Here is a 57,671-nt window from a genome sequence, read left to right on the forward strand (position 1 = left end):
CTTACTTTGTTCAGTTTTCAAAGGTCTACTTTGTCGCCTTGCAGCAACTTTTATATCTTATCAAATCGAGAAGCGCTTGTCAACTCTTTTAATAAAATTTTGAAAAGTTTTTTCTGCCTGCAACTTGTTGTTCTTGTTCCATAACAACTTCCTTAGTTTACCAACTTCTTTGTTATTTGTCAACAACTTTTTTGTTGGTATTTTAAGTTTTAGAAGCATTTTTTTTTAAATGCTTTGTTATCTTATCATGAAGAAACAACGTTCGTCAAGATAAAAACTAAAACTTTTTTCTGATATAATTTAGAACAATCAGAACATGTATTAATATATCAATTCTTCTATTAAAATGCAACTATTAATTTGCTTTTTTATGAGCTTTTTTTTGATAGCGAACGAATCGTTTGTTAAGAGTTTCAGCATTCGTTTTTTCTCTTACATTTTTCAATTTTTGTCTGATATTATTCGCTATGAAGCAGCAAATGGCGGTTACTTATATTCTAACAATTTCTGATCATTCATTTCTCTTTCCCTACTCTGCGTAATACTTATTAGGCTGCATGGAGTTTAAAAACGAAAAAGATCTGGAACAGCCGATTACTCAGCCTTGTTCCAGATCTTTTTTAGTTACATCTTTAACGATTGGAAGATAGATACGAAAAATGGTCCCCTGATGAAGTACACTTTCAGCATCAATACGTCCTTTGTAACTTTCCACTAATTGTTTTGCAATGGAAAGTCCTAATCCATTACCACCTTTATTTCTTGCCCTGGCTTTATCCACACGATAAAAACGATCAAATATCCTATTCAGTTCTTCCGGGCTGATCCCTTCACCAAAATCCTGTATGGCAATTTCAAATTCTCCAAATGTACGGGAAATAGAAAGATGAACTTCTTTTCTGTCTGTAGAATATTTTACTGCATTATCCAGTATGATTATCAGCAGCTGCTCAAAATGATTTCGATAAATCCCCAAGACAAGCTCATTTGAAAGATCATCATCTAAAGTCATTTGGAAATCGGGATAAAGAATTTTAAAATTATTGAATACCTGATAAACCACTTCTTTGGCATTGGATGTATGATTAGCATACAGAGTATCCACCTGTTCCACTCTGGACAGATCCAGCATTTCCTGCACAAGGCTCTTCATGCGAACAATTTCCTGAAGACTTGCATTGAGGGATTCATCAAGAATCTCAGGGTCCTCTTTCCCCCAGCGGTTCAGCATATTCAAATGTCCTTCAATAATCGCTACAGGCGTTCTCAGTTCATGAGAAACATCTTCCACAAACTGCTCCTGCTGTTCAATGTATCTGCGGATTCTATCCAGCATCTCATTAAAGATTCCTGCCAGATCTGCCAGTTCATCTTTTGAATTAATCGCAGGAACTTGAGCATCCGACTGAGGATTCTTTCTGACAATTTCCATTGTATCTCTTAACAGCTTCAACGGTTTCAAGAAATAAGAAGAAAGAAGAAATCCTAAAACACTACTCAAGATAAGAGAGACTGCTTCTAAAACAATTAGAGTAAACAGCAGCCGATTCTTTATCTCATAAAAAGAGGAAAGCTCATAGAATGCCTGAACATAACCGACATTTTCCCGTGCACTTTTGGATTGCACTGGTTGAATCATTAAAAAGCCGGTTTCATCTCCAATGGTCGTGATTTGCGCCTCCTGCTTTTCCTCACTTATCAACTCAGCATTTTTCGACTGTGTTTCAAAAAGCAAAACTCCATCTGTATTATAGATAGAAAGAAGAAGCGAAGGTGTTCCCAGTTCAGCAATCACACTATCCATTTCCAGAATGGAACCAACAGCTGTCCTTTGACTGTAGCCACTGGTTTGTTCAGCTGGTGTTGGAGTTTTAAGTGCCTCAAAAACCTTAGTAACCGTTAACTCATCATCAACATTGGACAAACGATTGGTAACCTCGACTACAATGCGTTCGACATTTTCCCGCTCTTTTTCTACAAATAACTTTACAGATGTTTTGTAAGTAATCACAGCAAATATCGTAAAAACGAAAAATATAAAGAAAGAACTTGCAAGGGCCCACTTCACAGTGAGAGAGGGTCCCTGCAGTTCTTTTTTTACAATATCTCTAAATCTTGTTCGTTTCACGAGCGCATCACATAACCTGTTCCCCGAACGGTTTGAATATAACTTTCTTCCCCGGGAACATCAATTTTGTTGCGCAGATAGCGGATATAAACATCAACAACGTTTGTTTCAACTTCAGTTTCATATCCCCATACTTTATTCAAAAGAACATCCCTTGCCAACACTACATTCACATTTTCCATTAATGTAAGCAGCAATTCATATTCTCTTTTTGTTAGTTCAATCATTTCCGAGTTGCGTCGAACCACACGATTTTCTTTTTCGATTGTTAAATCACGATAAGTAATCGTTGTTTGTTTGGCAATATTTTTATCGCCTTCAATATCAATTCGTCGAAGCAATGCGCGTAAACGTGCCAGCAGCTCTTCGATGGCGAAAGGTTTCACGATATAGTCATCTGCTCCATGATCCAATCCAGAAACACGATCAATTACTGAATCCCGCGCAGTCATCATAATAATAGGAGTATTTTTTACTTGGCGCACACGACGACAAACTTCAAGACCATTTAATTCAGGCAACATCAAATCTAATAAAATGGCATCCCATTCATTGTTCAAAGCAGCCTCTAATCCTGTCCGTCCATTATAATGAACTTCAGTTCTATAACCTTCGTGTTTCAATTCGAGCTCAACAAAACGCGCTAAGTTTTTTTCATCTTCAATAATTAGAATATTGCTCATTGATTCATCATCCTTTCTCCTATCGTAGTCTTTTTCAACTTTCCCATTATACCGACTTTCCTTTTAAAAAGCCAGTAAAATTTGATTCTTGCTGTTCTGAGAAAGACTGTCTGTTTCAACTGAAACAGAGAGCTGCGGCTTATTATTAATAAATTGAACAGTTCAACACTAGTTGCAGTGTATAAAATTGCCATCTATTTTCTCAGCTTACTCTTCATGGTACCAGCTGTAGTGATAAATGCCTTCTTTATCTGTTCTTTCATAAGTGTGCGCTCCAAAGTAATCACGTTGAGCCTGAATTAAATTTGCAGGCAAGCGTTCTGAACGATACGAATCGTAATAAGCAATAGCAGATGAGAATGTTGGTACAGGCACACCGGCCTGAACAGCAATTGCAACTACGTCACGGACTGCCTGTTGATATTTTTGGGTAATTTCCACAAAGTAATCATCCAGCAGCAGATTTTCAATATCAGGATTTTTATCATAAGCATCTGTAATCTTTTGCAGGAACTGCGCACGAATAATACACCCTGCTCTCCAGATTTTTGCAATCTCGCCAAATGGAAGATCCCAATCATATTCTTTTGAAGCAACACGCAGCTGTGCAAATCCTTGAGCGTAACTCATGATTTTGCTGAAGTACAGCGCTTCGCGAATCTTTTCAACTAATTCTTTTTTATTTCCTTGATAATTGTAAGTATCCGGCTTAGCCAATATACCAGATGCTTTCACACGTTCTTCTTTATAGGCAGAAATAAAACGGGCAAAAACAGATTCTGTAATCAATGGCAGCGGAACTCCCAGATCCAATGAGCTTTGGCTTGTCCATTTACCAGTACCTTTATTCCCTGCAGCATCAAGAATGACATCAACAATCGGTTTTCCAGTTCCTTCGTCATCTTTACGAGTTAAAATATCTGCAGTAATCTCAATCAGATAACTGTCAAGCTCACCTTTATTCCATTCCTTGAATGTTTCAGCCATTTCATCAACAGAAAGACCAAGAATATTTTGCATTAAATCATACGATTCAGCAATGAGCTGCATATCGCCATACTCAATCCCGTTATGAACCATTTTTACATAATGTCCGGCTCCGTTTGGTCCAATGTAAGTCACACAAGGTTCGCCATCCTCAGCTTTTGCAGAGATTTTTTCTAAAACAGGAGCAACCAGTTCGTAAGCCTCTTTTTGTCCGCCAGGCATGATTGAAGGTCCTTTCAATGCGCCTTCTTCTCCGCCTGAAACACCTGTCCCGATAAAATTAATGCCGGAATTCGCAAGCTCTTCATTTCTTCGAATTGTATCTTTGAAAAATGTATTTCCGCCATCAATCAGGATATCTCCTTTGTCTAAATGCGGCAGCAGTTCTTGAATAGTCGCATCTGTTGCAAAGCCAGCCTTGACCATCAACATAATACGTCGAGGTTTTTCAATCGAATCAACAAACTCTTCAATTGTATAGGTTGCTTTAAACTTCTTATCCGGGTGCTCTTCAACAACTTCTGTTGTTTTTGAACCTGTTCGGTTAAACAACGAAACTGAATATCCTCTGCTTTCAATATTTAAGGCCAGATTTTTTCCCATAACGGCCATTCCTACTACTCCAAATTGTTGTTTTGTCATCATACATCCTCCCAATTACTAAAAGACCTTGAAACTTCTTAAGAATCTATTTCATTATAGCTTAGTTTACCCTTAATGGAAACAAAATCGTTTGATTTTCATAGGTTCTTTCGCATTTTCTATTTCCTTTTCCTGAGAATAAATTGGCTGCCGGCTTCTATTTTGACTGACACGCGGCAAAACAAAAAATCCCCTAGGCTCCATGGTTAGCCTGAGGGATTTTAACATTTTCAAAAAAATGTTTTATGCTTCTTTTGACATTACATCTTTACCATCGTAATGACCACATGCTGGACATACGTGATGGCTCTTTCTCATTTCTCCACAGTTTGAACATGCATTCAAACCTTTGATTGTCAATTTGTAATGTGTACGGCGCTTTGCCTTCTTAGCTTTAGAAGTTCTTCTAGCTGGTACTGCCATTGTTGTTCCACCTCCTTGTAAAAATCTGTGCATAAAGTATACACAATATATTCCAATCTTAACCGAACACTTTATTCCGAGTCATCATTTAACAACTCAGAAAGTTTGGCAAGACGAGGATCAATTGTTTCTGCTGCTTCGCTTTCACGCTGATGAATATAGTCTTCTTCAGAAATTACTTTCCAGTCGCTTCCTTTGGGCATCTCATTGCTGTTCTTCTCTTCTTCAGTTAAAATCTGAATCGGAATTGCCAGTAAGATATTGTCTTCAATTGATTCAAGCAAGTCGATTGTCGGCTTTTCCAGAACAATTATTTCTTCCTCTGGAACTGTTTCATCTCGATCAGCAAATTGTTCTTCTGTCATAAATATTTCCTGAACATCAAGTTCAAGAGCAAAATCGACTGGTTCAAGTGAACGGGAAGAGGGAAGAGTAAGTATGACAGAAAGCTTGTAATATAATAAGTAATCTGTCTTTTCTGCAACAATAGCGCCGGTTACTTCAACTGGACCGACATTCAATAGTTGTTTCTCTCTCTCCATCAATGATTTTTTTATATCAAAGGTTTCTGAAAATTCGTTTGGTTCTTTGTTATATTTATTAAGTTCTAATAAAGACCATTTCATTAATTATCACCTCTAAGCAACAAAAGCAATTATACAGGGGTATAAAGGGTTTGTCAATGAAATTTTCTTGACAGCTTTCGGTATCTTCAATTATTTTTTCTTTCTGCATTGAGAATTATTTAATGCTACACTATAGAAGAAGGAGGTTATTTATATGTCAATAGTAAGACTTGAAAAAGTAGGATTCACTCGGGATAAAAAAAGACTTTTAAATGACATCAGCTGGTCTATCCAAAAAGATCAGCATTGGGCCATTTTAGGACTAAACGGAGCCGGTAAAACACTGCTGCTCCAGATTATTTGCGGCTATCTCTGGCCTTCTGACGGAACAGTTGAAGTTCTAGGTCAGACGTTTGGTAAAAGCTCAATCCCAGACTTGCAAAGACGAATCGGCTGGATCAGCACAGCGTTGCAATATCGAATTAGAGGGAATGAAACAGCAGAAAAAATTGTTTTATCTGGAAAATTTGCAAGTATTGGCATTTATCAAAAGTATACAGACAGTGAGCTGAATAGAGCCAAAGGTATATTGGCACAGGTAGGCGGAGAACACTTAATTGGTAAGAAGTATGATGTGTTATCTCAGGGAGAACGTCAGCTCATTCTGATTGCACGGGGGTTAATGACGGAGCCTGAGCTGCTTATTCTTGATGAGCCCTGTAATGGCCTGGATTTATTTGCAAGAGAAAAACTGCTGAAACAGATTGAAGGAATCGCTCAAAGTACAGTGAGCCCGACAATCGTTTATGTTACCCATCATACAGAGGAGATTTTACCCTGTTTTGAAAATCTGCTGCTTTTAAAAGATGGACAAATTACAGCCAAAGGTCAAAGAGAAAATTTATTTACTGAAGAAATTCTGACCAATTTTTATTCTGAATCAATCCAGCTGCTGCCGTTGAAGAAAGATCGATTTGCTGTATATCCAAAATAAATAACTAAAAAGTCTTTCTAGTTGAGGCTGTGACAAACATTCATGAGTGTTTGTCACAGTCCCATTTTTCCTTTAAGCAGGAGGAATATTCTACTGATTTATTTTGCAAAATTTTTTTACTGATAAGCAGCGGCAATCCAGAAGTTTCAAAAACTTTTTCCATATCAGCTGCCAATCTCTTTTCGCTTACTATCGTCAGTCACTCTCTCTTTTCGCCACTCCATTCAAACCTCTTATTCATAAAGGACAACCAAAAAAAGAACAGAAGCGAATCTGCCTCTGTTCTCAATTATTCTCGTTAGATTGCTGTTGTAGCTCCACGATAAACGATTCCGCGTCTCGGATCAACAGTGATCAATTCATCCGCAACAACAAGATTTGTCGCATCCGCTGCTCCAACAATTACAGGAATATCTTTAGCAATTGCCACAACTGCGGCATGAGAAGTCAAACCGCCTTCCTCAACAATCAGTGCAATAGCTTTATCAATAGCCGGCATATAATCTTTATCTGTTGTTTTCACAACGAGAATAGAGCCGTCTTTCATTTTAGCATGTGCTTCTTCTGCAGTTTTAGCAACAACAGCTTTAGCAATAACTGAATTTTCTCCGATTCCTTGTCCTTGAACAAGCTTTGATCCAATCATTTGAATTTTCATCAGATTTGTTGTTCCTTTTTCACCTACCGGAACACCAGCAGTAATAATGATCAAATCACCTTCACTTGCAAAGCCGTTTTCCTGAGAAATTTCAGCAGCAAGGTTGAACATTTCATCAGTACTTGACGGTCTTTCAGCAACTGTTGCGTAAACCCCCCATGAAAGAGATAGGCTGCGGGCTTTTTGTTCAGAGAATGTAATTGCAACAATATGCGCTCTTGGGCGATATTTAGAAATCATGCGGGCTGTATGACCAGACTCAGTGGCAGCTACAATTGTTTGAATACCCAAGTTGCGGGCTGTATGTCCAACTGACTGACCAATTGCTTCTGTCATATCTGTTTTGCTGTATAGCTTCAATGCAAATGCATCCTGATCAACCAACGCTTCTTCTGTACGGACAGCAATACGTGACATTGTCTGAACAGCTTCCAAAGGATAATCTCCGGCAGCAGTTTCGCCTGAAAGCATTACTGCATCTGTTCCGTCATAAATTGCATTAGCCACGTCATTTGCTTCTGCACGAGTAGGACGAGGGTTACGCTGCATAGAATCAAGCATTTGAGTTGCTGTGATAACTGGTTTACCCAAAGCGTTACACTTTTTAATTAAGTCTTTTTGTGCAACTGGTACATCTTCTGTTGGAATCTCAACCCCCAGATCACCACGAGCTACCATTAAACCATCAGAAACTTTCAGGATTTCATCAATATTGTCGATTCCTTCCTGATTTTCAATTTTAGGGATGATTTGAATGTGTGTTGCATTTTCTTCTTCAAGAATTTTAGTGATTTCCATTACGTCAGTTGCACGGCGAACAAAGCTTGCTGCAATAAAATCAACCCCTTGTTCGATCCCAAAGCGAATATCCGCAGCATCTTTTTCAGTAATTCCGGGAAGATTAACAGCCACACCAGGGACGTTAACCCCTTTTTTATTTTTCAGAACACCTTCATTTTTAACCACAGTCACGATTTCATCTGCAGCACGATCAATGTCTGTTACTTCCAAATCAATCAACCCATCATCTAACAGGATGTGTGAACCAATCTGTACATCGTTAATTAATTCCGGATAAGTAATAGAGAATTTTTCGCTTGTTCCCAAAACTTCTTTTGAAGAAATACGTGTAATATCACCAATTTTGAGCGTAATTGCACCATTTTCCATATCGTTCGTACGAATTTCAGGGCCTTTTGTATCTAACAAAATGGCCACTCTTTTTCCGGTAATTTTCATAGCCTCATGAATGTTTTTAATCCGGTTGCCGTGTTCTTCGAAATCTCCATGCGAGAAATTCAAACGACAGACATTCATTCCTGCATTCATTAGGTCTACCAGCATTTCAACAGATTCACTTGCTGGTCCAATCGTACATACGATTTTAGTTTTTTTCATTTACTAAACGCTCCTATTCGATTTTTTTATACAAAAGCTTAACAGCCTATATACAGTATTCCACCTTAATTAAAAGGAAATTTCTTTATTTAAATCATAAAGAGACAAATCAGGTTTATGTTTGTTATTTTCCAGAGTATCCACGATATCAGCTGCTACGACTTTATTGTCAATCATACCAACACACAGACCGCCTTTACCTTCTTTCAACAATTCAACAGCATAACCGCCAAATTTACTTGCAAGAACACGATCACGCGCGCTTGGAGATCCCCCACGGACAACGTGACCTAAAATAGAGACACGTGTATGGAAATCGCCGAATGCTGAAAGTTTTTCAGCAAACTCATTTCCGCCCATAACACCTTCTGCAAGAATGATCAGGCAATGTTTTTTTCCGCGGTCGCGGCCGTCTCTGATACGCTGAGCCACTACGTTTAAATCAAAATCATGTTCAGGAATGATAATTTCATCTGCACCACCGGCTACACCAGACCAAAGCGCAATATCTCCGGCATCTCTGCCCATCACTTCAATAATGAATGTACGTACATGAGAAGTCGCTGTATCACGGATGCGGTCAATTGATTCCAGAACAGTGTTGATTGCAGTATCAAATCCGATTGTAAAATCTGTCCCCGGAATGTCATTGTCAATTGTTCCTGGAACTCCGATTGCCGGATAGCCCCGTTTTGTAAGAGCCATGGCACCATGATAAGAACCGTCTCCGCCAATCACAACAAGACCTTCAATACCGAATTTTTTCAATTGTTCAATCCCTTTCAACTGACCTTCTTCGGTAGCAAACTCAGGATAGCGTGCAGAATAAAGGAATGTTCCGCCACGCTGAATTTTATCGCCTACATCTGAAATATCCAGACGACGAATATCTCCGGCAACCAATCCTGCAAATCCGTAATTGATTCCGTATACTTCAATCCCATCGTATATTCCTTTTCGCACTACTGCACGAATCGCAGCGTTCATTCCCGGAGCGTCTCCTCCGCTGGTTAAAATACCGATACGTTTCATTCGTTTTTTCACCTCATAATAAATTTATACTTTTGATAAACTAATCTTGTTTCATCTTTATTTATGCAAAAATACCACGTCATTCATTTTACCATTAATAGTGGAAAATGTCTTGACAAAGCGTTAAAAAATTCGGAAAAAATGAAAACAATTAGCGTTTTTGCTGAAAGTCATTTGAAAACGACATTCGTTTCTCCCAGAAGCGCTTTAAATTGCTGTTGAACCTCTGTATTTTCTGTAATCCAGTAGTTATTATCCAAAACAATTTTCTTTTTCTGGTCTGCATAAAATAAAACAACGGGTATGCTCCCAGGGTAATGCTGAATAATTCTTCTGATCTCCTGAAGTGTCTTTTGAGCACCTTCCGATTCCTCAATTTTCAGATAACAGGTTTTTTCGCTGATCCCCTTTTCGATTGGAGCTGCTTCGGTAATTTCATTTACCAAAACCTGAAGTTCCTGATTATACGTACTTTTTTCCACTTTTCCCTCAACATAGTATACCTGATTTAGGTGAACAGTCTGTCTCAACGAACGGAAGACGGTTGGAAACAGCGTAAGAGAAATCGATCCGGTGCTGTCATCACCCTCAACAAAAGCCATCTGCTCGCCTTTTTTAGTTCGTATGGTACGTACATTTTTTACATAAACCAGTATACGAACTGTTTGTTTTTCGACAACATCGCTGATCGGGATAATTTGCTTAAGCTTAGCCAACTTTGTAAATTCTTCGGTTGGGTGCCCGGAAAGATAGACCCCTAAGTATTGCTCTTCCTGAGCCAATTTATCCTCAAGTGAATAATCCTGAACCTCTTCTTCCTTCAACTCCAGTGTTTCAAATAAGTCTGAACTGCCTCCGCTGTATAGAATGTTCTGAATCTTGCTTTCCAGCTGCATATCCAACTGTCTGCGGTTTGGAGAAAGTTCATCAAATGCACCGATGGCAATAAGTGGTTCAATCGTTTCTTTTTTTCTCCATTTAGATGAGATACGGAACAGAAACTGATCAAAGCTCTGATAATGTCCGTTCTCTTTCCGCTCGGCCAGGATATCCTGAATAAAATCTCTGCGAATTCCTTTCAGAGAGCTGAATCCAAACGTAATTTCATTCGCATCTTTGAGCAGAAAGCTATAGTGACTGTGATTAATAGATGGCGGAATGATCTTAATTTCATTTTTCTTTGCTTCACTGATATATTCTTTAATTTTGTTTGGATTGTGACGAACAGAATGGAGCAGGGCAGCATAAAAGGCGGCTGGATAATGAACTTTTAAATAGGCCATTTGAAAGCCGATAAAGGAGTAGGCAAATGCATGGGATCTGTTGAATCCGTAGTTTGCGAAACGTTCGATATAATCGTAAATCATATTGGCTGTTTCTTCTGTATAACCCTGTGCCAATCCCCCCTGAACAAAATGGCGGCGTTCCTGATCCAGTATCTCTTTTTTCTTTTTGCTGATGGCTCTTCTGAGAATATCTGCCTGACCCAGACTAAAACCGGCCATTTTTGCTGCAACCTGCATAATCTGCTCCTGATAAACAATGACACCATACGTATTTTCTAAAATAGGCTGTAGAGAAGCATCCGGGTAGTCTATCGGCTCAAGCCCCTTTTTTCGCCTGATAAACAGATCAATATTTTGCATGGGGCCCGGGCGATACAATGCATTCACCGCAGCAATGTCTTCAATACTTGTTGGTCCCAGCTTTCGCAAAACATTTCGAATTCCAGCTGACTCAAATTGGAAAACCCCACTGGTCTCCCCTCTTTGAAACAGTTCTAACGACTTTTCGTCATCCAAAGGGATTTCGCTGAGCTTCAGCTCTTCTTTGTATACTCTTTTAACAGACTTTAACGTATCATCTATAATCGATAGATTTCTCAATCCCAGAAAATCCATCTTCAGCAAACCGATCTTCTCAACATCATTCATTGTGAACTGAGTTAAAAGAATATCATTGGTCCCTGTCTGAAGCGGCACCAGTTCCAGTAAATTTTGATCGGTAATCACCACTCCAGCCGCATGTGTGGACACATGTCGCGGAAGTCCTTCCAGCCGGACAGCTGTATCAAACAGCAGGCGGTTTGTATCAGAGCTTTCTACCAGTTCCACCAATTTTTTAGATTCCTGATAAGCCTGCTTCAAAGTAATTTTAAGTGTATTCGGCACTGCCTGCGACCAGCGATTTGATTCACTTTGTGATAAACCGAACACTCTAGCGGCATCTCTTAAAACCATCTTGGCCGCCATTGTACCAAATGTAGCGATTTGGGCCATATGAAAATGTCCATATTTTTTTTGTACATAAGCTAAAACCTGTTCCCGACGATTATCAGGAATATCCAAGTCAATATCAGGCATGGAGTATCGTTCCGGGTTTAGAAAACGTTCAAACAGCAGATTATACTGAATAGGATCAACATCTGTAATAGATAAGACATACGAAACAAGTGACCCCGCAGCGGAACCCCTTCCGGCTCCGGTGACAATTTTCTGCTGATGGGCAAAAGCCATCACGTCCCAGACAATCAGAAAATAGTCATCAAAGCCCATGTTATGAATGATCGTCAATTCTTTTTCCAGTCGTTCCTGATAGACTTCAGCAGCCTCCGGGACTCTATCTGGCAAACGCTCAAAACACAATTTTCTAAGATATTCTCCTGCTGACAACTCATCAGGTACTGGATAATGCGGTAGCAGCTTCTGATGCAAAGGAAGCTCAAACTGACAGCCTTCAGCAACTCGAACAGCATTGTCTACAGCTTCTGCACCCAGAAGCTCATTTAAGCGAATTTGCGTTTCTCCAGGCTTTCTCAGATAATAAGGTCCATCAATCTCTGTTTCCCTCAAATCAAGCTGCATAGCTGTGCCCGCTTCAATATGTTCCAGTACCCGCAGTGCAAAACCGTCTTCCCGGATTAGATATCTGGTTTCCTGAAGTGCAAGCAGAGAGTATTTTTGTTTTTTTATATAGTCGAATAACGGTGCATCTGTTGATGGATTGCACATAAAAGAAGCCCCGATAAAGAAAGAATCTTTGTCGGCCTTCCTTAAAAGTTCGGACATTTCCTTCTCAGTCTCTTCACTGCTTCGCCCAGGCAGATCATTAATAATTCCTTTGTCTGCAGGCATAATAACAAATAAATGACTTAAAAATTTGGAAAACTCTTCTACCTTCAGCTGACCGTTCTTCGTCATCCTAAGGCTGGAAATCTGCATCAAATTTTGATAGCCTGTGTGATCTTTTGCATAAAAAATCAGCTGTTTCGTCTGATCTGTTGTCTCGGGAGTATAGTCCAGTGTCATTCCTATAATCGGCTGAATCCCTTCCGACTGACAGGCTTCATAAAATTCAACTGCACCATGTAAAACATTTATATCAGCAATACCCAGTTGTTCATAGCCAAACTGTTTTGCCTTCTTAACGAATTCTGCTATTCTGATTGTACTGGAAAGTAATGAGTATGAAGTAATGGTGTATAATTGCGGAAACATAAGAACCCCTCCTTTAAAGCTGGATTTCCCTATCTCTGCTCAATTCTTTACAATAAAAAAAATTGTGCTAAACTATAGCTAGAAAAGAGGTGCTATCCATGCGTTACATCATTATATTATTTTGGTCCTTCTTGTTGGGACAAATCGTGGGATATATTGGCGGTGCCTTGAATAACGGCAGTTACGACTTTATGTGGACAACCATCATATCGCTTATCGCCGGTGTACTTATCATTTCGATCGGACATTTTGCTCTGCCTGAAGAAAAGAGTTCTCAAGCATAACGGCAACAGCAAAAACCAGCTACATTAATTGTAACTGGTTTTTTTTTGTTTTCAACTGTTTATATCCTTTTCCTTAAAATTTTTCTGAAGTTGAATGCAGACAGACAGATATTCCCAAATACAAAGCAGGCAGTCGTAATAAATACTGCACTGTAACTAAATCCATGCGCTACAGTGGAACCGATCATCGGTCCTAAAACCTGACCAAAGTTGCTGAACATCTGATTATAACTGTATATGCGGCTGACTCCCTCGAGCGGAGTCAGCTTGCCGATCAGCGTATTGATTGAAGGCATTAATGCCCCAGTCGAAAAGCCAAGCATAAAGCGCAAAGCACCCAGTTGAAAAGGAGTATTTACAAAAGCCATTGGTATGTAGCAGAAGAAAGACAGCAGCAAACCTGCCAGCAGAACCTTATGATTTCCTATTTTATCTCCGAGTTTTCCAAGCATCGGAGAAGAAATAATAGCAGAAACTCCGGCAACAGACACAATTAAGCCGCTGACAAAGAGAATATTCCCATGATCTCCGCTTAACGAACGAATGTAAAGAGTCAGAATCGGACTAATACTGGTCACACCAATTTGCAAAATAAGTGTTGTCACAAACAGCCCAACTAAAATAGACAAATGATCAATTCTGGAAAAAATTTCTTTTGTTGACATTAAATCCTTTTTCTCTACCGGTTCAAAATCTTCTTTCACCATAAAAATGGTTAGTAGTGTTGTAATCAGCAGCATAAAGCCTGTAATGATAAAAACATTTTGCATACCAAACCACTGAGCTAAAGCTCCGCCAATCGAAGGTCCGATTAAATTTCCGGCAACTGCACCTGTGGAAAGTGTACCTAATGCCCAACCGCTTTTTTCTTTAGGTGCCTGCGAAGCGATCATCGCTGTTGCATTGGGAATATAGCCGGACAAAATCCCATTTAAAAAGCGCATAATCAACAGCCAGTAAACATTCGGAACAAAAGCCAGAGACCCCATCGTAAAGGTCATACCTGCTGCTGCACGAATCATCATAATCTTACGACCTTTTCTATCAGCCAAGTTTCCCCAAATTGGTGCAACAATAGCTGCTGCAAAGGCTGTTACAGAAATAGCCAATCCTGAAAAAAGCTCCACTTGGTCTTTAGGTGTTCCAAGCTGTTCTATGTATACTGGAATAAACGGCATAACCAAGCTAATACTTGCACCTGTGAAAAAGCTCCCCAGCCAGGCAACCATCAAATTTTTCTTCCAGTCTATTTTCATTTCTTTTTCACCACCATACATACAATAGGTCCTCTTTAACTATACTCCACTTTTATCAATCAAACAAAAACTTTATTTCAATTTTTTGAACTTACTCACAAACGGCTTTACTGGAATAGAAATTCTGCACCGTAAATTTCAGATTGTCTCACCATATGTACGTCTGTATGTCTTTCTTGGCTGCACTGTTACATTCTTCGGAGATAAATCAGGCTGGCTTTAAATGACAACAGAAAAAAAGCGGGACAGAAACAACTTCTTCAACAGCAAGCCGAAATTCATCAAAAATTTATGGAACAATTTTTATAAATTCCGGCTTGTTGCTTAAAACTGAGCACTTCTGTCCCGCCGGTTATTCGATTTTAAAGGGTCCTCCATGACATACCATTATCACAGATTCCTTTATTTTTCAGTTTTTATAATGTCGCTAAAATAATAAAATTGATGATAAACAGCGCATTGACAATCCAAATAATTGGTGAAACCTCGTTGATTTTTCCCTTTGCCACTTTTACAATGGCAAAAAACAGAAATCCCGCTGCAATACCATATGAAATGCTGTAGCAAAGTCCCATAAAGATTGAAGCAAAGAAGGCCGGAACAGCATCTTCAAGATCTGTCCATTCAATATCTTTAAATGAAGCAAGCATCATTACACCCACTAAGATCAGAGCAGGAGCAGTTGCCTGAGCCGGAACGATTGAAATTAATGGTGAAAACAGACTGCTTAGTGCAAATAGTGCAGCGACCACTACAGAGGTTAGTCCTGTACGACCTCCGGCACCAATTCCTGCAGCACTTTCAACATAGGTTGTAACATTTGATGTTCCAAAAACTGCCCCGATAGATGTAGCAACAGCATCAGCAAACAATGCTTTATCCATTTTTGTTATAAGTCCTTTGCTCTCTTCCAAAGCAATTTCATCTTCTTTAGAAAAGATTCCTGTACGGCGGCCGGTTCCAATGAATGTTCCAATCGTATCAAACGTATCAGATAAACTAAATGCGATAACTGTCATCAGCACTTGAGGAATCTTTGAGGAATCTGAAAACAGCGACTGCATGCCATCTGGTCCGAATGCGGCGCCAAACGTAGTTCCCAGATCAGAGATAGAACTTCCCAATGAGTTTCCCTGCCAGTCAATAGCAGAAATATCCACAACGCCCATAGGAATAGCTAAAATTGTCGTTGCAATAATCCCCCATAAAATTGCCCCGCGAACATTCATCACAACCAATATAGTTGAAATAACCAGCCCAAGCACAGCAAGTATAATCTCTGGATTGTTAAAGTTTCCCAACGCCGGAACGATACTGTTTCCATTTACACCACCGTTTACAGGTTCTGCCTGAACAGTGAAATCCAGTAAACCAGCATTTTTTATCCCTACATAAGCAACAAAAATCCCAATCCCGCCGCCAATTGCGTGCTGCAGACTTTCTGGAATTGCACGAATAATCAGTTTACGAATTTTAGTTACTGTAATTAAAATATTAATAAGACCACAAATAAAAACCATTGCCAAAGCCTGCTGCCAAGTATAACCAAGACCAAAAACGACCGTAAATGTAAAGAACGCATTTAAGCCCATACCAGGTGCCTGCGCATAAGGGACATTGGCAAACAGTCCCATAATTAAAGTTCCAATAACTGAAGCAACAATGGTTGCTAGAAATACTGCCTGAAACGGCATCCCTGTTTGTGCTAAAATCGATGGATTTACAAATAAAATATAACTCATTGCGAAAAATGTTGTTACCCCTGCGACGACTTCTGTTGGAACAGTCGTCTTATTCTCTTTCAATTTAAAAAACTTATCCATGAACTTTCTATCTCCTCTTCAAAATAATTCATCTGTCTGTTAAGAAAAATAAAATAAATGCAAACTGTAATTCCTAACAAATACTTCTAAAGTATAGGAGATAATTAATATGTTTTCAATTAAATGTTAACTATAAACACAAAAAAACTTCGGATCGTTCGTTTTTTAAACGTTTTCAATTATGTCGATTTCATTTTTATAACATTTTGAACAGATAGAGAGGATAGGAAAATAAATTAAAAAGATGTTTTGATAAAGCTTTTCCGTGTGACGAGCAACCTAATGTACAAAAGAGCCATTTGCTTCTGGAACACTATTTATTCGGTTTTTAGGGGATGCGACATAGTTTTGTCACATCCCCTTGAAATTTAATTTATTCCCATCAGTTATTATACGTTGCTTCTTTTTCTCAAAATATATAATGCGCTGCCAGTCAACAATACAGCTCCTGAAATCATTCCAACACTCGTAATTGTTTCACCAGTGTTCGGCAGAGATCCATCGGCTTCCGTTCCTTCGCTGCTGGTTTTTGTCGCGTCAGATTCAACAGTGTCTACAGTACTTAAGGAGTCCGTAGTCTGAATTGTTCCTCTCAAAACATCCAACGGAAATACAGCACTATATAGCTCTTCAATAACGACAACTGCTGTAATAACATCATTATCTTTAAGATTTAACGTCGAAATATCAATCTTAATACGACCTTCATTATCCGCTTTAGCTGTTATGTCACCCTCAGGCAGTATAGTTCTGTCCTTTGGAAGTACCCCGTTGAACAGAACAATCATTGCATTCGGTAATGTTACACCTTGAAGGTATTGATCTTTTTCATGCAAAGGATCAAAGAATGTCGCCTGACGAATAAATGCTTCTCTGTTTTCCGGTGTAACTGCCGGTTCATCAATCAACTGTTTGCGTGATTCGATAGCCGCTGTGATTTGTTCCCCTGCTGCTTCTTTTGATTCAATGTAGCCGATAAAGGTTTCTGTATCCGGCTGCATTGCATCTACCAACTTAGCCTGAGTAAAGCCGGCAAACCCGTCCCCGCCGCCAAGAAGGAAATCATTGATTACGACACGGTAAGTCTGATCTTTTTCAATTAATTTCCCTGCTGAATCCTTCATCTGCCAAACTTTATACGGCTGTTCCGCATTTTCATTTTTTACAAAGGTATACGATAAGCCGGAGATTTGAAGGAAGTATTTTTCCTCTTCGTCATACTGCTCATTTAAAACCTGTTCAATTTGACTGCCGGTCATTTCAACAATCTGCATAATATTTCCAAATGGCTGAACCGCTTGAGCAGCTCCCCAAGTGATTTCCCCATTTGATCCAACTGCAAGGTCAGCACGAATTCCGCCATTGTTTGTCATGGCAAAATCAACGTCAATTCCATTAATTTTGGCCATAGCCAGCTGACCATCTGTAATCAGATTTCCAAGCGGAGATTCTTTATATTCATTAACCTCTCTGGTAATCGCTTCCGCAGTTTTGGCTGTTCCAATTTTTCTGCTTGTTACTTCGGAAACACGACGGTCTGCATCTGCAACAATTGCGGCTACTTTTTCGTCAGGTTTTGGAACATTATCTCCTTCCGGTGAAACCGGAACAATTTCTGCAGATGGAGCTGCGTCAAAGTCTTGAGCTTTCACATCAATAACTCCCTGAATATCAGCATATCCTTTCCCTTGTGAAGTTGATTGGACTACACGTGTATCTCCAATCAGCCCATTTGTATAGACATGATTATGACCGGCTAAAAAGACATCCACACTATTTTCAGGATAAAGTTCATTTACTTTTTTCATGATATTTGCCGCTTCACCTGAAACGGTTCCTTCTTTGCTGGTTGATGGAACATGAGCCAGTACAACAATGGCATTGACGCCTTTTTCTTTTAGCTCACTCGCATAATAGGCGATTGTTTCTGCTTCATCAAGAAAATCATATTCCTGATAGTGTTCTTTTAAGACCAGATTAGGAATCTCAGTTGTTACGACACCAATAAAACCAATCTTGACTTTCTCGCTTGTTCCAATTTCCTTTACTGTATAGGGCTGCCAGTTAAACGGAATATCCTCCGTATCTTTTTTGACAACATTTCCAACGACTATTTCTGTTTTGGATGCTTCCCGTGAATAGCTGCTCAAAATTCCATACGGGTCTTCTTTGGGATTCATTCCTTTCATAATACGGTCAAATTCCGCCAAGCCTTCATCAAATTCATGATTTCCAAGCGTTCCTATGGTGAAATTCATTTCATTCAGTACTTTGATGGTCGGCTCATCCTGAAGCAACCCGGAATTTGCAGGACTTGCACCTACCATATCCCCAGATTGTACTCGCAATGTCTGAGCTCCCGAATTTGCTTGGGCAAATATGCTTTCTGCCTGATTCAGGTAACTAGCCAAAAGAGCTGCAGTTCCTGCGTTGCTGACTTTATTCCCGGCATCATCATAGTATGAACCTGTTGTGCTTAACGCCCCATGAAAATCATTGATGCCCAAAAGCTGAACCGGAATTTTTTCTGTTATTTCAGCTGTCTGATTTTCTACAGCAGATACTTGATTACCGTTAAACAAGAAGCCTCCTGTTCCAGTTGCTGCAACAGCAGCAAGCAACAGGCACAAGCCCCTATTTCCCTTTGTCATTTATTGTTCCTCCTTATTAATTCTCACCCTTCAGACTATCAATTATTCAAATAAGTGTCAATAACAATTTACAATTCTTCCAGAACAAAACGAGGAGAATCCTTTTCATGAATGATGGCAGATTTATTCGAGAACTTTTAAAGGTATTCCTTTTTTCTCTTTAAAGCCTTGCCATTTTATCTCTATATGCTAGACTAAGAAAAAGAAAATTGTCCAAGGAGGAACTTTTTTGAAGAAATTAATCGCCATCGATTTAGATGGAACAACACTTAACGCTCAATCTCTGATCAGTAACAAGACAGAACATATATTAAAAAAAGCGATTGCCCAAGGTCACTATGTCAGTATTGCTACAGGTCGCCCCTATCGCTTGAGCCATCAATTTTATCAGCAGCTCAATTTAGATACTCCCATGGTTAACTTTAACGGCGGACTCGTTCATATACCAGATAAAGTATGGGATAGAGAGCGGGCTTCCAGTGTCCATCGTGATATTGTTTTTGATATCCTCTCTCAGAAGAGTGCACTGAATCTTGATTTTGTTGCCGCTGAGAATAAAGAAACCTTCTTTATTGACAGCTTTGATTATTTTGACTCTGCTTTTTTTGCAGCTGAACCAAATGAAAAAAATCTGCTGACCGTTCAAAATATGACAACTAACCCTACTTCATTAATGATCTGTCCGGCAAAGGATCGTGTTGATCAGGTTTCTGAAGTCTTAACAAAGGAATATGGAAAAATTCTGGATATTCGTACATGGGGCGGCGCCATGCCTATTCTTGAAATTGTGGCGAAAGGAATCCAAAAAGCAAAAGGCGTGGCTGAAGTAGCAGATTTTCTGAGCATTCAGCAAAAAGATGTTATTGCGTTTGGTGATGAGCATAATGATGAAGAAATGATCGAATATGCCGGGTGGGGCGTTGCCATGAATAATGCCGCTGACAGAATCAAAGAAGTTTCCAATGATATAACCGATAAAACAAATGATGAAGACGGTTTGGCTGATTATCTGGAAAAATACTTGAATTTAAATTAACTTGATTCTAAAAAGAAGCTGTAAAGCAATCGCTTCCCGACAAAACTGTCTTGGAGCTGCTTACTTATTCAGCTTCTTTTTCTTTCTTCACGTTCTAATCTCTGTTGCTTTCCTTACACATCCGCACATCAATCTCATTCTTCATTTGAGGAGAAGACAGCCCTTTTACATATAACAACGTCAACCAGCTTTCTGCCCCATCTAAAAACTCATTAAGCATTGCGTTCGTTCATCGAAATCAATAGGTTCCACAAGGTAAATAACCAATTCCGTCACATCCCGAACAGCCATCTCAGGGACCTCCAGATTTCTTTGAACCTTTTTCAACACTTCTTTAAACTGTTCTTCGGCTTTTTCAGAAAGTATGCTGTTTTTGTTATTCCAACCTGTACTGACAGTGTCAACCATCCTAAATCTCCAGAACATTCAATTTGACGAATACAAGCTTCCAATAGTTGATGCACCGCTTCCAGGTTTCTTTTTTGTTTCATACGTGTTTTCCCTTATCTTTTGTCCGATGATTCTTAAACTGCTTTCAATCTATGTTGAAACAAAAAAAGTGCATACTTTAAATAGTATTGCTGACCTGAAATATATCTGATTAAACTTAAAAGAATCTTCTTAAAATATCAATCAAGTACGTAACAAGTCGAAATAAAATATACACTGTAAAGAGGTTTACCAAAATAAGACGTAGTAAATTCGTAGAGCTTGCTTTAATATTTCTCCACATAAATGGACGCAGGAAACGAGGAACCCGGGATACTTTATTCATTTTAAGTCGATAGTCCGTGCTATAGGTCAATTCAAGCATATTGTAATATAACACTTGAAACGGCTGTTTGGTGAATAACGTTTTTGTAAAACCAACTAATAACGTCAAATCTCTGTTATTTGAAGGAAGATTGCGGGAGCCCTGTTTGTTAATTCTAATTTTTTCGCTATCATTCATTAAGATGTTATATGTAAATTCATCTTCTTCAATTTTTTTAATTTGAACGTTCGCCTGATTTTCTGACAAAAATTGCTCATAGAGCTGATTGAAAGCCAGTCGTTGTTTGATAAAGAAAAATAATCCAGCACCAAACAGAAGAATGAGTAAGAGATTAACTACCAAACTATCTGGATAGAAAAACGTGTAAATACTTAAGATTGGCAAAGGAACAGCCATCAAAATGATCCGCTTCAAATAATAGCTGCGATACATTCCTTCCATTGTTCGCTTGTAATAACTAAAATCGAGTTCAACATATTCCATAAAATTGCTCCTTTAATTTGCTGCAGCTGACCAAGGAACCAACCTAACCTTATACACTACAACAGTTTATAAATAAAAAAGAATTGTTCTCACTAAAATACTAAGAAGCAAACTCTTTCTAATTATTATAACCCAAGTAAAGGCTGATTTCGATAATAATCTTTTTTTGAATTTACCTCAAATTTTAGAAACGAATACAGAAAATCATTGAACTAACAGTATTTCGAAGTGTATTTCATTTGTTTAGAAAACAGCTGCCGTAACTACTGATATAATAGGATTTTTAGCGACTAATGGGTAAATTCAAATAATCTTTTCGTTCAAATGATAGATTCCTTGTACTTCTTCCCCAACTCCTCTTTGTCAGGCGTTTCAGTTTATACTTTAATTGTTGTATGGAAAGCTGGTGAGGTCTCGCTTGATGACTCCTGCTTTACGGGGTATAAAAAAACAACTCCTAATAACTTAAACTTTGGGTCTGTTGATTTTGTGATTTTTCACTATTGCAATCAATCCTATTCATCCACACCAACAGCTCCTTTGCTCCACTTTATTGCTCCCTTCAGATTTTTCTGCTCTAACATCTGAACCATTAGCTTTCCTACATACATTATGTTATTTTTTGTAAATTCGGTATCTAATTTCACGCTTTCTGTCAGTGTTTTTCCTCTCCTGCTTGAGATTTTTCTAACAATAAATTCATTCACCCCTTTCGCTTGTATTAACTTTCACCGCCCCTCTTCATTACTATGGCTTCTACTTATGCGATTATTCGTCACAGTCTTTCTATATACCAAGTAATCACAGGTAAAAAAAAATTGGGCTGACTTCTCACGTTCAGTTATTTATCACTAAAAGAGTTTGGGGCAAATACATGAGACCTGCCCGGTTAAGGTGCAACCTCTTCCTCTCTATCTATTCGTCACATTTACACCGACTGATCAGCTCAGTAGTTATTGGATTTTGACTTTCTTTGGCCATCTTATCCTAAGTCATCTTTTATGTAATTTCTATTTGTCAAACCGGAGATTTGCTTTAGACTTCCTTCTGATCCTGTATCACCATAGACCCCCTTGTCCTCAGCCAGGCTTTTCCCACTACTCGGACATGCTGTGGACTTGCCCCCATTAAAGCTTGCCATGCTAGGCAAACCAAAAAAGCAGAATTCTTCTTATAAAGAATTCTGCTAAATATTGGCATAATAACGTTTTTATTATTCTCCAGCGTTTGCGTCTTTGAGACCGTATTTCTTGTTGAAACGGTCCACACGTCCATCCGCTTGAGTGAATTTTTGACGTCCAGTATAGAATGGATGAGAATCAGATGTGATTTCCACACGAATCAATGGATACGTGTTGCCATCTTCCCATTCAACTGTTTCTTGAGAGGCTTTTGTAGAACCTGACAAAAATTTAAAACCTGTTGTTGAATCCATGAAAACTACTGGATGATAATCTGGATGAATCTCTTGTTTCATAATCTTTTTCGCTCCTTCGCCCTGAGCCATTTGCTGAATCAGAGTTTATTTTGTCAAAATACAACAGTACAATAATAGCACGTTTCAATTTTGGTTGCAATCATCTTTTCAAATTTCTTTTTGGACCTGGTTTACTGAACGAAACATCATGAAATGCTTCAAAAAACTCAGTATTACTCTTTGTTCTTTTCAAAAACTTGATAAACTGCTCTGTATAATCAAGCGAGTCTCCAGTCATGTTATTTCTAAGCTTCCAAATCTCTTCAAGGTGTTTGCTGTTCATCAGCAGCTCTTCTTTTCTGGTTCCTGATTTCTTAATATCGATCGCAGGGAAAATACGCCGCTCTGCAAGATCTCTTGAAAGATGAAGTTCCATATTTCCAGTTCCTTTAAATTCTTCATAAATCATATCATCCATTCGGCTTCCGGTATCAACCAGAGCTGTTGCCAAAATTGTCAGACTGCCGCCCTCTTCAATATTTCTGGCAGCTCCAAAGAATCGTTTTGGTTTATAAAAAGCAGCAGGATCAATTCCCCCGCTTAATGTGCGGCCGCTTGGTGGAATAACCAGATTATAAGCTCTGGCAAGACGAGTGATACTATCCATCAAAATCACTACATCCCGTTTATCCTCAACCAGACGCATTGCCCGATCCAACACCAGTTCGGTTACTCGTGTATGATTTTGGGGCTGCTGGTCAAATGTAGAGGAAACAACATCTCCTTTGACACTGCGTTCCAGATCAGTCACTTCTTCCGGACGTTCGTCAATTAATAGAAGGATCAATTCCACTTCTGGATGATTTTCTGTAATTCCATTGGCAATCTCCTTCAGAACACTGGTTTTACCTGCTTTTGGAGGAGCAACGATCAGCCCTCGCTGACCAAAGCCGACTGGAGAAAAAATATCAATCATTCGAGTAGAAACTCTTCCCGGTGTTGTTTCAAGCTGAATTTGCTTTTCCGGATATAAAGGTGTCAGTGCAGGAAAATGCGGACGCTGCTTTGCTTCTTCCGGATCTTTGCCATTTACACTCTCCACGTGCATCAACCCGTAATAACGTTCTGATTCTTTAGGCGGGCGAGCTTTACCTGCAACCTTATCTCCATTCCTCAGACCGAATCGCCGAATTTGGGAGGAAGAAATATAAATATCTTCTGCACTTGGTCCATAATTGATTGGACGCAAAAAACCATAGCCATCCTGAGAAACAATATCTAGAATCCCTTCCATAAAGAAGAAACCCTGCTTCTCAGCTTGAGCACGAATTACTGCCAAAGAAAGCTCTTTTTTATTCATCTGACTGTAGTAAGGAATTTTAAACTCTTTTGCATAAGCGTAAATATCCTTCAGCGTACTGTTTTCCAGTTCCGCCATCGTCAAATAGTCACTCATTGACTCACCTCAAATTCTTTTTCCGTTTCTATCATCTGAATATCTGCACCAAGACCTGTCAGTTTTTCAATAATGTGATCATAACCGCGTAAAATATATTCAACATTATAAATCGTTGTAGTTCCTTCAGCCATCAGTCCTGCTGCAACCAGGCATGCGCCTGCTCTCAAATCAGATGCAGTAACTTCCGCACCATGAAGCTTTGCAGGGCCGTTTAAAAGAATCATATTGCCTTCAACAGAAGCATTAGCGCCCATTCTTGCAAGTTCAGGAATATGCTTGGTTCGTTGAGAATAGATTGTGTCCACTACCTGACCGGTTCCATGTGCTTTTAACAGAAGCGGTGTCAGAGGCTGTTGTAAATCCGTTGCAAATCCTGGATAAGGATACGTTTTTACATTAATCATTTTTAAGTCATCAGAAGGATGTACCTCTATCATATCTTCTTCGATAGTCATTTTGACGCCCATCTCCTGAAGTTTGGCGATAAAACTCTCCAAATGTTCATAGATCACATTTCGAACTTTTACTCCCTGCCCCATTGCTGCTGCAATAGACAAGTACGTCCCGGCTTCAATCCGATCCGGAATAATGGAATGGCGGCAGCCATGCAATTCCTCTACCCCTTCAATTCGAATGATGTCTGTGCCGGCTCCGCGGATTTCAGCACCCATGTTATTCAACAATGTTGCTACATCAATAATTTCAGGCTCTCGTGCAGCATTTTCAATGATTGTTTTACCTTTTGCTTTGACCGCAGCCAGCATAACATTAATAGTTGCTCCGATAGAAACCATATCCATAAAAATTCTGGTTCCGGTAAGCTCCTCATCTGTACGCAAATACATCGCACCATGTTCATTGGTAACTGCCGCACCTAATGCTTCAAAGCCTTTCACATGAAGATCGATTGGACGAGGACCTAAATAGCAGCCTCCCGGAAGACCAACGACTCCTTCACCAAATTTTCCCAATAGAGATCCCATAAAATAATAGGAAGCCCGCAAGCTGTTTATTTTGCCTGTAGGCATTGGGACTGAAACAATCTCAGTTGGATCAATCACCAGCGTATTGTCTTTAAATGTCGTTTTGGCACCCATGATTTCAAGAATCTCAATCAGCGAATGAACATCTTGAATATCCGGCACGCCGTCTAAAGTAACAGGTGAATCAGCCAAAATTGCTGCTGGAATTAAAGCTACTGCACTATTCTTTGCGCCGCTTACCCAGACTTCACCTTTTAAAGGTCGATTACCATTAATTACTATTTTTTTCATCTATTTATCTCACCTAACTATGTCAGAAACTGAGCTATTTTTTAATATACCCAAACTATTCTAACACAAGACACTTCAATAAAAAAGAAATCTTTTCAAGAATAACAAAACAGCTGCCAATTGAGCTTAAAAATCTCCATCAACAAATCTGAACTCTATATTGATTCTGCTGCTGTTTTTCTTTGAGCATCATTCCCAAAATTTTTAATGTTAATTAAAAAAAACTGTCCCAGCTTATTTCACTTGGACAGTTTTTTATTGCTCCTTAGAATCAGGAATTATGCTTTGTTGTCAGAACCGAACCATTCAATACGTTGTTCAACCAGTTCAGTAATTGCTTTTGTACCAGGTGCCAATAATTTACGAGGGTCAAAGCCTTTACCTTCAAGGTCTTTGCCTTCTTCAATATATTTACGCGTCGCAGCAGCAAATACTTCTTGTGCTTCTGTATTTACATTAATTTTAGAAACACCCATTGAAATGGCTTTTTGAATTTGATCTAAAGGAATACCAGATCCTCCATGCAATACTAATGGAATGTCGCCAACAGCGTCCGCAATAGCTTGCAGGTGATCAAAAGCCAGACCAGACCAGTTGTCTGGATAAGCACCGTGAATATTGCCAATTCCGCAAGCCAAGTAGTCAATGCCGGTTGCAACCATTTGTTTACATTCTTCTATATCAGCTAATTCGCCGGAACCAATGATCCCGTCTTCTTCTCCGCCGATAGAACCAACTTCACATTCTACAGAAACGCCTTTAGCATGAGCTTTCGCTACAACGTCTTTTGCTTTTTCGATGTTTTCCTCAAATGGAAGATGAGATCCGTCAAACATAACTGAAGTATAGCCGACTTCGATACATTCCAGTGCATCTTCATATTCACCGTGGTCTAAGTGAAGTGCTACAGGTACAGTAATACCCATTGAATCAACTAAATCTTTTACTAGGTCGTAACATACTTGATAACCGCCCATGTATTTTGCAGCTCCCATAGAAGTCTGAATTAATACTGGTGCTTTTTTAGCTTCAGCAGCTTCAAGAATCGCTTTTGTCCATTCCAAGTTATTTGTGTTGAATCCTCCAACACCGTAGCCGCTTTTACGTGCTGCTTTAAGAAATTCTGTTCCTGATACTAATGGCATAAAAAATTCCTCCTAAGTTTAAAAACCATATTTGTTAAGGCTATCCTTAACCAACAGATTCATTTTATCACTATTTTTGGTACTTTTCTACTAAAATTACCTCTTTCAGAAAATTTTATACAGACTTTCACAAAGTAGTCTGTATGGAAAATGCTCCGACGTAAATTCTCCGGTTTTTTCACACCAATCAATCCCCTCTAAACTATTACAGCTTGTTCAGTTTTTGATCGTATAAAACTTTAAGTCGTGCTCTGCAGGATAGGTTGAAGAAATAGGCCTTTCCATACAATAATTTTATTTTCAAACGATCTATGAAGAACTGTTCGGTTACGCTTTTTTGATGCTTTTGATAAATTTTCAGCTGCCGCTAATAACAATTTTATTTGATCCGATGCTTTTTCAATTCAGGAAAGTTTCCGGTTGATTTAAATGCTCTTTGTTCCTCTTCATTGGCAAAACGCCCCAGTACTGTCTGGGTCGGAACTATATTCACAAATGCATTTTCATCATACATCTGCACTACCTGTTCCAATTCATATAGTTCATAGCGTGTGATGACCATCATAATCATCTTTCCTTCAGCTTTTGAATACCCTCCTATTGATGGCAGCAAGGTCATCCCTCTGGCAATTTGTTCTGCAATCCCCTGAATAACAGAATCAGGGTTTGTCGTGACAATCATTGCTGTTACTTTTTGGTGACTGGTATGCAGCGTATCAATCACTTGGGTCATGCAGTAAATGGAAATGATCGTATAAAGCGCACTCTCCCAGTTAAACAGAAATCCGGCTATAGCGACAATGATACTGTTTAAAGCAAAAATATAGTTGCCGACTGTTCTCCCTGTTGTTTTAGACAAAACCAGAGAAACAACATCCATCCCGCCAGTGGTAAAGCCCATTTTCAATGAAAAGCCTGCACCGATTCCAAGCAGAACTCCGCCCACAATTGCATTCATTAGCGGATTGTCTGTTACTGTATATACAGGTACAACCATTGTAAGCAATGAAATGCAGGCAACATTCACAAAGCTGAAAATTGTCGCTTCCTTTCCAAGCTTCCAAAAGCCTAAAATAAAAATTGGCAGATTGAGAAGTAAAATAAAAATACCTGTATCTATGGTGACTGAAAAATTACTGTATAGCAGTGTCGCTAAAATTTGAGCAATTCCGTTCATTCCAGCTGAAAAAACTTTTGCAGGAATCAAAAACAAATTCAAGCCCATTGCTCCTGTCAGCCCGGTTAGGAAAATGACTATAACTCTTTTCATAAATTCTGATTTCTTTCGTGAAGCAAGAACGTTTCCCATCTACTCTACTCCTTTACTTTCAATTATTTTATATTCATCTTAACCAGATTAGCTGTTTTTTATTCTTAAGAACAAAATTGCGCATACTGAATAAGCTAAACTCTGTCATTTCAAAGGTCTCTATGTTTCCAGCCAAACCTTCCGGAAAATAATTTCTCTGATAAAGAATAACAGGTTATGGGAAGAAAAAAAAGGATTTCTCTCTGATTTTTCGGATAAGCTCTTGTCTGTTCCTGCCATCATTGATACTATTAGTAAAACAACAGTATACAGGGGGTTACAAAATGGCAGCAAAGGATGCAAGTTTTGATGTAGTTTCTGAAATGAATATGGAAGAAGTTAAAAATGCAATGCAAATCGCTTTGAAAGAAATTAAAAATCGCTTTGATTTTAAAGATTCACTCGTTGATATTAAACTTGAAAATGGGCGGCTGGTCGTTGTTGCTGATGATGACTATAAGGTTGAACAAGTAAAAGATGTATTGTTCAGCAAATTAGTGAAACGGGAAGTACCTATCAAAAACATTCAGTTTTCTGATAGTGAAAAATCTCTTGGCGGAACAGCACGTCAATATGGCGAGCTGATCAGCGGGATCGATAAAGAAAATGGAAAAAAGATTAACAATGAAATAAAAAAATCCGGATTGAAAGTTAAGTCTCAGTATCAGGAAGATAAAATTCGGGTGACAGGGAAAAGCCGTGATGACCTTCAACAAGTTATTACATTGCTGAGAAAACTGGATCTGCCGCTGGAACTGCAATTTACAAACTATCGATAATATCAAACAGCCTCATGAAAACAAAAACAGCGTTTTCATGAGGCTGTTTTTTACAGTCAGTTTAATAAATTTTTTCTAACACTTTTTTTTGGAGGCAGCTGCCAACGCTTTTCCAAGTACACGCGTTTGCATCGAGAATCAAACAAGGTCCTTCAATTCCTAGTGGCTCTGCCATTTAGAAATTGTTGAGATCGAAATGAAGTGTAGTGTAATGTAGTGAGACTTGTAAATACAAGGCTTTTCTACTGTTGCAGGAACAGCTAGCAGAATGGTATGCAGACGACATCCTTTGAAGGTGCAAACATTCAAGCTTTAAACGGAGTCTGCCCCCCTTTGATCCAGCAGAATGCTGGACGAATGACAACCACTGTTGATTTATATTGGCGCATATCCAGTAGTCGCAACTGCTGGACATGCGCCACGTTTCTTGGATTAGAAGTATAACTTAGTTTTAATTTGGGCGACACACGAAAGTCCTCAGACAGGTTCTGAATTCTATTTGAAACATCTATTGCATTACAAGGCAGCTTCTTGTTCCAGTATCACCCCAAATAAATCTTCTGCTATAACTCTTTTAAAATGCTCTCTATTCTTTAGGGATGATCGACCAGATTAATCCCAGCACTGCAGTAAATAAAATAACCAAAAAGAGCCACATTCAATCACCTCATTTTACAAAAGGAATCAACACCAGCAGAGAGGAAAAAAGCAGTAGAATTAAAAAAATAAAGACATAGAGAGAAACCGTTCCTACAATTTCAACGATTCTCGTTAGAATCAAGCTAGTTGTGAAAGCAGTCAGTGCTGAATTCATCAGATTAAGGACCAGACGAAAAGAGCCTGTACTCCCTTTCCACCAGCCTGCTAAAAAAAGTAGCACTTGCAGCCACCCCCAGCATACTTTAACGCTGAGAATACAGCACCCTATCCGTAATAATGATAAATTTTTTGAAAAATAAGCCAATACCTGTATAGAAGAAAAGTATTTTTTTTCTGGGCTATCCTTTCCTACTGGCTAAAATAGATACTATCACTGACAGAGCATTTACTAGAGCCTTTTCCAGACATTTGATTAATGGTCTCCATTAAAACACAAAGCTGGAGAATCATCGCCCTCAATAAGAAGAATTTTTCTATTCATCTGCTCACCAAGCTGTCAAACAAATGAAACTACCTTTTCTCTTGGTCTGTAACTGGGAATAACGATCATCTCTGTTATCTGGTCACCTGCTTTCATTTTAGTAAAGTAAGAATAACAAGAGGAACTTAAAAAGAACTTAAACAACAAAAGAGTTTTATCTATTTATTTCTCTGATCTCCAACTTCTCTCAGAATACTAAAAAGTGTCCGAAGCTTTTAATTTCGAACACTTTTTTGTAAAAATATCTGTTATTCTCCTTCCAAATAGGCGCGCAGTCCTTTACTGTCCTTATCACTGTTCAAGCCCACTATCAGTCGAATTCGAGCTTTTTGTCCATTTAACCCTCTGGCAAAAATCACTCCGCGTCTCTTCAGCTCGACCCCGCCGCCTTCATAAGCATAGATATCTTCCGCAATGCCATTGGAACACCGTGAAACCAAAACAACCGGTATTCCTCTATCCAGAATGACTTGCAGATTTGTCAGAACAGCTGGCGGAAGGTTGCCGGCTCCCAAGGCTTCAATAACCAGTCCAGCGAGGCTTTCTGTATTAAGCAGTTTAAAAATCTCTCCGTTCATCCCTGCGTAAGCTTTCACTAAAAATACTTCTCCATCAATATTCTGAATATCACAGACCTCTTCCGGCATAACTTCTTTTATATAAAAAGTCTTTCCCTTCGTCAGCATACCAATAGGTCCAAATGTCGGTGTACGAAATGTTGCCACATTTGTTGTATGCGTTTTTGTCACATACTTTGCCATATGGATTTCATCATTCATTACAACCAGTACTCCTTTTCCTAAGGAGTCATCTGAAGCAGCCGTCCATACTGCACTCATGAAATTGTACAGCCCGTCGCTGCCAATTTCATTACTGGATCGCATGGCACCTGTTAAGACGACAGATATTTTTTTGGGCACAGTCAATTCCAAAAAATAGGCAGTCTCCTCCAACGTATCTGTTCCATGTGTAATAACCACTCCGTCAATCCCTTCTTCAATTGCATCAAGAATACGTTCTTTTAATAAGAACATTTCACTTAATGTTATTTGCGGAGAAGGAAGGTTGAACATTTCTTCTACAATCAATTCTATTTCTTCGGAAAACAGTTCGTTTTGATTCAGCAAAGGATTTTTCTCATTTAAAACGACCCCTCCTCCAATATCTTTTGACATCGAAATAGTTCCTCCTGTATGTAAAGCAAGTATCCGTTTCATTCTTTTACTCCTTTTTCAAACTTCTCTTTTGGCTGCCAAAACTGTTCGATCTGTCTTTCCAAATGAGCCAGCGTTGGTTGAACCTGCGCACGATACCAATGAGGCGGCATCAGCCGCTGATAATCCGGACTTGCAAACCGCTGATCCAGCAGCAAGACAACTCCGCTATCTGCCGCATCTCGAATCACACGACCAGCTGCCTGTAATACTTTGTTCATCCCCGGAATTTGATAAGCATACTGAAAGCCCAATCCCTGTTCATCAAAATAATGCTTAATCAGCTCCTGCTCTTCATTAATTTGAGGCAGACCAACACTGATAATAGCTGTCCCGATCAGCCGGTCTCCCTTTAAGTCGATCCCTTCAGAGAAGACGCCTCCCAAAACACAGAAACCAATTAACGTTTCTTTCGGTTTTTCTGTAAATTGTTCCAGGAATCGTTCTCTTTCTTTTTCCTCCATTTCAGTCTGTTGAATCAGCAGCTTAATATCGGGGTTCTTTTCATTAAAAGCGTCATAAACCATATCCAGGTATGCATAAGAAGGAAAGAAAAAGAGATAATTTCCTTTCTTCTGCTGAATCATGGCCGTTAGACTTTGAATTAACGTATTCAAGCTGTTTTGTCTTTCTCTATAGGTTGTCCGAATATAATTGGCAATCAGCAGCAGTTGATTTTCTTCCGGAAACGGATTAGGAATCCTGTAGGTCAGACTCTCATCTGTTCCCCCCAGAATTTCTTTATAATAACTCAGCGGTGTAAAGCTGGCTGAAAATAAAATTCCGGTATGCGCCATACTCAATTTTTGATCCAGAAGATAGGATGGATCAAGACAGAACTGCTTAATTATAATTGTATGGTTTTTCTTTTGAATATACGTACAATAATGATCGTCATAAAATTCGCTGATTTTCAAATAGTTCAACATGGAAAAATAGATTTCCAACACCTGATTTAATTCCGGCAGCTCCTGATTTTGCGGCAGCCATTCGCCAATTTTTTCCGTCAGTCGAAAAAGCTGTTTGTTCAGGCTGTCAATCGGAGCCGGCTGGGAAATAAACTCTTTTTCTTCACTTTTACAATATTCATCCAATTGATTAAGCTCATCGATAACTTGATTAATTGTACGAGTTAAAGACTTCTGCTTCTTCCCTAACAGTTTCTTCAGCACAGACACCTGAAATTTGGATAACTCTGCTGAATACATTTCTCTGGACCGATTCACTAGATTATGTGCTTCATCAATCAGAAAAACGTACTCTTTTTTTACACCCTCATCAAAAAAACGGCGAAGATAAACGACTGGATCAAATACATAATTATAATCACAAATTACTAAATCACACCAAAGACTGATATCCAGTGATAACTCATAAGGACAAAGCTGGTGTTTTTGTGCATATTTTTCAATAATAGGTCGTGTGAACTGATCCTCACTGTGAAGAATATCCCATAAGCCTTCATTCAAGCGGTCATAATAGCCAGCTGCAAAAGGACAGTGCTCGGGAGTGCAGTTTCTTTCTGACAGAAAACAAATTTTATCTTTCGCTGTAATCGTGATACTTTTGATCTTCAGTTCTTTTTGTTTCATTCCTTCAACTGCATCTTCCGCCACCTGACGAGTAATTGTTTTTGCCGTTAAGTAAAAAATCTTCTCTGCTTTCTTTTCTCCCATTGCTTTCAATGAGGGAAACAGTGTGGAAATCGTTTTACCCGTACCTGTGGGAGCTTCCACAAATAAACGCTTTTCACTAAGAATGGTCTTATAAACACCAACAGCCAATTCACGCTGGCCTTTGCGATATTCACCATAAGGGAAAGAAAGATTTTTTAGTGATTCATTCCGAATTACTCGCCAGTTTTCATTAAAAATCAACCACTTTTCATATTCAGCCAAGAGCATATCCAAAAACTTGCCAAGCTCTGTTTGTGTATAAATTTTTTGAGTTTTCGTTATTTCCTCAGTTGTTGTTTGATAATAGGTCAGCTGCAGGACAACCTCAGTTAGTTCCTCCTGCTGACTGTATATTGCACCATAGCACTTTACCTGATTCCAATACATATCAAGCTGTTCTTCATACAAATCTTCAAAAGCCGCTTCGGAAGTTTTTATCTCGTCTATTACTATTTCTTCTTCTTCGTTTTTAAAGAGACCATCCATACGCCCTTCTACAAAATATGATGTATTATTTAATCGAATCTCTTTCGAAATTTTTATTTCTTTTTGATAGTTCTTCCCTGCTTCTTTTTGTATCTTTCTATGAATACGCGCTCCTTCCTGAGCGGTATGACTGCTGGTCTTTCGTGCATCTATGCTTCCTTTACGCAAAATAAATTCAACCAGTTTACGAATCGGAATCTTTTCTGAATCAAACACTTTCCATCACCTCGTAATCTCTCTTATTATAAAACATACGTTCGTAAATGGAAAGGATAACTAAAGAAAATAAAAAAAATCTAAGAGGAGCCTATCAGAGTCCTTCTCAGATTCTATAATCGTATCAATTATGTTTAATAAAAATTATTCGACCAGATTTTCCCTTACCTTCTTTGGCAATTTCGCTGCAGTCAGTTCGTAGGATTTTTTCATTAATCCAAGATACTCTTTCTCAGAAAATGTGCTGTCTTTAAGGATAATTGAGTTCCAGTGTGTTTTGTTTGCATAGTATCCCGGAACCACAAACGTATACTGTTCTCTTAACAGTTCATTTTCTTCTGGCAGACCTTTAAAGGTGAAGATTTCATCACCTTCTTTGTTTGTACCCATTAATGCAAAAAACTTTCCGACAATATCAAAATAATCACATCCCCAGCTTTCCCGGTAATACACACTGGCACCCGGCAGTTTTCCAGCTTCTTTTTTGATTACTTCTTTCAGCTCTTCCATTTTTCGTTTCGCCTCCTTCATTCATTAAAAAAGGAGCTGGGAGATCCTTTCCCAACCCCATAAATATTGATTTAGTCTCTTGAAAAAATTCGCAGGAATGCCAAAAACAAATTAATGAAATTAAGATACAGCTGTAAAGCCATAAATACAGCAATCCCATTTCCAGCTGTTCCATTTGTTTCAAAGTAGATATTGCGGATTCGCTGATTGTCATATGCGGTTAATCCGGAAAAGACCAGCACAATTATGATTGATACTGCGTAATCCATTCCGCTGCTTTGGAAAATGAACGCATTCAACAGAACAGCGATAATAATTCCAAACAATGCGGCATATAATGCTCTACCCATTCCTGACAGATCTTTCTTCGTCAACACACCGACCAAAGCCATACAGCCAAATGTAGATGCCGCACTGACAAAAGCCGAAACGACTGTTGCCGGAGTATACATTGCAACAGTAACTGCGAGAGTCAGTCCGTTAATCATTGAATAAACAATGAACCCGCCAATTGCCAATGTTGGATTTTTCTGTGCTTTGGCAGCCAAAAAGAGGACCAAAGCAATCTCTACAATCCACATCCCCGTAAAGGCAAGTGGATACTTATAAAAAATCGTGAAAATTTGGTAAGCATAAACTTCTAAAACAATGTAAGAAATGATGGCACTGATTCCGATTCCCATTGCCAAAAAGCCATAAACTTTTGCATAAAAATTATTTAGTCCATCTTGGATTTTCGTTGTTTCAAACTGATTCATTTCTGACCCCTTCTTTCTCTTCTGGTTCCTCTAAATCTACATGTTTTGGCGGCTGTACTAATACAACAGCATCCAATACTCTGTTTTCCTCTTCGTTAACTGCCTCAATTGAGATTGTAACAACATCTTTCATCTTGTCAATTTTGATTACTTCAAATTGAAACGTCAGTGTTTCATAGTGAAAAACTGGTTCCAGAAAGTTAATGGAAAAATTGACGACGTGAGAGCCCGGTCCGGGCAAATGCTTTGAAATGGCACTTGTTATGATGCCCATCAACATGATCGATGGTACGATCGGCTTTTGATATTCAGTTTGTTTGGCATAATCATGTTGGATATAAAGAGGGTTTGCATCATTCGTTAAGCCTAAATAAAGCAGCAGATCCTTGTCTTCGATTGATTCCGTCAAAGACAACGAATCACCTTCCTCAATATCTTCGATGGTTTTGCCTAATTTTCTCGGTTTTCCGATGTTCAAATTAGTACACCTCCATTAATGATAAGATTATTGTACCAAAAACACTGCAAAAGGCAAGTAGGGGGAAACGGGAAGCAACACATTTGGGTGCATACTTAGATAGTGGGAGACCGCTAATCCGCATTTTGGAGATGCATCATTTAGTTGTAAAAGCGTTTCGGACAACCATTTTTCTTCCTCTTTTCACTTCCTGAAAAATGCTTGATATCCCTTTCGCTTACATTTTTAAACATTTTTTCTCAGCAAAAAAAGATTTGGAATTTCTCTCATCCAAACCTTTTTCTGCATTCATTTTTTAATGACTGAAAAAATCTAATACAACCTGTTCAACTCAGCCATTTAAAAGATTTTCACCATTTGATTCAATGACCTGTTTGTACCAATAGAAAGATTTTTTTCTGCTTCTTTCCAGCGAGCCATTTCCTTCATCGTCACGGTCTACATAGATAAAGCCATAGCGTTTGCTCATTTCACCAGTTCCAGCACTGATAACATCAATACAGCCCCATGGAGTGAAGCCGATTAAGTCTACCCCATCATCAATGGCTTTCTCCATTTCAATAATGTGGCGCTTGAAGTAATCAATACGATAGTCATCATTAATCGAACCGTCTGTTTCAACGCTATCAAAAGCACCTAATCCATTTTCAACGACCATCAGCGGAACTTCATAACGTGAATAAATCTGATTTAGTGTGTAGCGCAATCCAACAGGATCGATTTGCCACCCCCAGTCGCTTGTTTCCAGATATTCGTTAGACACTCCACCGAAAAGATTTCCACCCGTTTTATCATCACGATTGTCAATATCATCAGTCACACAAGTCGTCATATAATAGCTGAATGTGTAATAATCCACCGTTCCAGCGGCTAACAGCTCTTCCTCTTCTTTTGTGATATCAATCTGAATGTCATTTTTTTCAAAATAGCGCTTAATAAAATATGGATATTTCCCTTTAACCTGAACATCACCGCAGAAGTAATTGAATTTATCATTAATTTGCTGTGTTTTCAGAACATCTTCCGGACGACAAGTTTTTGGATACATGGTTATATATGCCAGCATGCAGCCAATTTTAAACTCGGGATTAATCTTATGACCGGCAACTACTGCACGTGCTGAAGCAAGAAAAACATTATGCAGTGCCTGATACTGTTCTGTTTCCGTGTACTCACGATTGAACAGACCATTAATCCGTTTTCCATGCTCCATTGTTCCAAAGTTAATCTCGTTAAAAGTCAGCCAGTATTTCACTTTGTCTTTGTAGCGTTCAAAAAGAGTGGTCGCATAGTTTTCATAAAAGTCGATTGTTCGTTTATCCAGAAAACCATCATATGTTTTTCCTAAATGAAAGGGCAGCTCAAAATGCGAAATAGTCACAAGTGGTTCGATCCCATATTTTGCCAGCTCATCAAATACATCATCATAAAATTGTAAACCTGCTTCATTTGGTGTCTCTTCATCGCCGTTGGGGAAAATCCGTGTCCATGCGATTGACATGCGATAAACTTTATAACCCATTTCTGCAAATAGTGCAATATCCTCTTTGTACCGATGATAAAAATCGATCCCTGTATGACTTGGATAATAATATTTATCTGTATCAATTACCGGATCAAATGAACGATGTATGCCGGAAGTACGACTTCCAGCTCTATTATGATCACTGATGGAATCTCCTTTACCGTCTACATTCCATGCCCCTTCACATTGATTGGCAGCTGTTGCACCGCCCCATAAAAAATCTTTTGGAAAACTCATCATTTATCTCCTTTGCTGATTAATATCATTTTTTAAAACAGAAGGGGCCTGTGACATAAGTATGTCTGAGGCCAGACCCCTAAAGCCGAATAAACGGTACTCTAGTCTTTGTATGATCCGAGCATTCGTAAGAAGCGTAGGAACATAAAGTCATTTGCTACTGCGATGACTCGACATATGGGGAAGCTTTGTCACAGCCTACTTTGCTGATAAAATTTTCCGACCGCTGTCGTTAATTCATCGTTTGCTGTATTAGCTTATCAGTTTGAGATGACAGCAGTAATCAGTACCTCGCCTTTTTTCACTGATGATTTGGAAGATGCTATCACATCCGCATAATCCGGTGTATTTGTAACTATAATTGGTACCTGTGTACTGTAACCGGCTTCCTCAATCGCTTTAATATCAAAAGTCACCAGCTTATCACCTTTTTTCACTTTTGCATGTTGTTCAACAAACGCTTCAAATCCTTCTCCTTCAAGCTGCACAGTGTCAATACCTATGTGAATCAGCACCTCTGTTCCATTATCTGAAATTAAACCAATGGCATGTTTTGTAGGGAACAGCGTCATTACTGTTCCGTCAAATGGTGCAACAACCTCACCAACAGTTGGTTCAATCACAACACCTTTCCCCATAATACCTTCTGAGAACGCAGCATCTCTAGCTTCACAAAGAGGAAGAACATTTCCTTCCAGTGGTGAATCAACTTCTTCTTTACCCAATTGCTTTTTTTGACCGATAGCCGCCTTTTTTGCCTCTTCTTTTGACAGAGCTGCCGTAGGCTCATCATCTTTAAATCCTAATACCCAAGCCAGTGCAAAACCAGCTGCAACAGCAATTGCATCTAAAATCATACTATAAACTGCAAATTTGATATCTCCATCTGGGGAAATTTGACCGGTATATCTAAAGATTCCAAGCCCACCCATTTGATATGCTTGAATACCCAAGCCCATTGCAATTGCTCCAGTAACAGCACCGACAGCACAAGAAGCCCAGAAAGGTTTCTTTTTCGGTAAAGTAATACCATAAATTGCCGGTTCAGTTACTCCGAAAATTCCTGAAATGAAAGCAGGTATAGATAGTTCCTTCAATTTTGCATTTTTTGTTTTCAGCATTACTGCAAGAACAGCCCCTGTCTGGGCAAAAGATACACTTCCTGATGCAGTTAACAGGGCAGTTGGTTCACCTTGAGATAGGGCAATAATAACAAAGGGAATCAGTGCCCAGTGCATACCGAACATTACGAGAATCTGCCAAGAGAATCCAAGGATTGCTCCAAAAATAATTGGATTGAAATCTTGAACAGCAAGCAGCCCATTTCCCAAGCCATCAGCAACCACGTTCATGATCGGTCCAATAATTAAGAAGGTCAATGGGATTGTGATTAATGCTGTAAAGAATGGCACCAGAAATAGTTTTACTACATCTGGAATGATCTTCCTCAGCTGCTTCTCAAGCAGCGCAGCAAATGCTGTTGACGCAATGATCGGCATAACGGTTGAACCGTAACCAGCAGCTGGGATCGAGAATGGAATTCCAAAGAAATTCAGACCTCCGCTTTCAGCAAATACTGCTGTTGCAGAACCGTCAATAAAGCCAGTATAAACTAAACTTGAAGCGATCATCATTCCAAGGAATGGAGAACCGCCAAATTTTTTCATTGCTGTATATCCGATAAAGATCGGCAGAAACAGGAACAAGCCGTCTCCCATAGCGTTAATAACAGCGTATGTTGAGCTTGCTGAAAACTCAGCACCTAAAGCAAATGCCAAAACTGCATTCACACCTTTCAGCATACCTGCTGCAGATAATGGTGCAAGAATTGGCTGAAAAATGCCTGAAATCATGTCTACAAATCGATCGAATAAGTTCCCTTTAGGTCCATCATCAACTACCGGCTCCAATACGCCCAAAACACTGTCTACGTCTTTACGAACATCCGGAACGTGATTCCCAATAACTACTTGGTATTGTCCACCCGCCTGCATAACAGTAACAACCCCATCCATATTTTTCAATACTTCTGTATTTGCTTTACTTTCATCTTTCAATTTAAAACGAAGGCGTGTAATACAGTTTGTTAATGAATTAACGTTTTCCTTGCCTCCAACTTCTCGCACGATATTTTTTGCTAACTCCTCGTATTTACCCATTTTCTTTCCTCCAAATTTATGTTTATTATTTTTATTCAGAGGTCTCGCCAACTCAATGTCACGATCCAGATCCTTTCCACAGGTATACTGTCATTCTGCGCTCCTTTCTTCCTTTTTTATCTTAAGGAATTTACTTCCTCAGTCACAGTTTTTTTCAATGATTCTGGCTAAATGTATTGTGATATAAACCTGCTCATCCTTTGAAATATCATAATCACGACGGGTTTTTAACAATTCAGAAACTTTCTTCGTTGCTTCAAAAGCCTCCGGGTATTGTTTACTGACCAGAGAAAACAGCTCATTCTCAATCTGATTTTCTTCCTGATCTACGGGGTTATCGCGTAATACGCGTTCTGAAAAAAATTTTAAGTGTGTAATAAACCGTTGAAAATAAATATCATTTTCAACAAAATTAATACGCAAGGTATATTTTATGACCGTCAATATTTCTTCAATCAGTTGTGTAAGACTGACTGCATCATCATGATTACTGTCAATTTCAGCATTTGTAATATGCAATGCTAAAAACCCTGCTTCATCGTCGCTTAGCTCTGCATTTAACTGATAGTTGACTGTTCGAATGGTCTCTCTGGCAATCTCCAATTCCTCTGGGAAAAAGCGCTTAATATCCCAAAGCAGAAAATTCTTTACTTGGATATTTTTCCTGCTGCGCTGGATAGATGAATGCAAGTGATCGGCAATTGCAATAAATGATGTTTCATTCAATTCTTTATTCAAAATTTTTTTAGCATTTGAAATTGTTTTGTAAGAAATATCTATTATTTCTTCAGGTATTTCTGAGAATAATTTTTTAATTTGTTCTGTCTCCACCTGATTTTTCAGCTCAAATACTTTTTCAATTTTTGAGTTGTCCACTTCAGTACCAGGCTTCTTTTGAAATCCTAAACCATTTCCTGTTAATATCACTTCTTCATTATCCTCATTCAAAACAATCACAACGTTATTATTTAGAATTCTTAGAATTTTCAAAACAACCTACCCCCATTTGTTTGTAACCCAAACCTGAACATAGAAAAAGACCTAAACATTATCCTTTGCAGGTATTGTTTAGGTCTAGCTTAACTTAATAATAACTATCCATTTATTAAGCCAAATATACACCATTAAGAAAACGCTGTCAACGAATTTTTAAGTTTTTCAAATGAAAAACTAATGGTGATTTAAACAAGCCCAATGATGTATAAAAAACTTCCCAGCTATTGTTATAAGACTGGAGCGTGTCTAAGACTATCGAGAAGCGAACAAAGTCCTTCAATTCTTAGTGGCTCTGCCATTTAGAAATTGTTGAGATCGAAACGAAGTGTAGTGTAGTTTAGTGAGTCTTATAGATACAAATTTTTTTGTAGTAGAAAGTTCGTTAGTGGAATAGTATATGTAGTTTCAACAGATATCCCTTAAATGAAATTGGCTCATTTTAGTATATTCATTTTTCTACAGACAATGGTTGGAAAAATAAGACTTATCCTCGTACGCATACCAGCAATCTCTTAGACGGGGCATACCTGTTTATTCATTTATTTCATCAGAGCTTTGCATACCATCCTTCTAGCTTAACACTAGGTAAGAAGGACTGGCGATATATTTTATAAACGAGTCTTTATAATGATGATTTTCATGAAAATAGTACAAAGATTTTTTGCTATTATTTTCAGTCAGGTCCTAAATATAAATTATGAAAGTCCAGATAATAGCAGGCAGGCTCAATTCTATTGAACAGATTTTTTTATTAAAAAATTATATACTATAAAACAAACCAAAAATTTATAGAAATCCTTCGAATTATTTATTCTCATAAAAAAGTATTTTAAATCAGCATACTTTCTAAGTTTCCAGAAATCAATAATGATCATCCCCGTCTTCTGAAACTATTACTGCCCCTCTTTTAGAAATCTAAAATAAAAAAACTGTAAAGAGTCGTCGGATAAACGAACAGTTCTCTACAGTTTAAAATTGACTTTATTCATAGATTTCAAAATTACAGTACATTTCTAGTTGTATTGCTTAAAAGTGTTTCATAAGCTTGTTCGAATTTTTGTACGTCTCCGGCTCCCATGAAAACAACTACTGCTTCTTCATAATCAAGCAATGGAGAGACATTGTCTTCCTGAATAACCTGACCGCCCTTTTTAATTCGATTGCCCAGATCTTCAATCTTAACATTTCCCTGCTCTTCTCTGGCAGAGCCAAAGATGTCACACAGGAAAACATAATCAGCCAAATCCAGAGCTTCTGCAAATTCATCCATCAATGCAATGGTCCTGGTAAAGGTATGAGGCTGAAAAACAGCAACAATTTCTCTATCCGGATATTTTTGACGGGCACCATCGATGGTTGCTTTTATTTCAGTTGGATGATGCGCATAATCATCCACAATGACAACTTTTCCAACCTTTTTTTCAGTAAAGCGGCGTTTCACACCTTTAAAAGTCAGCATTTCTTCAGCAACTTTTTCCATATTCAGACCTTCAAAATAAGCAACAGCAATCACACCCAAGGCATTCATAATGTTATGCTCGCCAAAAGCAGGAAGATCAAAGTGCCCGACAAATTCCTTGCCATGGTAAACATCAAAAACGGAACCAGTTGTTGTCCGTTCAATATTTTTAGCCTGAATATCATCCTCTTCATTCATGCCATAGTAATAGATAGGAACATCCGCTTCAAGCTTACGAAGATACTTATCATCACCATACGCAAAAATTCCTTTTTTAACCTGATTTGCCATTTTTTGAAATGCTGAAAATACATCATCAATACTCTTGTAATAATCTGGATGATCAAAATCAATATTCGTCATTATTACATAGTCAGGAGAGTATGCTAAAAAGTGCCGACGATATTCGCAGGCTTCAAATGCAAAAAATTCTGCATCGGGAACACCATGACCTGTGCCGTCGCCAATCAGGTAGCTGGTTGGCTTGATGCCGCTCAATATATGAGAAAGCAATCCTGTTGTACCGGTTTTACCATGAGAGCCAGTTACAGCGATACTTGTATAAGGCTGGATGAATTTCCCAATAAAGTCGTGGTAGCGAATAATTTCTGCTCCAAGCTCTTTTGCACGCACCAGTTCTTCATGTGAATCAGGAAACGCATTTCCGGCAATTACTGTCATATCTTTTGTGATATTCTCTGCATCAAATACCAGCAGGGGAATTCCTGCTTTTTCCAAGTCCCGTTGTGTAAAGAAGTACTCCTCCACATCAGAGCCTTGAACCTTATATCCCTTTTCAAATAAAACAAGGGCAAGAGAGCTCATTCCAGAGCCTTTAATTCCCACAAAATGATACAGTTGATTTTCACGATTTTCCATTATGATCCTCTTCTCTTAATCTCTATATGTAAATTGACTTTTATTTATTAAAATTATGCTAAAATTGTACGTTTCTCATTATCATATAAAACAGAAAAATAATCAACTAAAAAATAATTCACAATAACCAGTAATAATCTAACAAATAAATAGAGCTGGATTGAAAGTTCCTTTTCTGACAGCGGGACAGATAGATTAAAAGCGCAGACCATTGGATGGTCATACGCTTTTTTCATCTATCGTATTCAACTGAAATATTTTGTATTTTCCATTTCAGCATGGGAATCTTCAATAATGCCGCTTAACGATTTATCAAGTATCCCCTTTTTCTGTTCCTGTTCTGCTTCAGAAACCTTTTGACCATACGCCGTCTGATTCTTTGCCTGTTCTTTAGCTGATTTCAACTCTGAACGTGAACGCGGCAAATTTTCTTCCCCTTTTAGATCAAAACGCTTCATGTTCGGACGGATTTGCTGATACTGGCGTCGTGTCAGCGGAATTTCCGGTGTTTCCTTTGGAACATTAAACTTCTGAACAGACGGATCATTTTCCTTTTTTTCTTTAAACTGGGTATCCTCATGATCCATCAGCAGATAGGATTTAGGTTCTTTCCGCATGGCGGCCAGCAATTCTTGATCAGATATAATTGCTTCTTCTGCTGGCTGATCTGGAATAACAGATGCAGGAACATAGGTAGGAACAAAGTAGGTTTGATCCTGTTTTTTCGGCTCGCCAAATGAAGTGACTTTTCTGGTAGTGGTTCGTTTATTGAACGCAGCCGTTTCAAAGTTTTCCTTACTCTTCTTATGCATGTTTCCAAATAAGTTTGGTTTCTTCTGACGTTCCGCTGCTCTGCTGCGGTTTATTGTATAATCAGGAAGATTCAACTTATGCTTTTTTAATTCCTCGATTTGTTCTTTGGTATGCGCTGGCTTCAAATCAGATCTGCCTGCAGCTTGGGACGGATTTGTTTTTGGCTTGTTCTGTGTCGCTGCATCCATCTCTGCATACATCGTTGTATTTCCATCACTGCTTTGAAGCATAGACGATTCGTCTTTGAATAAATAGCGCTTTGTTTCAGGGGTTATCTTTACGCCAACTTCATCATCAAAAGCTGGAAATCGAGAATATCTTCTTGTTACCTGTGCCGGGTTTCCCATTTACGTCATTCCTTTATTTTTGCTTTCGGCTAATTCTACCATAAACAAACTATTTTCTAAACTGCTTCCTTCATTTTTACAATCAAAATCTTTAAAATACAAGAAACTATTAACTGATTTGTAAAAATTTGAGAGGGCTTCCGCCTTTGCTTGTTTATTCAACAGGAAATATCACAAAAGAGACTGATGATTAATTTCTGCTGTCATAAACCTTTTTAATCTAATCACTCAAAACAGGTTTAAATGATACAAAGTAACTATTGTTTCTGATCAAATTTTCACTACACTAAGGAACGGAGCATCTAAATCGCTCCTGTTTAAAATTCTAGCACTCGTTTTCATTTTACTCAACCATTAACTGCCAACAACATACTATCCTTTCAGCTTACTTGCTTTTGACTGCTCTCTCAGGTTTTTCAACTATATACATAAATAGCCCTGCCGGCTAAAACGACTGAAAAGAACGTCTACCCGACAAGACTCTGCAAATTAATGTTTATGGATATAATCTGTTCAACAACCGTGGGAATGGGATAGCTTCACGCACATGTTCTATTCCTGATATCCATGTTACTGTTCGTTCCAGTCCTAAACCAAAGCCGGCATGAGGAACCGAGCCGTATCGGCGTAAATCAAGGTACCATGAATACTCTTTTTCATCCAGTCCATGCTGACGAATCTGCTCCAGCAGAAATTCATAATCTGTTGCTCTCTCTGAACCGCCGATAATTTCTCCGTAGCCTTCCGGTGCAATCATATCTGCACAGATAACCACATCATCTCTAGTTGGATGAGGTTTCATGTAGAAAGGCTTAATTGCTTTTGGATAGTTCAAAATAAAGACAGGCTGTTCAAATGAGTTCGCAATAAAAGTTTCATGCGGTGACCCGAAATCGTCTCCCCATTCAATATCTTCGAAACCATTTTTCTTCAAAAGCTCGACTGCATCATCATAAGTAATTCTAGGGAAAGGCAGACTTGTATATTTTTTCAGCAATTCTTTGTCTCTTTCCAATACATCCAGCGCATATTCACAGTTGTCCAACACACTTTGTACGAGAAAAGCAACATATTTTTCCTGAACTTCAAGGCTCTCCTCCTGATGCATGAAGGCCATCTCAGGCTCTATCATCCAAAACTCAATCAAATGACGACGAGTCTTTGATTTTTCAGCCCGAAAAGTAGGCCCGAAAGAAAAAACTTTTCCAAATGCCATCGCTGCTGCTTCCATGTATAATTGTCCACTCTGTGATAAATAAGCCTCTTCATCAAAGTAATTCGTATGGAATAGCTCGGTTGTACCTTCCGGCGCGCTGCCGGTAAGAATTGGCGGATCAATTTTGACAAAACCGTTTGAGTTGAAGAATTCATAAGTTGCACGAATCAGCTCATTACGAATCTGCATAATCGCATGCTGTTTGGAAGAACGCAGCCACAGATGACGATGATCCATCAGAAAATCCGTTCCGTGTTCTTTTGGTGTAATTGGATACTCATGACTTTCGCCAACAACTTCAATTGCCGAGATGCCAATTTCATAACCGAATTTCGAGCGCGTATCTTCTCTGATTTCTCCGGTGATTACTACCGCTGTTTCCTGATTCAATCCTTTGGCAAGCTGAAAGACCTCTTCACCCACCTCGTTTTTTACAACAATTCCCTGAAAATATGCTGTACCGTCCCGAAGCTGCAAAAAAGCAATTTTCCCGCTTGACCGTTTATTTGCTACCCATGCACCAATTCTAACTGTTTCTCCTACATGGCTTTTTGAATCAATAATTTGAATTTGTTCCACCGTTGTCTCTCCCATTCCTTCAATTTTACCTATCCCGAATTAAGTCGTTTCTATTTGTTGGCGTTGCTTTTTCTCTCAATAAAGGCTGCAATGCGTGCGACAGCCTGCTCTAACGCAGCAAGATCTGCTGCATAACTCATTCTAACATATCCAGGCATCCCAAAGCCTTCTCCTGTCACAAGTGCAACATATTCCTCCTCAAGAAGAGCATCAACCCATTCAGTCGCCGTTTCACAGCCGCAAAGAGCTAATGTCTCCTCAATATTAGGGAACAGATAGAAGGCACCTTGAGGTTTAGTTAATTTAAAGCCCGGCAGTTCAGCAACTTTAGGATAAATTATATTCAGACGTTCTTCAAACGACTGACGCATCGTTTCCACTGTATCTTGATCACCCAGTAAAGCTTCAACTGCCGCATACTGGCTGACAGCTGTCGGATTACTGGTTGATTGTGATGCAATCTTATTCATCGCAGAAATCAGCTGCTCATCAGCAACAGTATACCCAATCCGCCAGCCTGTCATAGCATATGACTTGGATACGCCATTAACAATAATCGTTTGTCGGCGAATTTCTTCTGAAATGCTGGCAATCGGAGTAAAAATATTTCCGTTATATACTAAACGGCCATAAATATCATCTGAGATAATAAAAATATTGTGCTTAACAGCCCAGTTCCCAATGTCAAGGAGCTCCTCTTTGGAATAGATTGCTCCTGTAGGGTTAGATGGAGAATTTAAGATCATGATTCTGGTTTTATCTGTCCGTGCAGTTTCCAATTGGGTAACAGTCACTTTAAAATTATCATCCTGCTGACAAGTGATGAAAACAGGAGTCCCTTCTGCCAGCTTTACTTGCTCCCCATAGCTTACCCAATAAGGTACTGGAATAATGACCTCGTCGCCAGCATCCAACAGTGCCTGAAACAAAAGGTACAGGGAAAATTTAGCCCCGTCAGTAATAATCACATTTTTCACTTCATAAGAAAGACCATAGTTTTTCTGAATATTTTCTGTAACTGCAGCTCTCAACTCAGGAATTCCTGCTGATGCTGTATAATAACCGGCTTTACCATTGGTAATCGCCTGAACAGCTGCTTTCTGGATATTCTTAGGTGTGGCAAAATCCGGCTCCCCCACACTTAGATTTAGAACATCTTTCCCCTGCTGTTTAAGAGCTTTTGCCTTAGCAGATGCAGCTAAAGTCACTGAAGACTCCAATTGTTGTACCCTTTTTGACAGTCTCATTCGCCCACTCCTCATTTTTTTATTTTTCTTTCTGACTGTTATATCTTAAAAGCCCCGCTACTCTAATTTTACCGTTAGATATTTTGAATAACGTTGACTTCTTTTCCTTCCTTAAATGTAATCAGGTAATAGTTCAACGGTCCTTCCTCTGACTTTGCGACGATTTCCCAAACTACCTCTCCATCAAACAAGCCAAGGTTTGCTTTTTGTATCTCTTCTTCTTTGTAACTTTGGGCGACCATCTGTTTTGCCTGATCTTCGCTGATTCCATCCTCCTGATTAAGGACGGTAACATTCCCGCTCTTTTCAGGAACAACTACAATAATTTCTTTGCCTGACGCATCTTTTCCTGTTACTGTGAAATAAGTTTCCTTGCGGTTAAACCAGTAAAAATTATCAACAGTTTCAAGTTCCGTATATTCCTCAGCAATCTTCACTGCCTCACGTTTTGCCTGAGCCATCGGGTGCGTCGCCCGAATATAGAAAATACTGAGCATCACAATGACTGTCAGTAAGATTGCAACCAATACCAACAGAATGATTACTCGTTTTTGCTCTTTTAATTCTTCAGATGCCACAATCAGGTTCTTCCTTTCAAAACTTGCTGTTTTTCATTATAGCAGAAAACAAAATTATTTTGATAATTGACAGGAAAATTATTCTCTTTCTTTAAAAAAATTTCGAATGTCCTTCAAGGTATCTTCCATGGACAGCGTCTTTACCGGAAGCTGCTTCGGCAAAGCTTTCAGTATTCTCTTCCCATATTTCGTCTGAATCAGGCGGCGATCCAGTACAAGCAGCACACCGATGTCTTTTTCAGAACGAATTAACCGCCCCAGAGCCTGTCTTAATCTCATTGCTGCTTTAGGCAATGCTTCTGAAGTGAAAGAGTTCACCCCTTTTGATTCCAAAAACTCATATTCCGCTTTAACTAAAGGACGTTTCGGATTTTCAAACGGCAAACGCGTCACAATCAGCAATTGAAGAGAATCTCCCGGAAGATCCACTCCTTCCCAGAAACTGTCCGCACCGAGCAAGATGCTGTTTTTACTTTGATAGAAACGTTTCAACAGCTTTTCTCTTGTACCGCTGATGCCCTGTGCCATCACTTCCCTGCCCTGGTTCATCATAACTGTATGCAGATGCGTATACGTCCTCTTTAGAACGTCATGAGAAGTAAATAAAACCAAAATAGGCTTATCCTCTTGAACGGCCACTTCTTTCACTGTTTTTGAAATATATTCAGCCAGCTCTGCAGCAGATGTTTCTTTAATATCCATTGGAAATTCTGGAACAATCAACTGAGCAGACTCTTCATAGTTATAAGGATCAGGAAGCACTTTTACTGAGAAATGCTCCAATCCTAATTTATCAGGAAGGTAGTGATGATTCTTTCCAAATGCGAGTGTTCCGCCTGTATAAAGAATATGCTCATATTCCCCATACCAACCGGCTTTTTGTATCATTCCTGCACTGAGATCATTTACTGAAATCGTTACATTGCCATTTTTATCTATTTTGTATTCTTTTACCCAATGCGGTGACCAGTCATTGACAAAAATATCAAAGCAATCTGCTGTTTCAGATACATCTGAAAACAGTTGAAACATATCTGTTAGTTTCATTCGATCAGCTATTGAAAAACGATCTATCTGCTGTTCTATTTCTGCTTGACTCGTTTGCTGGATTTCTGCTAAATCCGTAAATCGGGTTTCTAATCTTCGGATGAGTCGTTCTCCTTCAAGCGATAACTGATCAAACTGCAGCTTTTCAATCACCTGCTCCTGTCCTCCGTCATTTCTATTCACCTGAAGGAGCTGTTCTATTTCAAAACAGAAATCCTTAAAATCCTCTAAAACATCTGCAAGTGTCCGACAATAAATCTCTGTATACCTTCGCACATCTGGCAGCTCTTCAAACAGCTGACTTAATTGATCAAACAACTGGCCTTCTTCCTGAGCCTGATTTACTTGCTTTTGAAAGGGATAAAAAAGAATTTTTTGCAGTGCAGCCCGCTTAACAACATCCGGTAAATGATGTGCCTCATCAATAATCAGAGAGGAGGCTCTAGGAAGTAGGGGCGATGCTCTAAATGATTCCTGCATCAGGTAAGCGTGATTCACAATCAGCAAATTGCTGTGTGCAGCCTTGTCATATAAAAAGCGAACAAAATCCTCCTTATACAGCGGATCTTCTACTTTAAGCATATCCAGCCCTCTATGAACAACATCTTTCCAAAAAATATGATTAAAATTAATTAGCTGCAGCTCATCCAAATCACCCGTGGTTGTTTCCAATAGCCAGACAAGTACTCTCATCTGAAATAAAGCATACTGCTTTTGCTTAACTGGATAATTTAAAGTTTCTTTAAACCGCTGAAGATCAAGATAATGCCGATGACTTTTTAAGATTGTTGCCTGCAGCTTTTTGGGAGAAAAGCGATTGACAAATGCCACATCTTTTTCCAGCAGCTGATTCTGAAGCATAATGGATACCGTACTGACGATAACAGGATTTTCCGTTGAAGCAAAGTAGCTGGCAGGAAATAAATAACCGAAAGTTTTACCTATACCAGTTGCCGCTTCAATGAAGAGGTTCTTTTCCTCACCATCTGTAAAATGTCTGTAAACATCATTCATCATTCTGCTTTGTTCTTTTCTATAGACAAGACGATCAGCAAAAACCTTTTCTTTTTGCTTCTTTGTTTCCGGATATCCTGCTGTTTTATACAGAGGTGTTTCAATATAATTCAGCTCTTTTTTCTTCAAGACAATTCCTGAAATGACCCGCCATTTTTCATTCAACGGTTTTGTATCAGCCTTCATTTGTTCAAACAAGTATCGAAGATAGATTCCTGTGTCCATGCCCAGCTGATCACTCAGAGACAAAATTGCTTCCATTGTAACGAGCGGAAGTCGTCTGATTTTAGCTTCAATCAACAGAAAAAGTTCTGCCGTAACCTGAGCATCACTATCAGCCTGATGAGGATTATCGTGAATTAACCCTTTGCTTTCTGACAAATCACCCAAGCGAAAACTTTTTTCTGTCGGAAAAAAAATCTGAGCCAATTCCACTGTATCTATTCCTGGAATAGTTAATTCCGGTGAGCCGCATCGTTGAAGCTCCTTATTTAAAAATGAATAGTCAAAATAAATATTATGTGCAACAAAAATTGTTTCAGCCAGCAAATGATGGATCGTCAATGCAATATCTTCAAAGTAAGGCGCCTTTCGTACCTGACTGTTGCTGATTCCTGTCAAATGCTGAATCTGAGGCGAGATACTCCGTCCCGGATTTACATCGGTGGAAAAACGGGAAACAATTTCTCCATTTTCAATCAGGACACAGCCAAATTGAATGATCCGATCCACTGTCGGGTCCGTACCAGTCGTTTCAATATCTACGACCGCATACATCGGACTTTTTTTCATACCTTCTCCACCTTTCTGCTGTCTTCAAAATTATACTATAAATCGCTGCTTTTTCACTATGATTTATGCTAAAGGAAGTCAAAATATGAAAAGACTTTTTCCTGCGTATAAACGATTTGATAAAGTAATTTCTTCGGTCGCAGCCTGAAAACACCTGATCACTCATTCAAACGATAAAACCAGAAAAGATTAAATTAGCTTTGGTGCTCCTTCATTTCAACCGTAATCAATCGTGTTGCACCAAAATAAAAATGAGAGTTCTGAGCCTTGCATTAAGCTCGTCCTCTCATTCATTCTTACATTATTTATAATCTTCTTTGGAAATCTGACTTAACTTCTGCATATATTGATCCATTAAAACATAACCTTCCAACCGTCTAAGCTTATCAACGGAACAGTTAACTTTTCTGCCGAAAAATGACCGCTTGCTGGCGATTTTCTTCATTTCAAATAGAAAATCATCCATACCGGCGACAAGATTGGCACTGCTCAGCCGATTGCAGATCAAGATATCTTCTTTGCGCTGTTTCAGTACTTGTCCCCAAGAATAATTCAAATATTCAGCTTGAGAAATCTGCTGCTGCAGTTCGAACTGATCTACACGGCGTTTTTGATCACGCTGCTTTTTCTTGCCGAGAACATTCATTCGCTTATTCATAAAACGCAGATAAATATCATCTTCCAGACTTTCCATCTCACTGACAGAAAAATTTGGTATCTTTTTTGGAGCAGAAACTGAGCAGCTGTTTTTCATCAATCTGGAAAATCTTGGCCAGTTGCTCGGAGTCCGCTTGCGGGAGTCCTTTTGATGCAAGATCAGTTTTGAAAGCAATTGACCTCTGATTTCTTCTTCAGACAGCTGAGGCTCTGTTTCCTCAGCTTCTGATTGTTCAGCAGTGCTGGCCTTTTTCAAATCTTCAGCTTTCAAAACTTGATTTTCCTGATTTTTCCGGCGCAGTTTTTCTGTCGGAGATTCATTTTCGTTCTTATTGTCTTTGGCTGCCTTTTCTTGGGAGATTATATCCTCTTCGGCTGACCGGGTATTTCCTTGGGCCGTTTCTCGTGCCCTCCCCAACTTGAACTTTTTTTCAGCTTCCGTCGTTTCCTCCTGTTCATCAGGTTCGAAAGTGACATGCTGAATTTCAATTGTAACATCGTCCTCTTCAGAATACTCGCCTTCAACAGTCGGTGCTTCTGCAACCCTTGTAACAGGTTTCTTCTCAGCTTTCTCTTCAGGTACTGATTCCGGATTGTTTTCAATAATCGGCTGTGCTCGTTTTAGATGAATGGTATGTATATTTCTTGAAATAACAGGCTGAGATTTTGCTTCCAAACGTGCCTGACCAATGGTCTCACTAAGCTCCCCGATCATTTTACGTAAACGGAACATCTCATTTGATGCTTCCATTATTTGCTTCAGTACAGTGTTTAATTCGGCAGGATTAGCATTTTCGTATCCTTTATAAACAAGAGAACGCTCCTCTTTTTGAACAACAACCTCCGCCAGCCACTGCTTTAAGCCCGTTCTGGCATCTCTGGTCAGCGGTTCAAAACTGCCCATCAATAATGTATAGTACATCATTTCAGTTTCAACATACATATAGATTTTTTTGACGACCAGTTTATTAAAGTCCTTTGTTACATCCCAGCTATCGCAGATTGCATCAAAATATGCTTCCCCTTCTGCCAGATTTTGATAATCTTTAGCCAGATTCATTTCACGGATTAAATAAAAATTATAAGGTGTCTCAACATTATCCGCATAAATTTCTCTGCCTAAAAATTCTGGATCAACACTTTTACAAAGGAATACGGACTTTTTAACAGGTTCTGGTTTTCTATTCCGTTTACTAATTTTTCTCACTTCCTCAAATATTCTGCCTTTATATTTTATGATCTTTAAAAGATAATAAAATACACACTATCTTCTTAATTATACCGTTAATAAATAGAAATTGCTCTCACATTTTTAGTTAAAACAATTTATTTGTGAGTCAATCCTATTGATTTTACCACTTTCTCAAAAAAACAGCAAAAAACCATGTAAATTTTATGTAAATACCCCAAAAAAGCATTTCGTACTTTTTTCAATCCTATCATTCATAGTATCTCGCTTAGAAATGAACACAACATTTCCTGCATTTCAAGGAAGCCGCTGCAAAAAAAGGCTGAGCATCTCTTCAAACACTCAACCTTTTGTATAAAAAGCATTTAGACAAGTCAGAACTTCCCCCTGATTCATTTTGTGCTTCCATGCTATTGATAAATTTCTAAACGCTTTTCCAAGCAGACACGTTTGTATCAAGAATCGAACAAGGCAAGACTCGCAGAGACAAGATTTTTCTGTAGTAGGAAGTCTTTGTCCCGCCGTTTATTCAGGTCAGATACGAAGAGAGTTTGAAACTTCATTTCTGTCCTACTCCTGTGCGGGCTCCACGCTTCTTGGACTAGAAGCATAGATTAGTTTTAATTCGATCAATACACCAGCAATTAGCGGGACTCACATAATTATAACTGACCTTTCAATTGTCGAATGGTTTGCGAAATTGATTTCGCTTGTGTAACCGCTGAAATGACTGCAGCACCGCCGACCTCTGTCTGAAGAATCTCGGCTATATTCTTTGTATTGATTCCTCCAATTGCAACAGTAGGCTTTGATGCCTTATTTACCAGCTCGCTCAGCTTTTTAACACCAATCGGAGGTTTTGCATCTTCTTTTGAAATAGTGCCGAAAACCGGACCAATCCCATAATAAGACAGTTCTTTCAACTGATTGGCTGAATTAATTTCCTTTTCATCATAACAGGACAGACCAACAATCTTTTCTTTAAAAAGCGGCAATACCTCCAGGATATGTTGGTCTTCCTGCCCGATATGAATACCATCAGCTTCGATTTCAAGAGCCAATTCAACATCATCATTCACAATAAAGGGAGTCTGATATTTGCGGCACAAATTCTGACAGATACGTGCCATTTGCTTTCGATCCTCAAATTTTTGAAGACTGCCTTTCCCCTTTTCCCTGTATTGAAAACATGTAATTCCTGACTGCAGCGCTTCTTCCAATACCTCCGGCAAACTCCCTATTGGAATATCCTGAGTGCCGGCAATCCAATAAACTTCTAAATAGCTTTTATTTTTCTGCATTTATTTTTACCTTTCGATACGCCCAATGATTAGTAGGTCCATTTCCTTTGCCCACATCTATACCATCTGTAATTGCTGCTTGGATAAATGCTTTTCCGATTCGAACCGCTTCTTCTACCGATTTTCCCTTTGCAAGCTCAGCTGTGATACAAGCAGAAAAGGTGCAGCCCGTGCCATGCGTATTTTTAGTGTCTATTCGTTCAGCCGTCAGCCACTCAATCTTACCGGAAGACAGTAGAAGCATGTCAGATGATTCTTTATCGGCAAGATGATGTCCACCTTTGACTACGACATTTTTTGCTCCAAGAGATTGGATTAATTTTCCCGCTGCAGCCATGTCTTCTTGACTGGTGATCGTCATTTTACTAATTGCTTCTGCTTCCGGAATATTTGGTGTAATTATTTCGGCCAACGGCAACAGCAGTTCAATCAGGGCTTGAACTGCGTCTTCTTTCAGCAATGCATGCCCCCCCTTAGCAATCATCACAGGGTCAATCACTAGCGGACCAAAGTCAGCTATCTGTAAAAATTGAGCAACACATCGAATTATTTCTTCTGTGAACAGCATACCTGTTTTAACTGCATCAATTGAAAAATCTTCTTGTATCACGTTCAGCTGATCAATAATTGCAGCTGTTGAAATGTCGTAGACTGCCTTGACTCCCTGAGTATTCTGAATGGGCAAAGCCGTCAGGACAGAAGTACCAAAAACAAATCTTTCCTGAAACGTTTTTAAATCTGCCTGCATCCCGGCTCCGCCACCGCTGTCAAATCCTGCAATTGTCAACGCCTGTATTGTTTTATTCATCCGTCAATCCTCCTGATTCTGGCTGATTTTTCGACTTTTTCCTGATTCAGTAAAGAAAGTTCATCAAGCAGCTCCTGTCTAAATGTTCCTACTGCAAGTCTCTTAAGTTTTCCGGCAACTGATTCACCTGCCAGTGCATAGCTGCAATTGGCCAGCACAACGGATTCAAGCGATGTTTCTGTATCAACAGCTAAAAACGCTCCGCAAATAGAAGACAGTAAACAGCCGGCACCTGTCATTGAAGTAAAATAAGGAGTTCCATTTTCAACAAGATAAACAATCCGTCCATCTGTGACAACGTCTTTTTCCCCGCTGACAGATACAAATGTCTGATATTTATTCGCAACCTTCTTCGCTGCAGCAATGATATCTGCAGAGCCGGCTCCCGCATCTACACCTTTACTGGTCCAATCACTCTCTGCCAATGCAGCAATCTCTCCTGCATTTCCACGAATCAGTGTTGGACTAATGCTTGTCAACAGATGTGCAACCGCTTCTTTTCGATACAAAGTTGCACCCACTCCTACAGGATCAAGCACAACTGGTTTGTTCAGCTGATTGGCTTTTTCACCAACAGTAATCATAGCCTCCAATTGCACCTGTGAAAGGGTCCCAGTATTTAAAACCGTTGCATCCGCTATTATTGCCACCTCAATCATTTCTTCAAGCGCTGAGGACATAAATGGTGAGGCACCCAATGCCAAAAGACCATTCGCTGAATCATTTGCAACGACGATATTGGTAATATTATGAATCAAAGGATTTTGCTTTCTGATTTCGTCAATTAAATAATATGGATACATGAAGATTCCTCCCACTGTTCCTGTTCATAGGCCATGCCCCAGAACTTCCATTCCTGATAGCTGCTAACTAAAAAACTTTGAAGCATCAAGTTTCTTTCTGATTCTGAGACATTTTCAGCGAGGAAATCAGTCAGCCTTCTTTGGCGGTCAACTGCTTCCTGATATCCTGTACTGTCATACGTTTCAATCCATTGTTGATAAAGGGGCTTCGGGGAACCGTTTTCAATCAGCATTTCTCCAATTTCCTGATACAGCCAGTAACAGGGAAGCAGTGCTGCAGCAGTTCTCGCTGCACTGCCCGAAGCCAGTTCCTTATACATATGTGCAGTATAATAATATGCAGTTGGTGCAATCGGTGTGGCTTGTATCACTTTTTCATCAATTCTCAGCTCTTTGAAAAAACTTTCTCGTACAGCAAGCTCTGCTTCATCCAAGCCTGCGACACCGGCAAGAAATGATTTCTTTATGTCTTTGTCCTCTGAAAGCTCTGCAGCAGCTTGATGAATATTAGAGAACTGCTCCAGATAATACCTATCCTGAATCAGGTAATAACGAAATATTTCCGGTGAAAGTGTCCCTTCTTTCAACTCCTTTAAAAACGGATGCTGCTTACTTTTATTCCACAACTCATCCGCCTGTTCCCTTACTTCCTCTGTAAAACTCATCTTGTTCCTCCTCAATTTTTTTGAGAAGAAAGCCAAAAAAAACAGAAAAACCCTTCAGAATGTACGAAACCATCTTGAAGAGTCTAAAATATCTTATTCTATTTCTCAGACTACTTCCCTACGCAAGTATCAACTCACAGGTTCAAAGGGTCCGTTCACATGAACGTCTCAGTCATAAAGACACCCCCAGCATATCTAAAATTATAACATAGAAAGAAAAGAAGAAACAATGAAAAAAACAATCTTCGCAAAATAAACCTGTAAAACGATTTACTCAGCAGCAGCAAGCGAAAAGAAAAAATCTGCAGCCTGTATTGTTGAATTTAGGTAAAAAGCCAGAAACGGCATGATTGCATGCTCCACCAGACCGCTTCCTAAATCTTGTCAAAATATAACAGTCAATTCAATAAAATCCAAATCTAAACTTCTTTATCATTACTCACAAATACAGTATCTCAAGCAGTATAACTCTTTTATCAGAATCACTCCGGATCATTTAGAAGGTTCTTCCTTACGTACCGCAACAATTTCTTTTTTAATCTCTTTTCTTTTTTCAATCATCACATAAACCATTCCTATCAGAAAGGGCAAAACAAAGCTGCCGAATCGATACAAGAGCAGAGAAGAAACAGCATCTACTGTCCCTACCAAAGGTTTAAACAGCAACAGATAGACAAATTCAAATGAGCCAATTCCAGCAGGTGTTGGAATGACACCAGCCAGAACAATCGCAAAACTAGTATAAGACAATGTCAGCAGCAAGTCGAGGGAAGAATGATGCTCAACCAAAGCTACATAAGGAATAACCAGCCAGATCAGAACTTTTCCCACATTCCACATGAATATACGAATCATTGCAGAGTGGTCTTTGATCACTGTCTGGACGGTATCCCTCAGTGAATAAATCTGGATATTCCATTGATCTACCCAATCCCTAAGCTTAGGTCGTTTGATATGCTTATCCGCCCAAACCGTTAAAAATACTTGCAGTCTGATACTTATTGAAAGAGCTAAAACAACAACAACAATCAAAAAGCTGAAAATTAAACTAGCTAAAATAAATGGAATCATCATGGGGGCAGTCGAATAAAGAAGCGGAAACTGAAAAATAAGACCTAAGACAGCTAAAAAGATTACAGCCAGCTTATACATAATCATATGCAGAGCTGTAATACCAATAGCCTGAGAGGTTGCCAGAGCCTTTTTCCGGTAATAAAGCACTTCTGAAACAAGCGTTCCTGTACCAAAAGAAACAATCCGATAAAAAGCAACATAACAGGAAGCAAAGAAGCCGTCCTTTGTTGTGAAATCAGGTTGAAAGCTGTAGACAATTTCTTTAATCGATCGACCTTCTACAATTTGATAGAACACCCCCAGCCCAACAACAGCCAGTAGGGTAAAAACACTTGTTTTCAGCAGTTGTGCAAAAATACTGCTTAATGAATTATCTATTACATAAAAAACGATTCCAATCATAACCAGCATCAAAATCACATTAAAAATGATTTTCAGCACAGGTTTATTCTTCATGACTTCCTCCTCTAAGAAAAATAGCTAAAATACAGATAAAGAATGCCGCAGAAAACGAAGCTTCCCAATATGAAAGCAGCATAAAATTTTAATTTTCTTGATTTATGACGAAAGATCTGCTGCCCGATTAATCCCGCCGGCCCACCGCCAATGATTCCGGCTGTGAGTATTCTGTGTTCTGGAATTCGCCAGCCGCCTTTTTTGGCCTGACTCTTGTCGTAATACATAATAAAGAAAACATAGAGATTAATAATTATCAAATAAATCCATAAAAAAACATTTACTGACAGTAACATACACTTGCCTCACTTTCATACAAAATAGTTGGTTTACAGCTGCTTATTTAAATTTGCGACCCAGTCAGGTACTCAATATCTGGAAGCTCATTCACTTTTCTCACTATAATTTTTGACAGATAAGACATCAGTTTAAGTATATTAACTCTTGGCAAAATAATTAAGTGGAACACCTTATGTCCTCGGCGCTTGAAGAAATGATTGGGGTGACAAGCATTCATCAGCGGGCTTGGCAGCAGTAAAGTTTCGACAGCCTCCAACAGAGTTTTTCATTAAAGGGACGGTGACATTAGTATCAGTATAGCTAAGTCCCCAAAAACTAAATAAACGGTGTTCCACGCAGGAGCACGCTCTTA

General features: G+C 38.9%; 45 protein-coding genes and 1 riboswitch. Of the genes, 4 read left to right on the forward strand and 41 right to left on the reverse strand.

Features of this window, described 5'->3' with window-relative positions; all coding sequences use genetic code 11:
• Positions 1-598: 598 nt before the first annotated feature.
• From LI951_RS10835 to LI951_RS10855, 5 genes are all read right to left on the reverse strand, one after another.
• On the reverse strand, positions 599-2,128 hold the full coding sequence (locus tag LI951_RS10835) for a sensor histidine kinase (RefSeq protein ID WP_229442165.1): 1,530 nt from the start codon (positions 2,126-2,128) through the stop codon (positions 599-601).
• On the reverse strand, positions 2,125-2,811 hold the full coding sequence (locus tag LI951_RS10840) for a response regulator transcription factor (protein ID WP_202067322.1): 687 nt from the start codon (positions 2,809-2,811) through the stop codon (positions 2,125-2,127). The genes LI951_RS10835 and LI951_RS10840 overlap by 4 nt, the downstream gene beginning before the upstream one ends.
• 207 nt (positions 2,812-3,018) lie before the next feature.
• Entirely contained in the window at positions 3,019-4,440 is a 1,422-nt protein-coding gene (gndA, locus tag LI951_RS10845; RefSeq protein ID WP_229442167.1) for an NADP-dependent phosphogluconate dehydrogenase, read from the reverse strand.
• Between the two features lie 243 nt (positions 4,441-4,683).
• Positions 4,684-4,863, reverse strand: a complete 180-nt coding sequence (gene rpmF / locus LI951_RS10850; RefSeq protein ID WP_202059633.1) for a 50S ribosomal protein L32 — start codon at positions 4,861-4,863, stop codon at positions 4,684-4,686.
• Between the two features lie 71 nt (positions 4,864-4,934).
• The gene (locus LI951_RS10855) at positions 4,935-5,489 is read right to left on the reverse strand and encodes a YceD family protein (protein WP_229442168.1); all 555 of its coding nucleotides are present in this window, start codon (positions 5,487-5,489) and stop codon (positions 4,935-4,937) included.
• Between the two features lie 154 nt (positions 5,490-5,643).
• Between LI951_RS10855 and LI951_RS10860 the strand changes: the two genes are divergently transcribed.
• Positions 5,644-6,423: an ABC transporter ATP-binding protein gene (locus LI951_RS10860; protein WP_202067325.1), complete on the forward strand. Its 780-nt coding sequence runs from the start codon at positions 5,644-5,646 to the stop codon at positions 6,421-6,423.
• A gap of 298 nt (positions 6,424-6,721) precedes the next feature.
• Here LI951_RS10860 and pyk read toward each other — a convergent pair whose 3' ends face one another.
• From pyk to dnaE, 3 genes are all read right to left on the reverse strand, one after another.
• Positions 6,722-8,479 carry a pyruvate kinase gene (pyk, locus tag LI951_RS10865; protein WP_202067326.1) on the reverse strand — a complete coding sequence of 586 codons (1,758 nt, stop codon included), beginning with the start codon at positions 8,477-8,479 and terminating at the stop codon, positions 6,722-6,724.
• A gap of 69 nt (positions 8,480-8,548) precedes the next feature.
• On the reverse strand, positions 8,549-9,511 hold the full coding sequence (pfkA, locus tag LI951_RS10870) for a 6-phosphofructokinase (RefSeq protein WP_202067327.1): 963 nt from the start codon (positions 9,509-9,511) through the stop codon (positions 8,549-8,551).
• 170 nt (positions 9,512-9,681) lie between these two features.
• Entirely contained in the window at positions 9,682-13,008 is a 3,327-nt protein-coding gene (dnaE, locus tag LI951_RS10875) for a DNA polymerase III subunit alpha (RefSeq protein ID WP_229442169.1), read from the reverse strand.
• Between the two features lie 98 nt (positions 13,009-13,106).
• Between dnaE and LI951_RS10880 the strand changes: the two genes are divergently transcribed.
• On the forward strand, positions 13,107-13,292 hold the full coding sequence (locus tag LI951_RS10880) for a YjzD family protein (protein ID WP_202067329.1): 186 nt from the start codon (positions 13,107-13,109) through the stop codon (positions 13,290-13,292).
• Between the two features lie 59 nt (positions 13,293-13,351).
• Here the strand turns inward: LI951_RS10880 and LI951_RS10885 are convergent, their stop codons facing one another.
• From LI951_RS10885 to LI951_RS10895, 3 genes are all read right to left on the reverse strand, one after another.
• Positions 13,352-14,548: a multidrug efflux MFS transporter gene (locus LI951_RS10885; protein ID WP_202067408.1), complete on the reverse strand. Its 1,197-nt coding sequence runs from the start codon at positions 14,546-14,548 to the stop codon at positions 13,352-13,354.
• Positions 14,549-14,964: 416 nt separating this feature from the next.
• The gene (locus tag LI951_RS10890) at positions 14,965-16,371 is read right to left on the reverse strand and encodes an NCS2 family permease (RefSeq protein ID WP_229442170.1); all 1,407 of its coding nucleotides are present in this window, start codon (positions 16,369-16,371) and stop codon (positions 14,965-14,967) included.
• Between the two features lie 389 nt (positions 16,372-16,760).
• Positions 16,761-19,022 carry a bifunctional metallophosphatase/5'-nucleotidase gene (locus LI951_RS10895; protein WP_229442172.1) on the reverse strand — a complete coding sequence of 754 codons (2,262 nt, stop codon included), beginning with the start codon at positions 19,020-19,022 and terminating at the stop codon, positions 16,761-16,763.
• 229 nt (positions 19,023-19,251) lie between these two features.
• Between LI951_RS10895 and LI951_RS10900 the strand changes: the two genes are divergently transcribed.
• Positions 19,252-20,058, forward strand: a complete 807-nt coding sequence (locus tag LI951_RS10900; protein WP_202067332.1) for a Cof-type HAD-IIB family hydrolase — start codon at positions 19,252-19,254, stop codon at positions 20,056-20,058.
• 201 nt (positions 20,059-20,259) lie between these two features.
• Here LI951_RS10900 and LI951_RS10905 read toward each other — a convergent pair whose 3' ends face one another.
• The 8 genes from LI951_RS10905 to LI951_RS10940 form a co-directional block, all read right to left on the reverse strand.
• Complete coding sequence (locus LI951_RS10905; RefSeq protein ID WP_229442174.1) at positions 20,260-20,466, reverse strand: hypothetical protein; 207 nt, start codon at positions 20,464-20,466, stop codon at positions 20,260-20,262.
• 199 nt (positions 20,467-20,665) lie between these two features.
• Positions 20,666-21,316: a hypothetical protein gene (locus LI951_RS10910; protein ID WP_229442176.1), complete on the reverse strand. Its 651-nt coding sequence runs from the start codon at positions 21,314-21,316 to the stop codon at positions 20,666-20,668.
• A gap of 515 nt (positions 21,317-21,831) precedes the next feature.
• Complete coding sequence (locus LI951_RS10915; protein WP_229442177.1) at positions 21,832-22,023, reverse strand: hypothetical protein; 192 nt, start codon at positions 22,021-22,023, stop codon at positions 21,832-21,834.
• 506 nt (positions 22,024-22,529) lie between these two features.
• Positions 22,530-22,793, reverse strand: coding sequence for a type B 50S ribosomal protein L31 (locus LI951_RS10920; RefSeq protein WP_202067335.1), 264 nt, complete (start codon positions 22,791-22,793; stop codon positions 22,530-22,532).
• Between the two features lie 100 nt (positions 22,794-22,893).
• Positions 22,894-24,189: a transcription termination factor Rho gene (gene rho / locus LI951_RS10925; RefSeq protein WP_202067336.1), complete on the reverse strand. Its 1,296-nt coding sequence runs from the start codon at positions 24,187-24,189 to the stop codon at positions 22,894-22,896.
• Positions 24,186-25,466, reverse strand: coding sequence for a UDP-N-acetylglucosamine 1-carboxyvinyltransferase (locus LI951_RS10930; protein WP_202067337.1), 1,281 nt, complete (start codon positions 25,464-25,466; stop codon positions 24,186-24,188). Before LI951_RS10930 ends, rho begins: the two co-directional genes overlap by 4 nt.
• Positions 25,467-25,744: 278 nt before the next feature.
• On the reverse strand, positions 25,745-26,611 hold the full coding sequence (locus LI951_RS10935; protein ID WP_202067338.1) for a class II fructose-bisphosphate aldolase: 867 nt from the start codon (positions 26,609-26,611) through the stop codon (positions 25,745-25,747).
• A gap of 379 nt (positions 26,612-26,990) precedes the next feature.
• The gene (locus LI951_RS10940; protein ID WP_420705935.1) at positions 26,991-27,881 is read right to left on the reverse strand and encodes a YitT family protein; all 891 of its coding nucleotides are present in this window, start codon (positions 27,879-27,881) and stop codon (positions 26,991-26,993) included.
• Between the two features lie 323 nt (positions 27,882-28,204).
• Here LI951_RS10940 and LI951_RS10945 point away from each other — a divergent pair, with 323 nt between their 5' ends.
• On the forward strand, positions 28,205-28,699 hold the full coding sequence (locus LI951_RS10945) for a YajQ family cyclic di-GMP-binding protein (protein ID WP_202067340.1): 495 nt from the start codon (positions 28,205-28,207) through the stop codon (positions 28,697-28,699).
• A gap of 1,389 nt (positions 28,700-30,088) precedes the next feature.
• Here LI951_RS10945 and LI951_RS10950 read toward each other — a convergent pair.
• The 22 genes from LI951_RS10950 to LI951_RS11055 all read right to left on the reverse strand — a co-directional run bounded on the left by LI951_RS10950 (position 30,089) and on the right by LI951_RS11055 (position 57,315).
• Positions 30,089-31,057: an asparaginase gene (locus LI951_RS10950; protein WP_229442179.1), complete on the reverse strand. Its 969-nt coding sequence runs from the start codon at positions 31,055-31,057 to the stop codon at positions 30,089-30,091.
• Positions 31,054-33,432: an ATP-dependent DNA helicase gene (locus tag LI951_RS10955; RefSeq protein WP_202067343.1), complete on the reverse strand. Its 2,379-nt coding sequence runs from the start codon at positions 33,430-33,432 to the stop codon at positions 31,054-31,056. Before LI951_RS10955 ends, LI951_RS10950 begins: the two co-directional genes overlap by 4 nt.
• Positions 33,433-33,576: 144 nt before the next feature.
• Positions 33,577-33,942: an MmcQ/YjbR family DNA-binding protein gene (locus LI951_RS10960; protein WP_229442181.1), complete on the reverse strand. Its 366-nt coding sequence runs from the start codon at positions 33,940-33,942 to the stop codon at positions 33,577-33,579.
• 71 nt (positions 33,943-34,013) lie between these two features.
• Positions 34,014-34,700 carry a Bax inhibitor-1/YccA family protein gene (locus LI951_RS10965; RefSeq protein WP_202067345.1) on the reverse strand — a complete coding sequence of 229 codons (687 nt, stop codon included), beginning with the start codon at positions 34,698-34,700 and terminating at the stop codon, positions 34,014-34,016.
• On the reverse strand, positions 34,687-35,178 hold the full coding sequence (locus LI951_RS10970; RefSeq protein ID WP_202067346.1) for a MaoC/PaaZ C-terminal domain-containing protein: 492 nt from the start codon (positions 35,176-35,178) through the stop codon (positions 34,687-34,689). The genes LI951_RS10965 and LI951_RS10970 overlap by 14 nt, the downstream gene beginning before the upstream one ends.
• Before the next feature lie 331 nt (positions 35,179-35,509).
• Positions 35,510-36,940: a glycoside hydrolase family 1 protein gene (locus LI951_RS10975; RefSeq protein WP_324254787.1), complete on the reverse strand. Its 1,431-nt coding sequence runs from the start codon at positions 36,938-36,940 to the stop codon at positions 35,510-35,512.
• A gap of 260 nt (positions 36,941-37,200) precedes the next feature.
• Positions 37,201-39,099 (reverse strand): beta-glucoside-specific PTS transporter subunit IIABC, encoded by a 1,899-nt coding sequence (locus tag LI951_RS10980; RefSeq protein ID WP_229442184.1) that lies wholly within the window; start codon positions 39,097-39,099, stop codon positions 37,201-37,203.
• A 138-nt stretch (positions 39,100-39,237) separates the two neighbouring features.
• A complete protein-coding gene (gene licT, locus LI951_RS10985; protein ID WP_229442186.1) occupies positions 39,238-40,089 on the reverse strand; it encodes a BglG family transcription antiterminator LicT in 852 nt (283 codons plus the stop codon).
• A 1,006-nt stretch (positions 40,090-41,095) separates the two neighbouring features.
• On the reverse strand, positions 41,096-42,433 hold the full coding sequence (murC, locus tag LI951_RS10990) for a UDP-N-acetylmuramate--L-alanine ligase (protein WP_202067349.1): 1,338 nt from the start codon (positions 42,431-42,433) through the stop codon (positions 41,096-41,098).
• Positions 42,434-42,486: 53 nt separating this feature from the next.
• Positions 42,487-42,669: a hypothetical protein gene (locus LI951_RS10995; RefSeq protein WP_229442188.1), complete on the reverse strand. Its 183-nt coding sequence runs from the start codon at positions 42,667-42,669 to the stop codon at positions 42,487-42,489.
• Between the two features lie 9 nt (positions 42,670-42,678).
• Positions 42,679-43,593, reverse strand: coding sequence for a hypothetical protein (locus tag LI951_RS11000; protein WP_202067350.1), 915 nt, complete (start codon positions 43,591-43,593; stop codon positions 42,679-42,681).
• Between the two features lie 496 nt (positions 43,594-44,089).
• Entirely contained in the window at positions 44,090-45,388 is a 1,299-nt protein-coding gene (asnS, locus tag LI951_RS11005) for an asparagine--tRNA ligase (RefSeq protein WP_229442190.1), read from the reverse strand.
• A 50-nt stretch (positions 45,389-45,438) separates the two neighbouring features.
• A complete protein-coding gene (locus LI951_RS11010; protein WP_229442192.1) occupies positions 45,439-46,635 on the reverse strand; it encodes a pyridoxal phosphate-dependent aminotransferase in 1,197 nt (398 codons plus the stop codon).
• A 74-nt stretch (positions 46,636-46,709) separates the two neighbouring features.
• Complete coding sequence (locus LI951_RS11015; RefSeq protein ID WP_420705933.1) at positions 46,710-47,213, reverse strand: DUF5590 domain-containing protein; 504 nt, start codon at positions 47,211-47,213, stop codon at positions 46,710-46,712.
• 78 nt (positions 47,214-47,291) lie between these two features.
• Positions 47,292-50,066 (reverse strand): helicase C-terminal domain-containing protein, encoded by a 2,775-nt coding sequence (locus tag LI951_RS11020; protein ID WP_229442194.1) that lies wholly within the window; start codon positions 50,064-50,066, stop codon positions 47,292-47,294.
• A gap of 301 nt (positions 50,067-50,367) precedes the next feature.
• Positions 50,368-51,930: a hypothetical protein gene (locus LI951_RS11025; protein ID WP_229442195.1), complete on the reverse strand. Its 1,563-nt coding sequence runs from the start codon at positions 51,928-51,930 to the stop codon at positions 50,368-50,370.
• Positions 51,931-52,574: 644 nt separating this feature from the next.
• Positions 52,575-53,213, reverse strand: coding sequence for a thiamine phosphate synthase (gene thiE / locus LI951_RS11030; RefSeq protein ID WP_229442197.1), 639 nt, complete (start codon positions 53,211-53,213; stop codon positions 52,575-52,577).
• A complete protein-coding gene (thiD, locus tag LI951_RS11035; RefSeq protein WP_229442199.1) occupies positions 53,200-54,021 on the reverse strand; it encodes a bifunctional hydroxymethylpyrimidine kinase/phosphomethylpyrimidine kinase in 822 nt (273 codons plus the stop codon). Before thiD ends, thiE begins: the two co-directional genes overlap by 14 nt.
• Positions 54,018-54,824 (reverse strand): hydroxyethylthiazole kinase, encoded by an 807-nt coding sequence (gene thiM / locus LI951_RS11040; protein ID WP_202067357.1) that lies wholly within the window; start codon positions 54,822-54,824, stop codon positions 54,018-54,020. Before thiM ends, thiD begins: the two co-directional genes overlap by 4 nt.
• Positions 54,806-55,489, reverse strand: coding sequence for a thiaminase II (gene tenA, locus LI951_RS11045; RefSeq protein ID WP_229442201.1), 684 nt, complete (start codon positions 55,487-55,489; stop codon positions 54,806-54,808). The genes thiM and tenA overlap by 19 nt, the downstream gene beginning before the upstream one ends.
• Before the next feature lie 98 nt (positions 55,490-55,587).
• Positions 55,588-55,687, reverse strand: a riboswitch (TPP riboswitch).
• Positions 55,688-55,981: 294 nt separating this feature from the next.
• Positions 55,982-57,019, reverse strand: a complete 1,038-nt coding sequence (locus tag LI951_RS11050; RefSeq protein WP_229442203.1) for a lysylphosphatidylglycerol synthase transmembrane domain-containing protein — start codon at positions 57,017-57,019, stop codon at positions 55,982-55,984.
• Between the two features lie 11 nt (positions 57,020-57,030).
• Entirely contained in the window at positions 57,031-57,315 is a 285-nt protein-coding gene (locus LI951_RS11055) for a DUF1294 domain-containing protein (protein WP_202067360.1), read from the reverse strand.
• Positions 57,316-57,671: the final 356 nt, after the last annotated feature.

The sequence above is a fragment of the Enterococcus sp. BWT-B8 genome, from assembly GCF_020567625.1.
Lineage (GTDB): Bacteria > Bacillota > Bacilli > Lactobacillales > Enterococcaceae > Enterococcus_L.

Bases quoted from the DNA above. Each gene is read 5' to 3' on its own strand.
- LI951_RS10840 (WP_202067322.1), bottom strand. From the start codon at position 2,811: ATGAGCAATATTCTAATTATTGAAGATGAAAAAAACTTAGCGCGTTTT.
- gndA (WP_229442167.1), bottom strand. From the start codon at position 4,440: ATGACAAAACAACAATTTGGAGTAGTAGGAATGGCCGTTATGGGAAAA.
- rpmF (WP_202059633.1), bottom strand. From the start codon at position 4,863: ATGGCAGTACCAGCTAGAAGAACTTCTAAAGCTAAGAAGGCAAAGCGC.
- LI951_RS10855 (WP_229442168.1), bottom strand. From the start codon at position 5,489: ATGAAATGGTCTTTATTAGAACTTAATAAATATAACAAAGAACCAAAC.
- LI951_RS10860 (WP_202067325.1), top strand. From the start codon at position 5,644: ATGTCAATAGTAAGACTTGAAAAAGTAGGATTCACTCGGGATAAAAAA.
- pyk (WP_202067326.1), bottom strand. From the start codon at position 8,479: ATGAAAAAAACTAAAATCGTATGTACGATTGGACCAGCAAGTGAATCT.
- pfkA (WP_202067327.1), bottom strand. From the start codon at position 9,511: ATGAAACGTATCGGTATTTTAACCAGCGGAGGAGACGCTCCGGGAATG.
- dnaE (WP_229442169.1), bottom strand. From the start codon at position 13,008: ATGTTTCCGCAATTATACACCATTACTTCATACTCATTACTTTCCAGT.
- LI951_RS10880 (WP_202067329.1), top strand. From the start codon at position 13,107: ATGCGTTACATCATTATATTATTTTGGTCCTTCTTGTTGGGACAAATC.
- LI951_RS10885 (WP_202067408.1), bottom strand. From the start codon at position 14,548: ATGAAAATAGACTGGAAGAAAAATTTGATGGTTGCCTGGCTGGGGAGC.
- LI951_RS10890 (WP_229442170.1), bottom strand. From the start codon at position 16,371: ATGGATAAGTTTTTTAAATTGAAAGAGAATAAGACGACTGTTCCAACA.
- LI951_RS10895 (WP_229442172.1), bottom strand. From the start codon at position 19,022: ATGACAAAGGGAAATAGGGGCTTGTGCCTGTTGCTTGCTGCTGTTGCA.
- LI951_RS10905 (WP_229442174.1), bottom strand. From the start codon at position 20,466: ATGGTTGACACTGTCAGTACAGGTTGGAATAACAAAAACAGCATACTT.
- LI951_RS10910 (WP_229442176.1), bottom strand. From the start codon at position 21,316: ATGGAATATGTTGAACTCGATTTTAGTTATTACAAGCGAACAATGGAA.
- LI951_RS10920 (WP_202067335.1), bottom strand. From the start codon at position 22,793: ATGAAACAAGAGATTCATCCAGATTATCATCCAGTAGTTTTCATGGAT.
- rho (WP_202067336.1), bottom strand. From the start codon at position 24,189: ATGAGTGACTATTTGACGATGGCGGAACTGGAAAACAGTACGCTGAAG.
- LI951_RS10930 (WP_202067337.1), bottom strand. From the start codon at position 25,466: ATGAAAAAAATAGTAATTAATGGTAATCGACCTTTAAAAGGTGAAGTC.
- LI951_RS10935 (WP_202067338.1), bottom strand. From the start codon at position 26,611: ATGCCATTAGTATCAGGAACAGAATTTCTTAAAGCAGCACGTAAAAGC.
- LI951_RS10940 (WP_420705935.1), bottom strand. From the start codon at position 27,881: ATGAAAAGAGTTATAGTCATTTTCCTAACCGGGCTGACAGGAGCAATG.
- LI951_RS10945 (WP_202067340.1), top strand. From the start codon at position 28,205: ATGGCAGCAAAGGATGCAAGTTTTGATGTAGTTTCTGAAATGAATATG.
- LI951_RS10950 (WP_229442179.1), bottom strand. From the start codon at position 31,057: ATGAAACGGATACTTGCTTTACATACAGGAGGAACTATTTCGATGTCA.
- LI951_RS10960 (WP_229442181.1), bottom strand. From the start codon at position 33,942: ATGGAAGAGCTGAAAGAAGTAATCAAAAAAGAAGCTGGAAAACTGCCG.
- LI951_RS10965 (WP_202067345.1), bottom strand. From the start codon at position 34,700: ATGAATCAGTTTGAAACAACGAAAATCCAAGATGGACTAAATAATTTT.
- LI951_RS10975 (WP_324254787.1), bottom strand. From the start codon at position 36,940: ATGAGTTTTCCAAAAGATTTTTTATGGGGCGGTGCAACAGCTGCCAAT.
- LI951_RS10980 (WP_229442184.1), bottom strand. From the start codon at position 39,099: ATGGGTAAATACGAGGAGTTAGCAAAAAATATCGTGCGAGAAGTTGGA.
- murC (WP_202067349.1), bottom strand. From the start codon at position 42,433: ATGGAAAATCGTGAAAATCAACTGTATCATTTTGTGGGAATTAAAGGC.
- LI951_RS10995 (WP_229442188.1), bottom strand. From the start codon at position 42,669: ATGAAAAAAGCGTATGACCATCCAATGGTCTGCGCTTTTAATCTATCT.
- LI951_RS11000 (WP_202067350.1), bottom strand. From the start codon at position 43,593: ATGGGAAACCCGGCACAGGTAACAAGAAGATATTCTCGATTTCCAGCT.
- LI951_RS11010 (WP_229442192.1), bottom strand. From the start codon at position 46,635: ATGAGACTGTCAAAAAGGGTACAACAATTGGAGTCTTCAGTGACTTTA.
- LI951_RS11020 (WP_229442194.1), bottom strand. From the start codon at position 50,066: ATGAAAAAAAGTCCGATGTATGCGGTCGTAGATATTGAAACGACTGGT.
- thiE (WP_229442197.1), bottom strand. From the start codon at position 53,213: ATGCAGAAAAATAAAAGCTATTTAGAAGTTTATTGGATTGCCGGCACT.
- thiD (WP_229442199.1), bottom strand. From the start codon at position 54,021: ATGAATAAAACAATACAGGCGTTGACAATTGCAGGATTTGACAGCGGT.
- thiM (WP_202067357.1), bottom strand. From the start codon at position 54,824: ATGTATCCATATTATTTAATTGACGAAATCAGAAAGCAAAATCCTTTG.
- tenA (WP_229442201.1), bottom strand. From the start codon at position 55,489: ATGAGTTTTACAGAGGAAGTAAGGGAACAGGCGGATGAGTTGTGGAAT.
- LI951_RS11050 (WP_229442203.1), bottom strand. From the start codon at position 57,019: ATGAAGAATAAACCTGTGCTGAAAATCATTTTTAATGTGATTTTGATG.
- LI951_RS11055 (WP_202067360.1), bottom strand. From the start codon at position 57,315: ATGTTACTGTCAGTAAATGTTTTTTTATGGATTTATTTGATAATTATT.